Origin of the sequence: Solitalea canadensis DSM 3403, assembly GCF_000242635.2 — a bacterium.
Classification (GTDB): Bacteria; Bacteroidota; Bacteroidia; order Sphingobacteriales; family Sphingobacteriaceae; genus Solitalea; species Solitalea canadensis.
Map to the genome: position 1 here is coordinate 749,731 of NC_017770.1, position 57,671 is coordinate 807,401.

At 37.4% G+C, this 57,671-nt stretch carries 49 protein-coding genes (2 of these 49 only partly in view); 37 read left to right on the plus strand and 12 right to left on the minus strand.

The window, feature by feature from the left end; all coding sequences use genetic code 11:
- The 20 genes from SOLCA_RS03025 to SOLCA_RS03115 all read left to right on the plus strand — a co-directional run.
- Window positions 1–726 carry the 3' portion of a DUF5074 domain-containing protein gene (locus tag SOLCA_RS03025; protein ID WP_014678971.1) on the plus strand. The gene continues 366 nt to the left of window position 1, outside the view, so only the last 726 of its 1,092 coding nucleotides appear in the window; its start codon lies off the left edge, out of view; it ends in the stop codon at window positions 724–726.
- A 97-nt stretch (window positions 727–823) separates the two neighbouring features.
- A complete protein-coding gene (locus SOLCA_RS03030; protein ID WP_014678972.1) occupies window positions 824–2,230 on the plus strand; it encodes a pyridoxal phosphate-dependent decarboxylase family protein in 1,407 nt (468 codons plus the stop codon).
- A gap of 165 nt (window positions 2,231–2,395) precedes the next feature.
- A complete protein-coding gene (gene aqpZ / locus SOLCA_RS03035) occupies window positions 2,396–3,088 on the plus strand; it encodes an aquaporin Z (RefSeq protein WP_281048048.1) in 693 nt (230 codons plus the stop codon).
- Window positions 3,089–3,402: 314 nt separating this feature from the next.
- Complete coding sequence (locus SOLCA_RS03040) at window positions 3,403–4,452, plus strand: complex I subunit 1/NuoH family protein (protein ID WP_014678974.1); 1,050 nt, start codon at window positions 3,403–3,405, stop codon at window positions 4,450–4,452.
- An 80-nt stretch (window positions 4,453–4,532) separates the two neighbouring features.
- The gene (locus SOLCA_RS03045) at window positions 4,533–5,117 is read left to right on the plus strand and encodes a 4Fe-4S binding protein (RefSeq protein WP_014678975.1); all 585 of its coding nucleotides are present in this window, start codon (window positions 4,533–4,535) and stop codon (window positions 5,115–5,117) included.
- Window positions 5,118–5,123: 6 nt separating this feature from the next.
- On the plus strand, window positions 5,124–5,672 hold the full coding sequence (locus SOLCA_RS03050; protein ID WP_014678976.1) for an NADH-quinone oxidoreductase subunit J family protein: 549 nt from the start codon (window positions 5,124–5,126) through the stop codon (window positions 5,670–5,672).
- Between the two features lie 65 nt (window positions 5,673–5,737).
- On the plus strand, window positions 5,738–6,052 hold the full coding sequence (gene nuoK, locus SOLCA_RS03055; RefSeq protein WP_014678977.1) for an NADH-quinone oxidoreductase subunit NuoK: 315 nt from the start codon (window positions 5,738–5,740) through the stop codon (window positions 6,050–6,052).
- A gap of 68 nt (window positions 6,053–6,120) precedes the next feature.
- Entirely contained in the window at window positions 6,121–8,217 is a 2,097-nt protein-coding gene (gene nuoL / locus SOLCA_RS03060) for an NADH-quinone oxidoreductase subunit L (protein WP_014678978.1), read from the plus strand.
- Window positions 8,218–8,220: 3 nt separating this feature from the next.
- Window positions 8,221–9,855: a complex I subunit 4 family protein gene (locus tag SOLCA_RS03065; RefSeq protein WP_014678979.1), complete on the plus strand. Its 1,635-nt coding sequence runs from the start codon at window positions 8,221–8,223 to the stop codon at window positions 9,853–9,855.
- A gap of 2 nt (window positions 9,856–9,857) precedes the next feature.
- Window positions 9,858–11,375, plus strand: coding sequence for an NADH-quinone oxidoreductase subunit N (locus tag SOLCA_RS03070; RefSeq protein WP_014678980.1), 1,518 nt, complete (start codon window positions 9,858–9,860; stop codon window positions 11,373–11,375).
- 45 nt (window positions 11,376–11,420) lie between these two features.
- Entirely contained in the window at window positions 11,421–11,549 is a 129-nt protein-coding gene (locus SOLCA_RS23710) for a hypothetical protein (protein WP_014678981.1), read from the plus strand.
- Between the two features lie 195 nt (window positions 11,550–11,744).
- Complete coding sequence (locus tag SOLCA_RS03075; protein ID WP_014678982.1) at window positions 11,745–11,978, plus strand: hypothetical protein; 234 nt, start codon at window positions 11,745–11,747, stop codon at window positions 11,976–11,978.
- A 100-nt stretch (window positions 11,979–12,078) separates the two neighbouring features.
- A complete protein-coding gene (locus SOLCA_RS03080) occupies window positions 12,079–13,152 on the plus strand; it encodes a hypothetical protein (protein WP_014678983.1) in 1,074 nt (357 codons plus the stop codon).
- 121 nt (window positions 13,153–13,273) lie between these two features.
- The gene (locus SOLCA_RS03085; protein ID WP_014678984.1) at window positions 13,274–14,416 is read left to right on the plus strand and encodes an NAD(P)/FAD-dependent oxidoreductase; all 1,143 of its coding nucleotides are present in this window, start codon (window positions 13,274–13,276) and stop codon (window positions 14,414–14,416) included.
- A gap of 184 nt (window positions 14,417–14,600) precedes the next feature.
- A complete protein-coding gene (locus SOLCA_RS03090; RefSeq protein WP_014678985.1) occupies window positions 14,601–16,205 on the plus strand; it encodes a histidine kinase in 1,605 nt (534 codons plus the stop codon).
- Window positions 16,206–16,378: 173 nt separating this feature from the next.
- On the plus strand, window positions 16,379–19,000 hold the full coding sequence (locus tag SOLCA_RS03095) for a zinc-dependent metalloprotease (protein ID WP_014678986.1): 2,622 nt from the start codon (window positions 16,379–16,381) through the stop codon (window positions 18,998–19,000).
- Window positions 19,001–19,165: 165 nt separating this feature from the next.
- Window positions 19,166–22,522 (plus strand): SusC/RagA family TonB-linked outer membrane protein, encoded by a 3,357-nt coding sequence (locus SOLCA_RS03100; RefSeq protein WP_014678987.1) that lies wholly within the window; start codon window positions 19,166–19,168, stop codon window positions 22,520–22,522.
- An 11-nt stretch (window positions 22,523–22,533) separates the two neighbouring features.
- Window positions 22,534–23,856, plus strand: coding sequence for a RagB/SusD family nutrient uptake outer membrane protein (locus SOLCA_RS03105; RefSeq protein ID WP_014678988.1), 1,323 nt, complete (start codon window positions 22,534–22,536; stop codon window positions 23,854–23,856).
- A gap of 94 nt (window positions 23,857–23,950) precedes the next feature.
- A complete protein-coding gene (locus SOLCA_RS03110; RefSeq protein ID WP_042479205.1) occupies window positions 23,951–24,709 on the plus strand; it encodes a LytR/AlgR family response regulator transcription factor in 759 nt (252 codons plus the stop codon).
- A 68-nt stretch (window positions 24,710–24,777) separates the two neighbouring features.
- Window positions 24,778–25,992, plus strand: a complete 1,215-nt coding sequence (locus tag SOLCA_RS03115) for a BamA/TamA family outer membrane protein (RefSeq protein ID WP_014678990.1) — start codon at window positions 24,778–24,780, stop codon at window positions 25,990–25,992.
- Window positions 25,993–26,365: 373 nt separating this feature from the next.
- Here SOLCA_RS03115 and SOLCA_RS03120 read toward each other — a convergent pair whose 3' ends face one another.
- The 4 genes from SOLCA_RS03120 to SOLCA_RS03135 form a co-directional block, all read right to left on the minus strand.
- On the minus strand, window positions 26,366–27,199 hold the full coding sequence (locus SOLCA_RS03120; protein WP_014678991.1) for a hypothetical protein: 834 nt from the start codon (window positions 27,197–27,199) through the stop codon (window positions 26,366–26,368).
- Between the two features lie 117 nt (window positions 27,200–27,316).
- Window positions 27,317–27,592 carry a hypothetical protein gene (locus SOLCA_RS03125; protein ID WP_014678992.1) on the minus strand — a complete coding sequence of 92 codons (276 nt, stop codon included), beginning with the start codon at window positions 27,590–27,592 and terminating at the stop codon, window positions 27,317–27,319.
- Window positions 27,593–27,695: 103 nt separating this feature from the next.
- Complete coding sequence (locus tag SOLCA_RS03130) at window positions 27,696–28,832, minus strand: nitrilase-related carbon-nitrogen hydrolase (protein WP_014678993.1); 1,137 nt, start codon at window positions 28,830–28,832, stop codon at window positions 27,696–27,698.
- A 104-nt stretch (window positions 28,833–28,936) separates the two neighbouring features.
- On the minus strand, window positions 28,937–29,893 hold the full coding sequence (locus tag SOLCA_RS03135) for a quinone oxidoreductase family protein (protein ID WP_014678994.1): 957 nt from the start codon (window positions 29,891–29,893) through the stop codon (window positions 28,937–28,939).
- 194 nt (window positions 29,894–30,087) lie between these two features.
- On the opposite strand from SOLCA_RS03135, the gene SOLCA_RS03140 reads away from it, so the two are divergent.
- The 10 genes from SOLCA_RS03140 (at window position 30,088) to SOLCA_RS03185 (ending at window position 43,081) form a co-directional block, all read left to right on the plus strand.
- On the plus strand, window positions 30,088–30,957 hold the full coding sequence (locus SOLCA_RS03140) for a carbon-nitrogen hydrolase (protein ID WP_014678995.1): 870 nt from the start codon (window positions 30,088–30,090) through the stop codon (window positions 30,955–30,957).
- 105 nt (window positions 30,958–31,062) lie between these two features.
- Window positions 31,063–31,416 carry a four helix bundle protein gene (locus SOLCA_RS03145; protein ID WP_014678996.1) on the plus strand — a complete coding sequence of 118 codons (354 nt, stop codon included), beginning with the start codon at window positions 31,063–31,065 and terminating at the stop codon, window positions 31,414–31,416.
- 36 nt (window positions 31,417–31,452) lie between these two features.
- On the plus strand, window positions 31,453–32,529 hold the full coding sequence (locus SOLCA_RS03150) for an agmatine deiminase family protein (protein WP_014678997.1): 1,077 nt from the start codon (window positions 31,453–31,455) through the stop codon (window positions 32,527–32,529).
- A gap of 75 nt (window positions 32,530–32,604) precedes the next feature.
- Entirely contained in the window at window positions 32,605–33,624 is a 1,020-nt protein-coding gene (locus tag SOLCA_RS03155; protein ID WP_014678998.1) for a bile acid:sodium symporter family protein, read from the plus strand.
- Window positions 33,625–33,800: 176 nt separating this feature from the next.
- The gene (locus tag SOLCA_RS03160) at window positions 33,801–35,702 is read left to right on the plus strand and encodes an amidophosphoribosyltransferase (RefSeq protein WP_014678999.1); all 1,902 of its coding nucleotides are present in this window, start codon (window positions 33,801–33,803) and stop codon (window positions 35,700–35,702) included.
- Between the two features lie 140 nt (window positions 35,703–35,842).
- Window positions 35,843–36,439, plus strand: a complete 597-nt coding sequence (locus SOLCA_RS03165) for an RNA polymerase sigma factor (protein ID WP_014679000.1) — start codon at window positions 35,843–35,845, stop codon at window positions 36,437–36,439.
- A 133-nt stretch (window positions 36,440–36,572) separates the two neighbouring features.
- Complete coding sequence (locus tag SOLCA_RS22100) at window positions 36,573–37,601, plus strand: FecR family protein (RefSeq protein WP_014679001.1); 1,029 nt, start codon at window positions 36,573–36,575, stop codon at window positions 37,599–37,601.
- Between the two features lie 7 nt (window positions 37,602–37,608).
- The gene (locus SOLCA_RS03175) at window positions 37,609–40,995 is read left to right on the plus strand and encodes a SusC/RagA family TonB-linked outer membrane protein (protein ID WP_014679002.1); all 3,387 of its coding nucleotides are present in this window, start codon (window positions 37,609–37,611) and stop codon (window positions 40,993–40,995) included.
- A gap of 20 nt (window positions 40,996–41,015) precedes the next feature.
- Window positions 41,016–42,485: a RagB/SusD family nutrient uptake outer membrane protein gene (locus SOLCA_RS03180; protein WP_014679003.1), complete on the plus strand. Its 1,470-nt coding sequence runs from the start codon at window positions 41,016–41,018 to the stop codon at window positions 42,483–42,485.
- Between the two features lie 26 nt (window positions 42,486–42,511).
- Window positions 42,512–43,081 (plus strand): tyrosine-protein phosphatase, encoded by a 570-nt coding sequence (locus SOLCA_RS03185; RefSeq protein WP_169313279.1) that lies wholly within the window; start codon window positions 42,512–42,514, stop codon window positions 43,079–43,081.
- A 76-nt stretch (window positions 43,082–43,157) separates the two neighbouring features.
- On the opposite strand, the gene SOLCA_RS03190 is transcribed toward SOLCA_RS03185, so the two are convergent.
- Window positions 43,158–43,529 carry a VOC family protein gene (locus tag SOLCA_RS03190; protein ID WP_014679005.1) on the minus strand — a complete coding sequence of 124 codons (372 nt, stop codon included), beginning with the start codon at window positions 43,527–43,529 and terminating at the stop codon, window positions 43,158–43,160.
- A 15-nt stretch (window positions 43,530–43,544) separates the two neighbouring features.
- Between SOLCA_RS03190 and SOLCA_RS23025 the strand changes: the two genes are divergently transcribed.
- On the plus strand, window positions 43,545–43,688 hold the full coding sequence (locus SOLCA_RS23025) for a hypothetical protein (RefSeq protein ID WP_157604504.1): 144 nt from the start codon (window positions 43,545–43,547) through the stop codon (window positions 43,686–43,688).
- Window positions 43,689–43,721: 33 nt separating this feature from the next.
- Here SOLCA_RS23025 and SOLCA_RS03195 read toward each other — a convergent pair whose 3' ends face one another.
- A complete protein-coding gene (locus SOLCA_RS03195) occupies window positions 43,722–44,336 on the minus strand; it encodes a LysE family translocator (protein ID WP_014679006.1) in 615 nt (204 codons plus the stop codon).
- A 97-nt stretch (window positions 44,337–44,433) separates the two neighbouring features.
- Here SOLCA_RS03195 and SOLCA_RS03200 point away from each other — a divergent pair, with 97 nt between their 5' ends.
- The 6 genes from SOLCA_RS03200 to SOLCA_RS03225 all read left to right on the plus strand — a co-directional run bounded on the left by SOLCA_RS03200 (window position 44,434) and on the right by SOLCA_RS03225 (window position 54,034).
- The gene (locus tag SOLCA_RS03200; protein ID WP_014679007.1) at window positions 44,434–44,907 is read left to right on the plus strand and encodes a deoxycytidylate deaminase; all 474 of its coding nucleotides are present in this window, start codon (window positions 44,434–44,436) and stop codon (window positions 44,905–44,907) included.
- Between the two features lie 101 nt (window positions 44,908–45,008).
- A complete protein-coding gene (gene guaA / locus SOLCA_RS03205) occupies window positions 45,009–46,538 on the plus strand; it encodes a glutamine-hydrolyzing GMP synthase (protein WP_014679008.1) in 1,530 nt (509 codons plus the stop codon).
- Window positions 46,495–47,757, plus strand: coding sequence for an ABC transporter substrate-binding protein (locus SOLCA_RS03210; RefSeq protein ID WP_014679009.1), 1,263 nt, complete (start codon window positions 46,495–46,497; stop codon window positions 47,755–47,757). The genes guaA and SOLCA_RS03210 overlap by 44 nt, the downstream gene beginning before the upstream one ends.
- Complete coding sequence (locus tag SOLCA_RS03215) at window positions 47,757–48,926, plus strand: RsmB/NOP family class I SAM-dependent RNA methyltransferase (protein WP_014679010.1); 1,170 nt, start codon at window positions 47,757–47,759, stop codon at window positions 48,924–48,926. The genes SOLCA_RS03210 and SOLCA_RS03215 overlap by 1 nt, the downstream gene beginning before the upstream one ends.
- A gap of 501 nt (window positions 48,927–49,427) precedes the next feature.
- The gene (locus SOLCA_RS03220) at window positions 49,428–52,508 is read left to right on the plus strand and encodes a SusC/RagA family TonB-linked outer membrane protein (protein ID WP_014679011.1); all 3,081 of its coding nucleotides are present in this window, start codon (window positions 49,428–49,430) and stop codon (window positions 52,506–52,508) included.
- Between the two features lie 23 nt (window positions 52,509–52,531).
- Window positions 52,532–54,034, plus strand: a complete 1,503-nt coding sequence (locus tag SOLCA_RS03225; protein ID WP_014679012.1) for a RagB/SusD family nutrient uptake outer membrane protein — start codon at window positions 52,532–52,534, stop codon at window positions 54,032–54,034.
- Window positions 54,035–54,087: 53 nt separating this feature from the next.
- On the opposite strand, the gene SOLCA_RS03230 is transcribed toward SOLCA_RS03225, so the two are convergent.
- From SOLCA_RS03230 to SOLCA_RS03255, 6 genes are all read right to left on the minus strand, one after another.
- Window positions 54,088–54,837, minus strand: a complete 750-nt coding sequence (locus SOLCA_RS03230) for a tetratricopeptide repeat protein (RefSeq protein WP_042479212.1) — start codon at window positions 54,835–54,837, stop codon at window positions 54,088–54,090.
- 131 nt (window positions 54,838–54,968) lie between these two features.
- Window positions 54,969–55,388, minus strand: coding sequence for a VOC family protein (locus SOLCA_RS03235; RefSeq protein ID WP_014679014.1), 420 nt, complete (start codon window positions 55,386–55,388; stop codon window positions 54,969–54,971).
- Window positions 55,389–55,417: 29 nt separating this feature from the next.
- A complete protein-coding gene (locus SOLCA_RS03240; protein ID WP_014679015.1) occupies window positions 55,418–55,858 on the minus strand; it encodes a glyoxalase superfamily protein in 441 nt (146 codons plus the stop codon).
- A gap of 124 nt (window positions 55,859–55,982) precedes the next feature.
- A complete protein-coding gene (locus SOLCA_RS03245; RefSeq protein ID WP_014679016.1) occupies window positions 55,983–56,702 on the minus strand; it encodes a YebC/PmpR family DNA-binding transcriptional regulator in 720 nt (239 codons plus the stop codon).
- Window positions 56,703–56,802: 100 nt separating this feature from the next.
- Complete coding sequence (locus tag SOLCA_RS03250) at window positions 56,803–57,369, minus strand: MarC family protein (RefSeq protein WP_014679017.1); 567 nt, start codon at window positions 57,367–57,369, stop codon at window positions 56,803–56,805.
- A gap of 62 nt (window positions 57,370–57,431) precedes the next feature.
- On the minus strand, window positions 57,432–57,671 hold the final stretch of the coding sequence (locus SOLCA_RS03255; protein ID WP_014679018.1) for an amino acid permease. The gene runs 1,461 nt beyond the window's last position; only the last 240 of its 1,701 coding nucleotides appear in the window; its start codon lies off the right edge, out of view; the stop codon is at window positions 57,432–57,434.

A 57,671-nucleotide genomic window follows, 5' to 3' on the forward strand; every position in this document is an offset into this window, starting at 1 on the left:
TTTATGTCTGATGAAAAGGCCTACGTAACCGATTTGTATGCCAAAGCAATTACCATCATAAACCCTAAAACCTACACTGTAACAGGTAAAATTGATGTAAATAATAACTATTCACAATTTTATCAGCATCCTACTGAACAAATGGTGATCTATAATAATTGGTTATTCGTGAGTTGTTGGTCATATGATGACAAAGTATTAGTAATAGATACCAATACAGATAAGGTGGTAAAAGAGATAACAGTAGGGAAACAACCAAACAGCATTGTGATAGATAAGAACAATAAGGTTTGGGTGATTTGTGACGGAGGATATAAGGGAAGTCCATACGGATACGAAAACCCTTCATTAATTAAAATCGATGCTAAAACATTTTCTATCGAAAAAGTGTTTGACATGGAGAAAGGTGAAAACCAACCTTCAAAACTTACGATTAACGGCCATCGGGACACTATTTATTATTTAAATAATGGTGTATGGCAAATGCCAGTTAACGCTCAACAGCTTTCGGCAAATCCATTGATTCCTGAAAAGAATCCAGGAAAAAAAGATAAATTATTTTATGGTTTAGGGATTAATCCGAAAACCTCAGAAGTATACATAACAGACGCCATTGATTATTTGCAAAATGGGATTCTATATAGGTATTTGCCTTCAGGTAAACCTGTTGATTCTTGCAAAGTAGGAATTATTCCAGGCAGTTTTTGCTTTAAAGATAACGACTAGCTAGATTCGTTCTCGTATTGACTAGGTCTGTGTTTTTTGATGAACATAGACCTTTTTTGTACCATTAGATTTTATTAAATAAAATAACTACCCAACTATGAATGCAATTCTTCAGCATGACCTTCAATCCATTGATCAAATTCTTGATCAAATCAAGCAGTATGGCCTTGATTTCCTTGCTAATATTGATAAAATTCCTACAGGACAACAAACGACTATCGTAAATGAAAATCAATTGCCAGCGAATGGAGGAGGAACTTTAGCTGCTTTAAATCTTTTTAAATTAGAATTCCAAAAACTAATGGTTGCATCAGCAGGACCTCGATATTGGGGTTTTGTTACAGGGGGCACTACACCTGCAGCTATTGCTGGTGACTGGCTAACTGCTGTCTTTGATCAAAATACGCAAAACATAACTGGTGCAGGCGATCTGTCAGCGGTTGTTGAATTAGAAACCATTCGACTAATGCTTCAACTATTTGAACTTCCTCAAGATTTTCATGGAGGTTTTGTTTCTGGAGCGACTATGTCGAATTTCACTTGTTTGGGAGTGGCCCGACAATGGGCGGGAAAAAAAGCAGGAAAAGATATTGCGCGTGAAGGAATGATTAATGATATAGTCGTGTTATCAGCAGTACCGCACTCATCAGTATTAAAGTCGCTTTCAATGTTGGGTTTCGGTAGTAGTAATATTGTAAAAGTTAAAACAATTGAAGGAAGAGAAGCGGTGGATATAGATGATTTGAAGGAAAAACTGGAGAAATATAAGAATCGTTCAATCATTGTTAGCTGCAGTGGTGGCACAGTTAATTCAGTAGATTTTGATGACTTTGTTCAAATTGCTGAACTGAAAAAGCAATATGAATTCTGGATGCATATTGACGCTGCATTTGGAGGTTTTGCGGCTTGTGCACCAAGTCATCAACACTTATTGAAAGGGTGGGATAAGGCTGATAGCATAACTGTCGATTGCCATAAATGGATGAACGTTCCATATGATAGTGCCGTTTTCTTTGTTAAAAAGGAACATAACAGGCTTCAAGTTGAAACTTTTCAAAATTCGAATGCTCCCTATTTGGGTAATCCGGAAGACAATTTTTCTTATTTGAATTTCTTGCCGGAAAATTCACGTCGTTTTAGGGCATTACCGGCTTGGTTCAGTTTGATTGCTTACGGGCGCGAAGGTTTTAAGTCTATTGTGGCAAACAACATTAACAATGCCATGGAGTTTGGAAAATGGATGGAAACTGCTGCAACATTCGAACTACTCGCACCTGTTTACCTTAATACAGTATGTTTCAAGTTGAAGGAAAATAATGTGTTGTTGCCTGAATTCTTGAATGAACTGAATAGCCGCGGAAAAGTTTTTATGACACCTTCTATTCTTAAAGGAGAAAACTGTATTCGGGCAGCATTTGTAAACTGGAGGACCTCATCACTTGATTTGCAAATAGCACAACAAGAATTAATAACTGTTTTTCAACAATTGTCAACAAAAGTTTAGCAGATATAACTCATTTTCAAAAATAAAATATGTAAATTATATTAATAAATTTGCTGATAGAGAGATAGTTCTAAATTTATGCTCATCTTCTTAGAACCACCTCTTTGTAATTAAGAGTTCTGTAGAAATCTACAGTTAATTTAAAATCTATTTTATCTTATGAAAATGTCTAACAGATTAGCTGCTGAATTTATTGGCACATTTTGGTTGGTATTAGGAGGTTGCGGAAGCGCTGTAATCTCCGCGGCATTTCCCAATGTAGGTATTGGGTTATTAGGGGTTGCTTTTGCGTTTGGTTTAACAGTGTTAACAATTGCCTATTCGCTCGGCCATATTTCCGGTGCACATTTAAATCCTGCGGTATCCTTCGGATTATGGGCAGGAGGCCGGTTAGAGACCTCCGCATTAATTCCTTATGTAATTGCACAGGTTTTAGGTGGAATTGTTGCTTCAGGAGTACTGTTCCTAATTGCAAGCGGAACAGCTGGATTTAGTTTAAGCGATGGATTTGCATCAAATGGTTATGGAGATTACTCTCCTGGCCACTATGGCGTAAATGCTGCTTTTATTTGTGAATTGGTCATGACCTTCATGTTTTTAATCGTAATTATGGGTGCAACGGATGAAAGAGCGCCAAAGGGTTTTGCCGGAATTGCTATTGGGTTAGCATTAACGCTTATTCACCTTATCAGTATTCCTGTAACCAATACATCTGTTAATCCTGCTCGTAGTACCGGACCCGCCATATTTGTGGGTGGTTATGCTCTTGCTCAACTATGGTTGTTTTGGGTAGCACCAATCGCGGGAGCGGTAATAGCTGGTTTCTTCTATAAAACGTTCTTTGGTAAGAAAGATTAATCTTGTATTCCAACTAAAAGATTTTGAATGCCCCGCATGGGGCATTTTCTTTTTAAGAATTGACATAAAAATTACATATTAGCCTATAACTTTTTGTTATTGATAATAATCTATTTTGATTATAATTTATGCGTATGAAAAATGATATTTAGTGTAATTTATTAATAGTTAGAATAATAGAAAATGGTGAAGAGTTGGATGAATTTTCTGAAAAGAAAACTTACACTACTTATTGTATAGACTTTTTCTAAATAATTATTCAACCCAAGAAATAATTTAGTTTCTTTGTAATTAAGGCCAAATGCAAACACTGAATGATCATTGCTATTAGTTTACTTCTTTTTATTGTTCTGTACACACTAGCTGCTGTTTGGGCTGAACGTAAAGTTTCAGCATTTATTCAGGATCGTTTGGGGCCGATGGAAACGGGTAAGTTTGGTTTGTTACAAACATTTGCTGATATCTTAAAGTTATTACAGAAAGAGTTTATTACTCCAACAGCTGCTGATAAGTGGCTTTTTATAGTTGCTCCTGTACTTATTTTTGTGTCTGTTTATATGGGTTTTGCGGCAATTCCGATTGCTCCTGAACTTATCGGTACAGATTCAAATCTTGGGATTTTTTACATACTTGCTATTATTTCCATTGAAGTAGTGGGTTTCTTAATGGTAGGATGGGGCTCTAATAATAAATATGCCTTATATGGAGCTACTCGTTCAGTTGCCCAGATAGTGTCTTACGAAATTCCAGCCGGAATTGCAGTCATATCTGCTGTGATGTTAACTCAAAGTTTAAGTTTACATACAATCACAGTTAACCAAGGAATATTATCTACTGAAACCATTAAGTTTTTAGGTTTCTGGAAGGTAAACGAAATAGGGGGGATTTTGGCATGGAACATATTTCAGGCACCTCATATGCTGATCGCATTTGTGATCTATTTTACTGCGGCTTTGGCAGAATCCAATAGAACACCGTTCGATATTCCGGAAGCAGAATCTGAGTTGGTTGCGGGTTTTCACATTGAATATTCAGGCATCCGTTTCGCTTTAGTTTTTCTTGCAGAATACGGAATGATGCTTCTGGTTTCAATGATTGCTGTTGTTTTATTCTTAGGAGGGTGGAATACAATATTACCAAATATCGGTCCTGTAAAATTAGCTACCTGGACAACCGGAACTATATGGGGCATTTTTTGGATGTTGGGTAAATCATTAATATTGGTTTTGATTCAAATGTGGATCAGATGGACTTTACCTCGTTTCCGTGTAGACCAGTTAATGTCATTTTGTTGGAAAGTATTAACTCCGGCAGCCTTTGCCTGCTTGTTTATTTCAGGTATCTGGAGATTAATGGTAATGTAACTCCAATAATTAAGGAGAACGGTTTAATCAGATAATAAATCGGTGTTAATCATCAATTTTGATCTGTGTAATCACAAACAATGAAAAAAAGTAAGTTAAATATAATAGAAGGTTTCACCACAGCGATAAAAGGGTTAACAATTACGCTAAGGCATATTATTGCTGCGCGAAAAAAACGTAAACCTACCGGTATTGCTAATGATAACTATTTCCAGCCTGAAGCAGGAGTGGTTACAATCCAGTATCCGCATCAACAGATTCCTGTGCCGGAAGTGGGGCGTTATCAGTTGCATGTTGAAATTGATGATTGTGTAGTATGTGATCTCTGCGCAAAGATTTGTCCGGTTGATTGTATTACCATCGAATCGATAAAGGCTGTAGAAGATATTGGTAAAACATCTGATGGAACTACCAAACGTTTACACGCTCCAAAATTCTTTATTGATCATGCAAAATGCATGTATTGTGGTTTATGTACAACCGTTTGTCCGACAGAATGCATCACTATGACCAGCGAGTACGATGTAAGTGTGTTGGATATCAAAGAAATGGATCGTAAATTTTCGGTAATGACAGAGAAAGAAGCCGAAGAAAAACGTGAAATGTTAGAGAAATTTAACCAGGAGCGAGCTGCCGCAAAAGCTGCCGCATCCAAAAAAGAATAAAATAAATTGTTAAAGGTAATTTTTTACATTCTTGCTTTCCTTACAGTTGCAGCAGCAATTTATACGGTAACCTGTCGTAATCTTGCCCGTGCTGTTTTTGTGTTTTTTGCCACTTTGTTTTGCCTTGCCGGAATATATGTTTTTGCATTTGCAGATTTTGTGGCCATTACACAAATAATGGTATATGTGGGTGGAATTGTGGTATTGATGCTTTTTGGAATAATGCTTTCCAACAGAAGCATGTTTTCCATACTTACCGAACAAAAAAATGAAACTCACCTGTTTCCGGTAAGTGTTTTAAGTGGAACATTATTAGCACTTGTTGTATTAGGCGGCTTACTTACGCTAATTTGGATGGGAAATATCGGACAACTTAGTTGGATGAAAAACAATGTTGACTCGGCTCATGCTTATTCGGGAACTGAAAACTCAGCAAATGTGTTAGGTGTAAGCTTTATGACTACCTATTTGCTGCCATTAGAAACTATCTCTGTTTATTTATTAGCGGTATTGGTTGGAGCGGCTTATTTGGCAAGGAGAAAAAGTAGAATGTAATAATTGATTTAGGATCGAGAGAAATAATATGACATCTCATATCTCAAATCTAAAATCTAATTGAAATGTTAAACGGAATTCCTTTAGAACATTTTTTGATCATAAGTGCAATATTGTTTAGTGCCGGTATTTTTGCTGTATTAACCCGCAGAAATGCCATTATGATATTAATCGGTATAGAATTGATGTTAAATGCAGCAATTCTTAATTTGATTGCGTTTGGAGCATTTGATAAAACGAAAAATGGTGGTCAGTCTTTTGCAATATTTGCTATTGTATTAGCAGCCGCCGGAGTAGCGGTGTCTCTAGCTATTATTTTAAACGTTTATCGCCATTTCAAGACAATAGATCCTTCCAAGATCGATGAAATGAAGTATTAAGCTGCAAAGGCGGTGAGACGCAAAGAGTAAATAGAATGGTCTAATAATAGATTTATTAACATAATAGAGTGACAATAATTGAACAAGTAAATTCAGTAACGGGTGCCGCTGTAATGGCGTTAATTTTGCCATTATTGTCGTTTTTAATTATTGGTTTTTGGGGAAAGAAACTTCCGCGAAAAGGCGATTGGGTGGCGGTTTCTTTTACTTTCATTAGTTTTTTACTTTCTGTTTATTGTTTCATCAATACCTGGAATAAGCAACCGCATCATTTTTCAACCGAATGGTTAAATACCGGAATTATTAACATAGGCGTAGGTATTTCTTTGGATAATCTGGCTGTGCTAATGTTGGTATTAGTTACTTTAATAACCACATTGGTAATGGTTTATTCCATCGAGTATATGAAGGGCGAAAAATATTATCATCGCTATTTTTCTCATTTAAGTCTTTTTCTGTTTTCCATGCTGGGCGTTGTGCTTGCCGACTCACTTTTCCTTGTTTATATTTTTTGGGAATTGGTTGGTTTTGCGTCGTATTTATTGATCGGTTTCTGGTTTGAAAAAGATACGGCCACAGCCGCAAATAAGAAAGCTTTTATAGTAAACCGGGTTGGAGATATTGCTTTTCTGATCGGGATATTAATCCTGTTAACTCAATTCGGGACACTTGATTTTAATGCCCTATTTGGAATTGATGGTAAAACGGGTTTGGTTCAACAAGGTGTTGTTGAAAAAGGTTACTGGAAATTTATCAATAGTTTCGGGAAAGAAGTTGTATTGAATCAAACAATGCTTACCGTAGCGGGCTTGTGTATTTTTGGCGGAGCAGTTGCTAAGTCGGCACAATTTCCTTTACATGTTTGGTTACCAGATGCAATGGAAGGCCCTACATCGGTTTCCTCATTAATTCACGCGGCAACAATGGTTGCGGCGGGAGTTTATTTAACAGCACGTGTATTTCCTCTTTTCAGTCCAGATGCGTTAACAGTAATAACGTATGTGGGTTCATTCACTGCGTTCATGGCAGCCACAATTGCCATCACACAAAATGATCTTAAACGAGTATTAGCCTATTCAACCATCTCGCAATTAGGCTTTATGATTGCGGCTTTGGGGGTAGGAGCATGGTCAGTGGCTTTATTCCATTTAGTTACGCATGCATTTTTTAAATGTTTGTTATTCCTGGGAGCAGGTTCAGTGATCCACCAGTTACATCATGTGCAACATGAACAACATTTAGACTTCGATACTCAAGATATGCGCTTAATGGGAGGCTTAAGAAAGCAGATGCCAATAACCCATGCTGTATTACTGATCGCATCATTGTCCTTAGCCGGATTACCATTTTTCTCCGGTTATCTTTCAAAAGACTTAATCCTGGTAAATGCATGGTCGTGGGCTGATAGTTACGGAGGCTTGTCAATAATAGTTCCTGTACTCTTATCGATTGCCGCTATGTGTACGGCTTTCTATATATTCAGATTAATATTTAAAGTTTTCTGGGGCCAAAACAGGTTAGAGAAATTATACCCACAGAACAATGTAAAGGTACATGAGTCTAATAAACTGATGACAGTTCCGATGCTCATTTTGGCGGCATTTACATTGTTTTTCTTTTTCTCTATAAACCCGGTACATGGCTTGGATGCCTGGATTCTTTCAGGGCTAAAAACTCCCGTGAATTCATTTTCAATACCATTGCAACTTTCACATTTGGCAGAGCAAATAGTACCAGTTTCAACAGTTGTTATAGCATTGATAATGATCTTGTTGGCACGAATAGCCTATATTCAGGGTAAATTAACCTTTTTGCAAGAATCAAATTTCTTATTCAAATTTTCATTTAATGCATGGTATTTCGATCAGCTGTATTCGGCCGTGATTGTAAAACCAATACTTGCATTCGGTACCTTCATCAAGTGGTTTGATCGAGTTGTGGTTGATGGTATTGTAAATGGAGCAGCTAGTTTAGTACAAGGCTTTTCGGCAGTTGTCGATTGGATTGACCGTTATATTGTTGATGGTTCTGTAAATGGAATAGCATTTTTAAGTGGCCGTATTGGAGAATTCTTCAGGGGCTTTCAAACAGGGCGTATACAGCAATATATGGCTCTGAGTGTTTTTGGTTTAATTTTGATTATTGTTCTAAGTTATTTTTTCTGATAGATGACGCTTAGTATACTCATATTTCTTCCTCTTGTTTTTCTGATTCTGATAGCTGTTTTGCCAGAATCAATGAAGCATACGTTTAAATACATCACACTTGGTGTATCAATTGTTCAAATGATTATCGCAGGGTTCCTGTATATGCATTTTGATCATCGGTCAGCCGGTGTTTTCGATGAAAAAACTTTTCAGTTTGTAGAGAAGCATTCATGGATTAACCTTGATCTTGGGACGCTAGGTAAATTGCAAATTCAATATTTTTTAGGCATTGATGGAATCAGTATCGGGTTATTGATTCTCTCCGCCTTTGTAATGGCTATTGCAGCTTTGGCTTCATGGGAAATTAAAACCAATTTGAAAGGCTATTTCTGTTTGTTCTTATTGCTGAATACGGCCATTATGGGTGTTTTTTGTGCGTTGGATTTCTTTCTATTTTATATTTTTTATGAATTGATGTTGTTGCCGTTGTATTTCCTTATTGGAATTTGGGGTGGGGCAAGAAGAGAATATGCATCAATTAAATTCTTCCTTTACACGTTATTCGGTTCGGTATTTATGCTGATTGTAATAATTGGGTTGTATTTTTCTGTAAAAGATCCGGTAACGGGTGCTCATACATTTGATATGCTTTCCATGATGAATCCAGCTAATTATGTTCCGGGTTCAATATTCGATCTTCATACAACAATTAAAGTATTTGGCATTTCACCGCGTTTGATTGCTTTCGCGGTATTATTTATTGCGTTTGCCATCAAAGTTCCGATTGTACCGTTGCATACGTGGTTACCAGATGCGCACGTTGAAGCTCCAACTCCAATATCAATCATACTTGCAGGCGTGTTGTTGAAAATTGGCGGTTATGGTATTATGCGTGTTTGTATTGGTATTTTCCCTGACGGAGCTGTTTATTTTAGCTGGATAATGGGTTTAATCGGTGTCATTTCCATTATTTATGGAGCGATGGCAGCACTGGCCGCTTCCGATTTAAAACGTCTGATTGCTTATTCTTCTGTTTCCCACATGGGCTTCGTGATGTTGGGAATTGCCTCACTAACTGTAGAAGGTTTAAGTGGAGCAATGTTCCAAATGATTAGTCACGGAGTATTATCAAGTATGTTATTCTTCCTTGTTGGGGTGATTTATAATCGTGTTCATGATCGTGAAATTGCCAACTTTAGGGGATTATATAGTCAAATGCCTGTTTATTCAGTATTTGTGTTCATTGCTTTTTTTGCTTCCTTAGGTTTGCCAGGTTTTTCAGCATTTATAGCTGAGGCATTTTCCTTGATCGGTGCGTTTAATTCTGCATCAGTTAATCAATTGCTGCCACGCTGGATGGCTATTGTGGGAGCGTTGGGCATTTTATTGGGAGCTGCTTATCTATTATGGACACTACAACGTATGTTTTTGGGCAAAACCCGTTTTAAAGGTGGAGATGAATGGGCAAAAGAATTAACGGATGTTAATTATCGTGAAGTAATTGCTTTAACGCCAATGGCTGTAATTGCTTTGGTGTTAGGAATTATGCCTTTCCTGTTTTTCGATATGAGTAATTCTGCAATGCTTGAGTTGGTAAATTCAACGCTTAAAAATGGCAGCGCACATTTGCAAACCTTAAGTAAATTGTTGAATTAGGAATGGAGCAATTTATTGAACATATACAAACCTCTATAGCTGATGTACTAGGAAGCTGGATGTATTTGCTTCCGGAAATATCATTAACGATTTTCTTTCTGACCGCCATCTTTGGCGATCTGTTCTTTTCAAAAAAGATCAAAAATATTGTTCCGATCATTACACTTTCTGGTCTTGCAGTAGCACTGATTGAGGTAATTGATCAATTTCTTTTGGTACATTCTGAGCCGGTAATGTTGTTTTCACAAATGCTGCGCCTTGATCATACAGCCATTTGGTATAAGCTGCTTATCCTTTTTTCAGGTATTATAGTTGTGCTTTTTTCGCTTCGTGATTTTAAATTACGTAATACAGAAAAGGGCAGTAGCGAATATTTTAGTTTGGTTTTAGTTGTTACCATTGGGCTAAACTTTATGATCATGGCTCAAAATCTATTGATGATCTATTTGTCGGTAGAATTTGTTTCAGTTTGTTCATACGTACTCGCAGCATCTTTAACAGGGCATAAACGATCTGAAGAATCAGGAATGAAATATGCATTGTTCGGTGCTGTAGGCTCTGCTGTGATGTTGTACGGAATGTCATTATTATATGGGTTTACAGGAACATTAAGCTTATTGGATCCTGCCTTTTATGTCGGTTTATCAAGCATGAATTTTATGGTTGCTGCTATAGCGTTGCTCTTAACAATAGCGGGCTTATTTTTTAAAATTTCTGCATTTCCTATGCATGTATGGGTTCCTGATGTATATGAAGGTGCCCCAACTCCAATCACTACATTTTTGTCTGTTGGACCCAAAGCCGCAGGTATCGCCTTATTGATCAATTTCGTACTGGCCTTAAATAATACTGGTAATAACACAGGATCTGTTTTCTTGTATTCAACAGAAGTATTTATGGCAATAGTGGCTATTGTTACAATGTGTATTGGTAATTTCTCTGCTTTATGGCAAAATAATGTAAAACGCCTGATGGCATATTCAGCAATTGGTCAGTCGGGTTTCATATTAATGGGCATAGCTGCTTATTCATTAACAGGACAAAAAGCAATTTTATATTTTCTATTTGTATATGCTTTTGCCAATATAGGCGCCTTTTTGGTAATTGGTTATTTCTCGAATGTTTTTCATTCAGAAGAATTAGATGATTATAAAGGGATGGGCATGAAATACCCTGTTGTTGCAGCCTGTATGGTGGTCTTTATGGTTAGCTTAACAGGATTACCACCAACTGCAGGTTTTGTAGGAAAATTCCTCATTCTATCTTCCGCTGTTGAAGCTTATACAATTGGAGGAAATGTGTTATTGTTAATTATGGTGATTTTTGGCGTAATAAATACGGTGGTCTCGCTTTTTTATTACTTGAAAATTCCATTAAACCTGTACCTCCGAAAACCTAAAACCGAAATCGCGTTAGATAAAGGAAATATACTTTATTCGGTAATAATTGTATTTCTAGCCATTATAACCATAATACTTGGCATCTTCCCACATAAATTAATGGAACTGATGAATCTGTAGGGAACAATAGCTGCAATAAAATGTTATAATCTTCAAAAATCTATTATGACAGAGAATCCCAATCGCTATGGTAAATTAGGCTTATGGCTTAAACGTATTGGCATCTGGGGATTCTTGTTTTTCCTGTTGAAAGGTTTGGCGTGGCTGGTGGCACTTTGGTGGGTTACGAAATAGCTATTAGCTATTAGTTTTTAGCTATTAGCTGTTAGCCTCTATCAAAGTCTACTACTAAACTAACTGCTAAAAGCTAATCGCTAACAGCTAATATCTTATCTATAATTTCTAATATTGCCGACTCAAAAACACATCAAATGCTTAAAAAAACCATTGCGACCTTAATGGTCTGTCTGCTATTCGTCCTAAACATCTATGGACAAAAAAAACGTTCAAAAGATCTACATTAATCTGGGGAAATATGCTAAAGGAATAGCTATTCCTATCCAAAATGAGGCAGGTAAAACAACTCTTCTCATTTCTGATGAAGATAAGATTCATTGTTGTTTATTGAATGATAGTTTACAGGTTGAATCTGTTCATTTGATTATGGATGATCCACGTTTATTATTTAAGAAAAAGCATTTAGGAAATTGCAAAAGGAAATAGGTACACCTTGTTCTTGTATGATAAAAGTATCAATAATGTAATTCGTTAAGTAATTGACTATGATTCAGCTGAAATTTCGAAAAAATATACCGTTAATGTAATGGGAAAGGATGAATCTTATTTAGATGCTGCTAACATGAATAATAAGGTGCAATTTATTACAGCCGATAAAAAAACGGGAACGGTCTATGTAAATGAAATCGATGAAGCAGGTAATAATTTAAAAACGCCTTTCAAATTCTTCGATATTAACAAACAAGACTTTGAAATAGTAAGTGACATTCTGTTTAGTTATAAAACCGATTTTACTAAAATAAGTTATGTCGGAGATATTAGCTTAAACACTACACAGGCAAATGAAAAAATGTATGCTTTTGATAATAAGATCATTTTTACTTACGATAAGTCAAATATTAACACTACTTATATTCTGACATTAGATTTAAACTCCAAACAATCCTCTTTGAGTAAAATAAGTCACTCAGATGTCCAATTTAATGGGTTGGGAGACATAAAATATAACTCGTTTATTTTTAATAAGAAATTATTCCAGGTGTCGTCATCATACACTGCATTAAAACTATCTATAAAAGACCTTGCTACAGGCAACACAATTAAGCAGTATGAATTTGAAGAGAATAAAGACATTGCTTTTAAAAATGGTCCAATAATTCAAGATGGAAGTGCTTATGACTCTGAACCGAGGGTGTTGAGCAAAAGCAATCAGTTACTGAGAAAAATCGCTAATTCAAAAGTAGCGGTAACGGCAAATAATAACAATGATTCAACCGTTTCGGTTACTATTGGTTCCTACCAAGAAATAAAATATGAAGGAGTGAGATTTAATAGTGGCGGTTTGCCAGGGATGGGATATAATGGAATTCCTATTGCTTCAATAGGAAATTCAATTACACTTAATGTCTTTGCTGCTCCTGGTTTATATAATTTTATGAATAATAAGACAACTAAGTCAGCTTATTTTAAAACCATACTTCATAATGCAGATTTCTCCCACATTACAGGAGATACAAAGAAAAGTACATTCGATAGAATTAATGATTATGAAGATTCTCTAGAGAACGCTAAATCTAATACAATGTTTGCTCAAAATGACGGATACGTTTATGGTTATTATAGCAGCGAAACAAAAATGTACAACCTGGTGAAATTTTAGTTTTAGCTATTAGTTGTTAGCATTTAGCTTTTAGTTAGTCACTACTAAAGTCTAATAACTAACAGCTAAAAGCTAATAGCTTCTTCGCAACTTAGCAGTTAAATTACCTAAATTAGCCTTCATGCTAAGTTACTGGGAACAAACCTCTTTTATCCATTACGATTTTATTATAGTTGGCAGCGGTATCGCCGGCTTGTCGACAGCTTGTTGTATTAAGGAACGATCGCCTAAAAGCTCTGTTCTTGTGCTGGAGCGTGGAATATTTCCAACAGGGGCCAGTACAAAAAACGCTGGCTTTGCCTGCTTTGGCAATGTGGGTGAAATCACTGCTGATCTTGAACTGATTGATTCCGATCGATTGTTGCAACTTTCAGTAAACAGGTGGGAGGGCTTGCAGCTTTTGCGGAAACGCTTAAGCGATAAAGCGATCGACTTTCAGCCGAATGGAGGTTATGAACTCATTCTTTATTCAGATACATATGATTATAAAAGTGGTATTGAAAAAGTAAACCAGCTTTTTAATTCGGCTTTTAAGAAAGAAGTATATGTTGAAGACCAAAAAAGCATTGATCGTTTCGGTTTTAATAAGAACCTGGTTAAAACCATGATATACAATTCATTGGAAGGGCAGATCGATACAGGTAAAATGATGTCATCATTGCTCTTGTATGCGCAACAACTAGGTATTAAAGTGATCTCCGGTGCAGAAGTATTAGAGATCAATGAAAATGAAAAACAAGTTGAGGTAATTGTAAAGTCGGAAATTTATGGTAAAAATGAATCCATAAAATTTGAAGCAGAAAAGGTCGCCATTTGTACCAATGCATTCAGCAAACGTTTTTTTCCGAACGCAGACCTTGAACCAGGCAGAGGACAGGTAATTTGTACTTCAGAAATCCCTGATCTTAAAATAAAAGGAACGTTCAATTTTACTGAAGGATATTATTATTTCCGTAACATTAATAACCGGATACTTTTTGGAGGTGCACGGAATGTAGATTACGATAATGAAACCACCGATCAATTTGCCCTGACTGAAAAGATACAGCAAAACCTTGAATACTATTTAAAAGAAATGATTTTGCCGGATGTAGATTATACAATTGATTATAGATGGAGCGGAATCATGGCATTTGGTAAAGAAATTACCCCGGAAGTGCTAAAAGCCAGCGATCGGATTGTTGCAGGCTTCAGATTCAACGGGATGGGAGTAGCCTTAGGTAGCAAAGTAGCCGAACAACTGACAGATTTATTGCTGCTTTAGAAATTACCTCACCCTAAATCCCTCTCCTTGAGGAGAGGGATTTAGGGTGAGGTGCTAACATATCTTATTTCACAAGTATGTAAAATTACAGCCATGAATTTCTCCTATTAAACATTCTGAGCGCTCCCTTCTCCTTGAGGAGAAGGGCCGTGGATGAGGTAGTATTTTACTATCTTTGTCCCCGATGAAGCGCGTTTTCGGAAATCAGCGGTATTTACTCTTTATAGGATTGATCATAGTATTGGCTTTTACATTGATCGCATTTTTTATTAGTGGAAAGCTAAATGAGCGTGTTGATGAGATCAGTGGGTCGCTGGCGAAGAATGTATACAAGCAAAAAGCCGTTGTTATGCGAGCTGAATTCGATAATCTCCTGCGAGCAATAACCACAGAAGAAAATCTACTGAAGGAAATAAAAAACAACAAAGATATTGATGAGTTGTCGCCTGCTATAAGAACTATTTTATTGGCAGACCCCAAAGTTAATCACGCATGGTATGCTGTTGTTGTTAACCAAGATACTGTTTATACAGGCGTCAACAGAATTTCAGGTGGATACACCCATACCAAAGTTTCCTCATTCATAAAATCATGGATTAAAACCGGCTTTAGTCAGCAAGACACCTTGAGCCGCATTAATAACATTATATCTTATCGCGACTCATTACACTTGCTTAATGCATCAAGAGTGAGATTGCCCGATAAATCAGAAGTACTTTTTGGGTTTGATATTAACCTACGGGAACTTCGTCAGTATTTCTGGAATGTCGACAAGTTAGGACAAGCTTATTTCTTTTTGGTAGATGAAAATGGAATCTGCTTATCACATCCCGATGAAAAATTGATTGGAAAAAAGCTGTATCCAATGCAGGATTCTTCCCTGATTAAAAAGGTGGTGAATGATAGCATTGTGAGACATGAAATCGTTCATTCCACTTACCTGGAAATTCCGGTAATGCAATACTACAGTCCGTTTCAGTTTGGAACAGAACGTTGGATATTGGGGGTAAGTACTCCACTTACCGTGTTTTCTGAAGATGTTGCTGCCATTCGAAACTATACCTTGGTAATGGGAGTGTTGAGTGTTTTCATCATTTTAACATTAGTACTTTTTGCCCAGCTTAAGTGGCAAAAAGAGTTTACATTGCGACAAGAGGTGCAAAAGCAGTCGGATCAGCTCGCGTTAAAAACTCAGCAACTGCGGTTAAAGGCAGAACGACAAGAAAAAGAAAATGCATTACTTCAGCTTCAAAAACTTAAAGAAAAGGTAGATCCACATTTCTTGTTTAACTCCTTCGGTTCATTAAATGCGTTGATTGAGCAAAATCCGGCCTTGGCACGTGAGTTTGTTGTTAAGCTTTCACGGGTTTATCGGTATGTGCTTGATTCTAATACAGAAGGATTGTCGAGTGTTGAGGAAGAATTGCGATTCGCTAGTCAGTATTATTTCTTATTGCAGATCCGCTTTGGCGAAGCTTTGCCTCCGCTACATGTGAATATAAAAGATGAGCACAGGCAAAAGCAATTACCATTTATGAGCTTACAAACGGTAATTGAAAATGCAATTAAACATAACATAGTTTCCAAAACAGATCCTTTGCATATCAAAATTGAAAGTGAGGAAAATCAACTCGTAATTTCCAATAACTATCAATTAAGGAATGATGTAAACGATTCCGGTAAACAAGGTTTAACTTATCTCAAAAGTACTTATAGTCATTATGGTAATTCATCTTTCCGACATGGAAAAGAAGCCGATGAGTATAAATGCTATTTACCTTTATTATAGGTAGCAAGGAATAAAATACCCGCGCCCGGGTTTAAAATTCCTCAATCAGTAAATAATTTTTACTCCTTAAATATGCGGATTCACTCCGCTGAATAAAGGGCTCACTCCGTATTGCTTTGATAATTGTCGTTTATACGACATTTTCAGCTTCGATTTCAATTAATCTGTTGCGAATGATTCAACGAATACCAGCTAAAAGTTTTTATTTCTGTGCGTTGCTGATCCCGGTGATGATAGGAGAGGTGGGCTGCGCTAAAATAATGAAAGGCAGTAAGTATAAGACTATTGCTGCTGATACTGTTAAAAAAACCAATGGCGATACAAAGAGTTACGGCGACCTTCTGAAAAATGCAAAAACTGAAGACGGGTTATTTAAGGTTCACCAGGTTAAAAGTGATTATTATTTCGAAATCCCATTGAAATACATGGGCAAAGACATGCTTCTTGTCAACAAAATATCTTCAGTGCCATTGGCGATAAATGAAGCAGGTTTAAACAAAGGAATGAATTACGAGAATAAGGTTATTCAATTCTCATATAATAAAGATGCAGGAACAATTTGGGTGAAAACAAATGTTCCGCAAGTAGAATCTCCTGCAGGAGATGCAATCACTCGTTCGGTAAATGATAATTTCACCGGATCTGTAATTGAAACGTTTAAAGTAGAATCTTATAATTCGGATTCTTCTGCAGTGGTTATCAAAGTAAATAAAGTTTTTGACGGAACTGAAAAGAGCTTTAACGATGTGTTCTCAAATATTGGATTGGGTACCAGTCCAAAAACTTCTCTTTCATCAATTGAACACATCAAAAGTTTTCAGCGCAATCTGGTTGTTCGCTCATTATTATCAACCACAGTAACAGAGGGTCAAACTTCAATGCCTGTTAGTATTGCAGTTACAACCAATCTGTTATTGTTGCCTGAAAAACCAATGACCCCTCGTTTTGCCGATGATCGTGTAGGGTTCTTTACAACACCGAGATGGTATTTTTCTGACGACCAACATCAAATGGAGCGCAGAAACCTGATTACTCGCTGGAATTTAGAACCAAGGCCGGAAGACCGTGAGCGATATAAAAAAGGAGAGTTGGTAGAGCCTGCGAAACCAATAGTCTTTTATATCGATCCGGCCACGCCGCCAAAATGGAGAAGTTATATTATTGCCGGAGTGCATGATTGGCAAGCTGCGTTTGAAAGAGCTGGTTTTAAAAATGCCATTATAGCGAAGGAAGTAACCGATACTGCAAATTTTGACATTGATGATGTCAATTATTCGGTAGTTACTTACGCCGCATCTCCAAAATCAAATGCAATGGGTCCATCTGTTGTTGATCCTCGTTCAGGTGAGATTATTGAATCAGATGTAATCTGGTGGCATAATGTTATGACATCGGTGCAAACCTGGATGCGCGTACAAACAGGTATTATTGATACAGGCGCTCGTGCTAATCGTTTGTCGGATGAACGTATGGGAAATGCTATACGTTTCGTTTCATCACACGAAATTGGTCATACGCTTGGTTTAAAACATAATATGGGAGCATCAATGAGTTTTCCTGTTGATTCCCTCCGCTCTCCATATTTCACTAAAAGAATGGGAGGAACCGCTTCTTCTATCATGGATTATGCTCGTTTTAATTATGTAGCTCAGCCGGGTGATAGAGTTGAAAATATCACTCCGCTAATTGGTGAATACGATAAGTATGCAATTGCATGGGGATATCGTTGGTTAGGTGCCGACAATCCTCACGCTGAGTTACCCCAGTTAAAATCGTGGATCAAGGAGAAGGAAAATAATCCACTTTATCGTTACGGTGAACAGCAAGATCCTAAGAATGTAATCGATCCTCGTTCTCAGTCGGAAGATATAGGTGATAATGCAGTATTGGCAAGTCAGTATGGTTTGAAAAACCTGAAACGTCTGGTGCCTCAAATTACTAATTGGGCAGCAAAAGATGGAGATAGTTATTACGATGCAGGTAAGCTGTACATGGCCGTTATTAATCAGTGGAGTACTTATGCTGATCATGTAATTTCCAATATAGGTGGTTGTTATCTTGAAAATCCAGTGGCTGGAGATAAAAAGAATGCCTACACACCGGTTCCTTTAAATCTTCAATTACAGGCACTGAATTATGTTCAGTCAGAAATTATGACAATGCCTGAATGGTTGTTTAATCCAACTTTATTAAAGAAAACATTCCCGATTCAGGATAGTCCAATGGGACCTTTCGAATACGGTCCTTATAATGTTCGTCGAGCTTACCAGTATAGTTTGATCTACTCGCTATTGAGTGATGAGCGTTTATTGAGAATGCTCGAAATGGAATTATTGTTTGGTAAGGAGAACGTGTTAACTGTAGCTCAGCTATTAAAAATAACCAGGGGAACAGTATTTAAACCAACCGTTGCGGGTCGAAATTTAACTATAACAGAAAGAATGCTGCAACAAAATTATGTAGACGCATTACTGGTTAGTACCGATAAATTATTAGCAAAGGTGGCTAAAAAGAGTTTACAGGAAGTGGAATCAATTAAAGCAATACAATCGCCTTTCGCATGCGATTACGGAATTGAAAAATTGACTAGCTCAAAAAATGTAAACGAGGATTCATTGAGAAATATTTTTGTGACCTCAATGTCAAGGACTTCTGATGTAGCGGTTGAGAAGCGTGGTGAATTGTTGCGCATAAAGGAGTTGCTGGAAAAATATAAAAACGTTGGTGATGAAAGCACCAAAGGGCATTATCTGGATTTGATTATGCGAATTAACCAAAGTTTGAAATTAATGTAGTTCACAGTTATTCCGTCTTGCTTAACCGGGGCGGAATGATGGGTGATAAGTATAAACGCTTTCCGAGTAAATACGATTGCTGTTGGAGATCTGTCTGTAGTTACAATTATGCAGACAGTGCTTCCAACGGGCTGACAAAAAGAACCAAAAACTAATCAAACATACATGAATAGATTTCTACTAATTCTCCTTTTTCTGAGCGTAAGTCTTTCAGGCTTTGCCCAGGAGCTGTTCATTATTAAGGGACAGGTTATGGCACAGGATGATAAATTACCCATCCCTGGTGCTTCAGTATATGTAGATAAATCAACCGTCGGACAACGTACTGGTGTTCCGGGAGTTGTTGAGAATTCTGCGATTGGTACAATTACTGATTCAGAGGGTCGATTTACATTAAGTGTTCCTAAAGGAACTGAATTCTTAACGGTAAGTTTCCTTGGTTTTAATTCACGACGCGTACCGGTTTTAAATAAACCATATGTAGTTGTTTATATGGAAAGTGTAAGAAGCGAATTGACCGAGGTAATTGTTACCGGTTATGCGGATATCCAAAAACGTAAAAACACTACTTCAAGTGCTAAAATCGAATACCAGGATGTTCGTCAGGGTGGGGTTGCAGGTATTGATCAAATGCTACAAGGTCAGATTGCGGGTGTGTCTGTTTCACCTTTAAACGGTGGGCCGAACGCAGCCAGTAAGATCAAAATTCGTGGTACTGTTTCATTGCAAGGTACTCAGGATCCTTTATGGGTAATTGATGGTTTACCTATTGAAGGTACCAGTTTACCATTAAACTTATTGGATAAAAACAATATTGACGAGTTACGCAACCTTCCGATTGCAGGTATCAACTCAGATGATATTGCCGACATTACCATCCTTAAAGATGCTGCGGCAACGGCAATCTATGGTGCCAGAGCTGCAAACGGTGTAATCGTTATTACCACTAAGAAAGGTAAAAACGGTCCGATGTTGGTAAACTTCAATGCAAACACATTTATTTCTGAGCGTCCTGATTTTGGTAAACTTAACCTGATGGATGCATCACAGAAAGTAAACTGGGAGTTGGATTTAGCAAAAAGAAGTGACCTAACATTCCGTGATGATAAAGGAGCTGTTGCTCGTATCTTAAGCAAATCAGGAGAGTTGGCTACTTACAGACAAAATGGTTTTTCTGCGTTGAGTCAACAAACACAAAGAGCAATTAATAACCTTAAAAACGTTCAGACTAACTGGGGTAATGAGTTGTATCAAACAACAATTAACCAGCAGTATGGCGTAAATATTTCAGGTGGTAATGATCGTGCTGATTATTATTTCTCGGCAGGATATTACAATGAGAAAGGTACTACTATTGGTACAGGTTTCGAACGTTATAATGCAACCTTGAAAACCAATTTCTACTTAACTAAAAAGTTCACTACAGGAATTTCATTATTCGGTACAACTTCTGAGCGTAATGCTTACTTAACAGAAACTGACGTATTTACTAATCCGTCATATTATGTAAGAAACGTGAATCCATACCTTGCTGCAAGAAATGCTGATGGCAGCTACTTGTATGATGCTGATGCTAACGGTTTTGAGGATCGTTATGTTCCTTTCAATATTTTAGAAGAACGTGCAAACACCCACAATACATTAAGCAACCAAAGCTTAAAAGGTATTGTTGACATGGAATACAAAATTATTCCGGAGTTGAGTTTGAAAACGCAGTTAGGTTTACAGTTTGAGAATATCGATGCTGAAAAGTTTGGTGATCAAAATTCTTATTTCACTCGTAAATGGAGAGAAAAAACCCGTCGCTATAACTCTTCAACAAAAAAATATGAATATTATTTACCGGTAGGAGGTATTATTCAGAATAGTGAAGGATCAACTTTCCAGTATAACTGGAAATCAATGGTTGAGTTCACCAAAACATTTAACCACAAGCATGAAATAGAAGCAATGGTTGGTTCAGAATTACGTAAAACTAATGATGAATTGATCAACACCAAAGGTTTTGGATTTAATCCTCAGACCCTAACAACGCAGCCAATTATGTTCCCGAATGCAGATGCTGCCAATAACGCTGATTTCCGTGCGTATCAAAAAACTAAGCTTCAAAACGCTTTTGCGTCATTCTTCTCAACAGTGTCTTATACCTATGCTCGCAGATATACCGTGTTCGGAAGTTTACGTTATGATGGTTCAGATTTGTTTGGTGTAGACCCAAAATACCGTTATTTGCCAATTTGGTCAGTTGCCGGTGCATGGAATGCTAAAGAAGAAGATTTCCTTAAATCAGCTAAATGGTTATCAAGTTTACGAGTACGTGGATCATATGGTATACAAGGTAACTTAGATAAAAGTACATCACCATTTGTTGTAGGTTCTTATAACAACGTAAGTGTACTGCCAGGATCCAATGAGCAGATTATTAATGTATTGAGTCCACCTAATAGTAAATTACGCTGGGAAAAAACAGCGACTATAAACGGCGGTGTTGATTTAGGTCTAGTAGATAACCGAGTACAAATTACATTCGATTATTATAACCGTAACAGTTCTGACCTTATTGGTTTACAATCGTTGCCTCTTGAAAACGGATTTGAATTTACGAATGCAAACTGGGCTAGGGTAAACAACCGTGGTATCGAGTTGTCAATCTCAACTCGTAATATCAGATCAAACAACTTTGAATGGTCAACAGATTTTAATATAGCACAAAACAAGAGTAAAGTTGAGCGTGTTCAAATTCGTGAAACCGACTGGACTCCATCAAAAGAAGGTTATCCTGTAGATGCTGTTTTCGTGATTAAAACTGCAGGTTTGGATAAAAACGGATTACCGTTATTCCAGAAAAAAGATGGTAGCGTTGTTACAATGGAAGAATTCTACAAACTGTACGATCAGTATGCAGAGATTTTCCCTGGAGAGATCAGTGCATCGGCTTTGAATAATGCTGAGTACCGCGACTTGTTTACTTATGCAGGTAACCGTGATCCTAAATTTGTCGGTGGTTTAACCAACAGATTCCGTTTAGGAAATTTTGATCTTGCAATTGCAGCCAGCTTTACGCTTAAGCAATTAATGACTCGTTCAATTCCTTACAACCCTGCTGAGATAGATCGTGGTCATAACTACACGACAGACGTTTTAAATGCCTGGACTTCAAAAAATACTAATACTTCATTGCCAGCGATTTTTGGAAGAGATTCATACAATGGTGATCGCTGGATGGCTCAGCAGTTCTTATCTGCTACCGGTACAGATCCTGGAAGATCATTCCCGTTATTGGATATCTGGACTAAAGAAATGAGTTATGTACGCTTAAGTAGCTTGAGGTTAGGTTATACATTGCCAACTTCATTGGCTAGTAAAATCAAAGCAAATAGCTTGCGCCTAAGTGTTGAGGGAAGAAACCTGTTTGTGTTCAGCAGTGATTATGACGGATTCTTTGATCCTGAAACTTACGGTAATATTTATGCTCAACCATTATCTAGAAGTATCTCTTTTGGAGTTAACGTAACTTTTTAACCTGACCACGCATGAAAAGAATAATAACAATTGGCGCTTTATCACTTAGCTTATTAGCTACAAGTGCCTGCAACAATTATTTAGATATACAACCTGTTGGAAAAGTAATCCCTCAAACTGCTGAAGATTTCAGAGCGTTACTTACCAATGCTTATTCAACTTTCCCTACTCACAAATCATACCTGGCACTTCGCACCGATGAATTGCTGTTGGATGAAAATAGCGAGGACATACCAAATTTGAGAGATATTTATCTGTGGAATGATGGGAATCCTGACGAGAAAACAATACCAATGCCTTGGACTCAGGTTTACAAAACCATTTTTTTTGCGAATAGCGTAATTGCTGATGCGGAAAGTAAGGCGGGAAAGAATGAGACTGTAAATCAGATCAGAGGCGAGGCTCATTTGATGAGAGCATACTGCCACTTTGAATTGTTGAACTTATATGCTAAGCCATACAATAAAGCAACAGCTGCAACTGACAAAGGCATTCCAATTTCAACCTCTATCGATATTGAACAGAAATATGTTTCATCTCCGGTTGAAAAGGTTTATAGTCAGATATTTGCTGATGTTGCAGCAGCTAAAAAGCTTTTAAACAAAGCTTCTTTTGATGCAGGTTATAACTATCGTTTTACCACTCGTTCATTAGCAGCTTTCGAGGCACGTATTTATTTATACCGTGGTGAGTGGGATAAAGCATTAACAGCAGCAGAAACAGGTCTTCAGTTAAATAGTACATTAGAAGATCTTAATGATGCGGCAAGTAAATCGCCAAGCCATTACCAGTCTAAAGAAAGTATTCAGGCGATGGAAAATACAATGAATAGTATCGTAACCCGTACCTCATTTATATCACCTCACCTGATCGGTATTTATTCAGCAGGAAACGATTTACGTTTAGCGAAATATTTTGCAAATAACGGCAGTAATTATTCATCAGCAAAAGGAAATGGTCCGGAGTTTAAAGTATCTTTCAGAAACGGAGAGCTTTACCTGATCAAAGCAGAAGCAGCTGCACGTACCGGTAAAGATGCTATTGCCAGAGAAGCCTTGCTTGCATTGGAAGTTAAACGTTTAATCCCAACTTACTTTACTACTCAGAAACAGTTAATTGATGGTTTGAGTGGAGAAAATTTGGTTAATGAAATTCTTAAAGAAAGAGAACGTGAGTTAGCACTGGAAGGACATCGTTGGTACGATCTTCGTCGTACAGACCAAATTGAGATTAAGCACACTGCTCTTGAAAAAAATGCTACGCTGATAAAAAATGACCCAAGATATACGATCCGTGTTCCTAAAGAAGCATTAGTGAACAACCCGGATTTGTAAGAGATAGAGAAAACCAAACAATTAAATTTTAAGATAAACTCCGGCCTTTCTAAAATGGTCGGAGTTTTTTACCTTACAGCCTCCAATGAATAATATGACCGTACTAATAATAGAAGATGAAGAATTAGCAGCCAATGAACTTCAGAATACATTACGGCAGCTTGAGCCAACTATTGAAATAGTGGCTGTTCTTGGTACGGTAAAATCAGCTGTTCAATGGTTGAAAGATCATCAGGTTGACTTGATTTTTATGGACATCCATTTAGGTGATGGTGATAGTTTCCAAATCTTTCAGCAAGTAACAATTAAATGCCCTGTTATTTTTACTACAGCTTACGACGAATATACCATGAAGGCTTTTAAGCATCAAGGTATCGACTATTTGCTTAAGCCGTTTGATAAAGAGGATGTTCAGCTGGCTTTGCAAAAATTAAAAAACATTAATGATTCGGTAATTAAGGAAACTGAAGCCCCAGTTGTTCCAGTTTTACCATTGAGTTATGCGCAGGGAAAAGAACGGTTTATGGTAAACATGGGTACCCGTCTTAAAACCATTTTAGTAGGTGAGGTCGCTTATTTTATGGCCGATGATAAATATTTGTTTTTGATTACACGTGATGGACAGAGTTACATCATCGAAGAAACCATCACCAGTTTAGAACCCCAGCTTTCTACCAAAGATTTTTTTCGGATTAACCGGAAGTTTATTGTAAGCCTGCCTTCTATTAAAGAAATGTATAAGTTATCGAGGAACCGGGTTCGCATCATTCTTGATCCAATTCCCGAAACAGATATGATGATCACGGTGAGCGAAGACCGGGCTGAAGCATTTAAAACCTGGTTAAACTTATAACAAGGACGATACAAAGCTTACTTCAAATTCTATTTGGCTATCTTTGCAGCCACTATACTGAAACCTTAATGAAATTTCGTTGGTCATTAACAGTCTCTCTTTCCATTTTATCCTATTCTTCGGTTTACAGCCAGGAAAAAACAGATACTGTTAAAGTACCTAAACAAGATTTATGGGATATCGTTTTTCCAAAGAAATTAGCTCCCGGTGAGAAAGAGGTTACCTCTAAAATTCAAAAAAGTATATTACCATACATTTCGGCTAATCCTGCAACCGGAATTGAATTTGGTGTATTCGGTAACTTAGCAGCTTATTTTGGAGAACGTCCCACAACCCGCCTATCAAATCTTACAGTAGGAGCCACCTACACAACCAAGGATCAGTTTTTTACTTCTTTGAGGAGTAATATCTTTACTAACCACGACAAATGGATATTGTCCAGTGACAATCGATTCTATAAATATTCGCAATCTACTTATGGTTTAGGCTCATCAAGTTCAAAGAATGATGAGGTCCCATTGCAGTTTAACATGATCCGTTTTTATGAAACTGCATTGCGGGAAATCTATAAAAGTGTTTATGCCGGGGTAGGAATAAATTATCAACGCCATTATGCCGTAACAGGGTTTAAGCCATTTAACAATAACCAAAAGGAGGGTGATGTTTATTCTGTTTACAGTGCAAATTATGGCTTTGATCCGACTGTTTATACTTCTGCCGGCTTTAACATTGCAGCAGGTATCGATAGCCGGGATAATATCATAAACGCCTATAAAGGAGTTTATGCTCGGGTAAATTATGCGTTGTTCGGTAAGTTTTTTGGAGGAGCCAGTAAGTGGCAAAATCTATTCACCGAATTCAGAACGTACCTGCCCATGAAAAAGAACAACAGTCAGGTGTTAGCTTTTTGGTATTATGGCAGTTTTATCACATCAGGAAATGCCCCTTATATGGATCTTCCGGCAATTGGATGGGATACCTATGGCAATTCTGGTCGGGGTTATGTTCAGGGTCGTTTCAGAGGCAATTCATTAATGTATGGTGAAGCCGAATATCGCTTAAGATTAACTAAAAGTGGTCTATTAGGAGCAGTTGCATTTTTGAACTGTTCAACTACTAGTAATAAACAGGATGCTGAAAAGCTTTTTGATGCCGTTAACCCCGCAGGAGGAATTGGCTTACGAATTAAGCTCAATAAAATATCCCGAACCAATATTACCATTGATTACGGAATCGGTAAAAACTCCAATGGTTTTTATTTGAATGTTGGTGAGACGTTTTAAAGTGAATTTACATACCAGTGAAACAGACCCCTAGCCCCTAAAGGGGAATCTGTATCGTTTGAAAAAATCACTCTCTGCATTAATTAGTATTAATAATTTGCAGTTAACTCTGTCAAATGCTCAATCCCGCCTTGTACAGTTCGGAAGAGTAAACTTAAGTTCTTGCGGAAACTGCGGGAGAACTGTACGCAGCGGCGGCGTTTTTTGCTTACTTTTTTTCGCTGCTGGAAAAAAGTAAGTCTCGCGGAAAGCGACTAAGTGAAATAAAGCACGATTGAATATTAAAATGAGACACTTTTGACACTACTGTCAATAACTAAACCTTTCCCCTCTTGAGAGGGGTTAGGGGTGTGTTCATCCAAAGTATGGATCACTAATCATTCACCGCTAAAAGCTTATACTTAAGCTGATTTGCCATTTTAGCCGCAGAGATGTTATAAATATATAAAGTATCGTAGTTCCCTGATATTTTCCAGGCATATGGTTCCGTTTTTCGTTTCGAGGTGAAATAAATAACATTTTGGAGTTTACCTTTAAGAAGCTGTGTGCAAGGAGACGAGTAACATACGGCAAATTTTTCAAAATCAGCCAGACCGATAATGCTCCCGTCAAACCTGAAATTGACGGTTTGATCTGTTACAGTATTATTTTTATCTATTAGCTTGTAATTGTTTGCTATTGTACTTTCGTTAACGGCTTGGCTAAAAGCAGTTTTTATTCCTGCTTCCACATATAAATATTTAACATTTGCTTTTTCATAAACGCATTCCGGTTTAATCCGGTTTGCACTTGTTTCTCTTTTTTGTACTAAATGATCAAGGTATTTATCATAAGTAAAAAAAAGTGTCTTTCCGTTTCTTAATTGGATGGATAAAGAATCAGAACCATAATATTTAACAGGAAGATGCTGTCGACTGCCATCTGCATATGCTATTACACTATCGATTTTACTATCCTCAAAAATTAACTCCCAAACATCAGGTTTTTGGGTAGCTACATCAATATTGTCCGAATTACGTTTTAAGCTTAATGCAGCCAGGTAATCTTTGCATAACCAGTTACCTTTGAATTTAGTTCTAGGTCCAGTTATAACTGAATCAATTGTTTTGGGGGAAGATTCCTTTTCAGCGTCTGTAATTGAAGGTTTACTTTTACAACCATTAAAGAGAATAAAGAATGAGAGCGTTACTAATAAAGATGATTTCATAAATTTAATATGCCTAATAAATTTACGAATCAGTTTTGAAGAAAGTATACAATCTTCAAAATATAATTTTGGAAGTTTAAATAAAATATGAAAACAGCTATTAACTGCTAAAGCAAATTAGTCGATGTTTCCATACACGTTTCCGATCTTAAGATCTTCATCGACAACAGCTTTCCATTTAGTTACAAATTCATTAGCAAAAAAAGGAGTTTCAGCCTTCAGGCAGGAAACCTCGATCAGGTAATCTTTTTTTCGTTCTGTAAGTACAAAGCGAGCTATCTTGGTTCCATCATATTGAAAAACCAAAATATTCTCACGCTCAGAGATACATTCAGCATCAGGCTTACGACACATTTTAAATACAATCTCTATATTTTCAATTAATTCTATCATTTATTGATGATTATCCAGTTCAATATTAAACGGTGCAAAAATGAGATTATTTAGTGAGAAAATCAGGATGGTACGTATTTTTTGTGTGCTGAATAATTCATTTTTAAAGCCATATGTTAATCAACGCAGCTCCATCTATTATTTTGGAATGGTTCACAGTTTTGTTTTTAAGATAAATAACGCTACCGTCATCACCCAAGTCCCAAAGCTTGCCCCGTAAGAAAACATTAATCCCGTTTGATACAGTAGATTTTAGGGCACGACCACCCATACTGTATTTAAGCCACGCATCTTTTTCCGTAAGCTTTCCAATATCTGTTTTGTTTACATCAGCAGGTATTGCAGCTCCATTATACCCTTTCCACTTTGTCGACCAAAGATTGTCGGGTGCAGAAAAGGATGGAACAGCCAGTAAACTGGCTTTTTTGTTCTTTAAAGTTTCATATACAGCAGGATACCATGAATCTGCACAGATGACAACGCCTAAATTTCCGGCAGAAGTTTGATACACCGGAATGTTTTGCGCTTTGCCGGCACAAGTGAATATTTTCTCGTCATTGATTGGAAATGCTTTTATTGATAACGGATCTTTAAGTTTTCCATCTGGTCCGAATACGCCACAAACATTATATAAATTTCCTTTTTTGATTTTTAAACGACCAGCAGCAGAAACGGAAGGTTCCGGTAATACGATTGAACCTCCCACAACAGTAACTCCAAATTCCTTAGCCAGTTTAGAAAAAACACGTTCATAAATAGTAGCCATTTCCTCTGCTTTCATTAGAAAAACCGCATATTTTGCTTTGTCATCTGCCGGTGCACCGAAATAATTCTTAATAAAGGAAAGCGGATGTGTTAGCACAACGGTTGTAATAGCACTATTTACCGTTGGTGCTGAATAGACAGATGCTTTTTCATTTACCGCAACTAGCCAGGTTCCGGTATATTCCGGAAAAACAACAATGGTTTTGTCAGTTATAAATCCATTGTTCTTGGCTTCAGTTAAATATCCTGAAAGTTTGTTGTAAAAGATGGTTTCATTCGCATAATCAGCCGGGAGAAGATAGGGTTGAATGCCTAATAAATTTCCTTTGGCTGAATCCTGACCAACTACCTCAATGTTTTCCAGCTTTAATGAAGTGGGTTCAGTGGAAGTAATTCTGTCACTTTGCGCCCAAAGCTGGAACAAACCAATTAATACGACAACGAGGATGGCAATCTTGGTAAATTTGAATTTCATATAGGCAACTAACAGATACACTAATATAATAGTCTGTAGTTTAGAGTCAAGGGAGATGAGCTGAAATTTTTAATTCAAACCCTTCTCAATTGCCAGAAGAATTATTACGGAATCAATAAGATCTTTCCAGTACTTTTTCTGCTTTCAAGATAACGATGAGCATCCGCTCCTTCCGAAAGCCTAAATTTTGTGGGTTCATCCAGCTTGATTTGTCCGGCAATTATCCATTCAAATAACTGATTGGATCGTTTTATACGTTCTTCACCGGATGTAAGATAACTCCACAAATCACCACCGGTTAATGTTTTAGAAGTGTCCATTAGCATTCGAGGATCAACCGGAGCCGGATCGCCGCCCGACATGCCATAAAAAACAACATGACCGGTGTCTCTGGTTGCCGTAAAACTGTTGGTCAATGTTGAACCAACAGAATCGTAGGTTATGTGAACACCTTTGGTATAATTAATAACTTTTTCAACCCAGTTTTCACTATAAAGAAATATTTCATCTACACCTGCATGATGGGCGATAGCGGCCTTTTCTGGCGAGGATGTTAAGCCTATTACGGTTGCTCCTTTTAGCTTACAAATTTGAGTAAGTAACTGGCCAACACCACCTGCAACGGCATGAATCAATACAAATTCTCCTTGACTAACTGCATGACTGTCTGTCGCGAGGTATTGAGCGGTAAGACCCTGTAGTAAGGAAGCTGCCGCAGTTTCGAAAGTGATTTTTTCCGGGAGTGGAATCAAGTGGGTTTCTGGAACTGCCACTAAAGCAGCATTTGCAAAGGGGACATCAGCAAAGCCAACCCGATCACCAATTTTAAATTTTGATGAACCGTTGTTGTTGATTACAACACCTGCACCTTCATAACCTGCAATATAAGGTGGATTTCCTTTTAAGTGATAGTTGCCTTTCCGACGATAAACATCAGCGAAATTTAAGCCTATTGCTTTCAATTCTACCATTACCTCGCCTTGCTTAAGGTTTGGATCGGCTACTTCTCCATAATATAATACATCGGCATCGCCAAAACGATCAAAACACAATGCTTTCATAAATAGTAGTTAACAAAATTGTAAGTAAAGTATAAACAAATTTAGCTGAATAAGTTTTTATTAGGATTGGTGTTTTGTATGAATAGCTGTAATTACGTCATGTTATCTTCATATTATCTTCTTCATTGGTTCAATAATGAAATGCCAATTTAAAATTTCGTATTTTTGCGAAAATTTTAAAAACGAGATAAAAAGTGGTAAAAGTAGGATTAGTTCAAATGTCGTGCGTTAAAGAGCCGGCGATCAATCTTGAAAAAGCAATTGCAAAAATTCGTGAAGCTGCGGCTAAAGGTGCACAGATCGTTTGTTTGCAAGAACTTTTCACATCGTTATATTTTTGCGATGTAGAAGACTACGAAAACTTTAAACTGGCCGAACCGATTCCTGGTCCATCGACAGATGCTATACAGACAGTAGCTGCCGAATTAGGAGTAGTGGTTATCGCTTCGTTATTTGAAAAACGTGCGCAAGGCTTGTATCATAATACTACAGCCGTTATCGATGCTGATGGAACGTATTTGGGTAAATACCGCAAAATGCACATTCCAGACGATCCGGCATATTACGAGAAATTCTATTTCACACCGGGTGATCTTGGGTACAAAACATTTAAAACTAAGTTTGCCAATATTGGTATATTAATTTGCTGGGACCAGTGGTACCCGGAAGCTGCCCGTATTACTGCATTAAAAGGTGCAGAGATTTTATTCTATCCAACAGCTATCGGATGGGCTACTGCTCAGGATGAAGCCACCAATACTGAACAATATAATGCTTGGCAAACTATTCAACGCTCGCACGCTGTAGCAAACGGAGTTCCGGTTGTAAGTGTAAATCGTGTAGGTTTTGAACAAGACGGTGCTATGAAATTCTGGGGCGGATCATTCGTAAGCAATCCTTTTGGAAGTTTATTATACAAAGCTTCCCACGAGGAGGAAGAAGTAGCTGTAGTTGACATCGACTTAAAGAAAAGTGACAGCTACCGTACTCACTGGCCGTTCCTGAGAGATCGTCGTATCGATAGCTATCAGCCTATTACGAAAAGGTTTATTGACGAGGAGTAGTTTTTAGTCCATAGTCCATGGTCCATAGTCGATAGTGTATAAATTGAGGCTATAGAATGAATTGTTTAAAGTTGGTATATTTCGCCACTTAACATCTATTCTTTTATGGCTTTCAAATTTGAAAATTTACTAGTGTGGCGATGGTCAATGGATTTGAACGAACTGATCAATAATTTAGCTAAAACATTTCCCAAAGATGAGTTGTATATGTTGACTTCACAAATGAAAAGAGCTTCTGATTCAGTAGTTCTTAACATTGCAGAAGGATCAACTGGTCAAACTAATGCAGTTTTTAAACAATTTTTGGGTTATTCATTGAGATCTTTGATAGAAGTTGTGTCTTGTCTATTTATTGCAAAAAGACGAAATTATGTAGCAGAGCTTGATTTTGCTTGTTTATACGATAAGCATGAAACACTCAGTAAAATGATTACAAAGCTCAGAGATTCATTAAATTAACGGTTTACATACTATTTACATAAAATATAGGCATCTATGGACTATGGTCTATGGACTATTGACAAAACTATGCAAGCGATAAATACTCTTCCTGCCGGCTACCATTTCCCTGCCGAGTGGGCCAAACATACTGCAACCTGGTTAAGCTGGCCTCATAAAGAAGCTTCATGGCCGGGTAAAATTGATTCGATTTATCCTATTTATGCACAGTTTATTAAGGCTGTGGCTGAAGGGGAACAAGTTTATATCAATGTAAATGATGAACAAATGAAAGTATTCGCCACTTCTCAGTTAGAGAAGCAAGGTGTAGATCTTTCAAAAGTTTCTTTTTTTATACACCCAACTAACGATGCATGGTGTCGCGACCATGGTCCGGCATTTTTGATTAATCCTACGGAGAAAAAGAAATTGATTGTAGACTGGGGGTATAATGCATGGGGTGGTAAATATCCGCCGTTTGATCTGGATGATGTTATTCCTACCCGTATTGCAAAACATTATGATATTCCAGTTTATTATCCTGGAATTGTGATGGAAGGCGGTTCAGTTGATTTTAATGGGGCAGGAACAGTTTTAACAACAACAGCGTGTTTGTTGAATGAAAATAGAAATCCTCATTTAAACCAGGGACAGATCGAAGATTATTTACGCAGTTTTTATGGTGTAGAACAAGTGCTTTGGTTAGGTGATGGTATTGTTGGAGATGATACTGATGGTCATATTGATGATATTACCCGTTTTGTGAACGAAGATACAGTGGTAACGGTAGTGGAGCATAATAAAAGCGATGAGAATTATGAACTGTTGCAAGAAAACCTTCATGCATTAAATAAAATGCGTTTGTTGAATGGAAAACAGTTAAATGTTATCGAATTACCTATGCCAGATGCCGTTATCTATGATGATATGCGCTTGCCGGCTTCGTATGCTAACTTTTATATTTCAAATGCGGCAGTAGTAGTGCCAACCTATCGTTCAAAGAATGATCAGCTGGCATTGGATATATTAACTAAGTGTTTCCCTGACCGAAAAGTAATTGGATTAGATTCAACAGATATTATCTGGGGATTGGGAAGTTTCCATTGCTTAAGTCAGCAAGAACCTGCTGTATAAACGTTGATTTTAGCACCCAACCCTTGTTGAGAGAGTTAGGGTGTTAATTTGATCATAAAGAAATTAGATTTAGAGATGCCAAAAGAATCTTCGATAAAGCAAATAATATCAAAGTTAGGACTTGATGGATTTGTATTGGGGATACTTTCGGTAATCGTAATCGCCTACTTTATTCCCGGGCCAGGTATTATGCAGGGCCCTTTTTCATTAAAATCTATAGCCAATTACGGTGCTTCGCTGATTTTCTTTTTTTATGGTTTAAAGTTGAACCGAGCAAAACTAAAAAGCGGATTAAGTAATTGGAGACTTCACTTGATGGTGCAGGCATCCACCTATCTCATATTTCCAATTGTTGTTTTTACCGTTTACAAGTTGTTTGGAAACCAAAATGCACATTGGTTATGGGTAGGAGTACTATTCTTATCAGCAATACCATCCACGGTTTCTTCATCAGTGGTAATGGTATCAATTGGAGGTGGAAATATCCCAGGTGCCATTTTTAATGCGAGTATATCAAGTCTCATCGGAGTGTTTTTAACGCCATTTTGGATGGAAATCTTCTTTTCGTCAGGCTCAGGAACTTTTGATGTGTCTGATGTGGTGTTAAAGCTCATTTTGCAAGTGCTGGTTCCGGTAATTCTGGGATTAATACTGAATCCGAAGTTCGGAGCTTTTGCTGAGAAACATAAAACCAATTTAAAGTACTTTGATCAAACGGTTATTTTAATGATCGTTTATACTTCTTTTAGTGAATCTAACGCAGGACATGTATTTGAGGGTTATTCCATTACAGAATTGTTAACGTTAGGAGCGCTGATGGTTGTTTTATTCTTTGTAGTGTATTACATTATTTCCCTTTGTGCGTATCTATTGAAGTTTAAGCATGAAGACCGAGTTACGGCTGTTTTCTGCGGATCAAAGAAATCATTAGTGCATGGAACGGTTATGTCAAAAATAATCTTCGCCAATAATCCCTCATTAGGAGTTATCTTATTGCCTTTGATGATGTATCATGCTTTGCAATTGGTTATTTGCAGTTTTATAGCTCAAAAGATGGCTAAAAGAAGTAAGGAATTGGAAATTGCCGGCAACTAACAAGGTTGTAATCATAATTAATGGATAATTTTAAATTATTGTTTCTCAGTAGATTGTCATCTTTTAGGTAGATAAATCGCCAACACAAAACTTATCCTCAATAAAAGTGTTTCTTCAATAAATAATTAGTAATTTTGCGACCTTAATTTTGGAGCTTTCCAGAGGACAGAAAATTCATGAGTGACGCGATTAAACACGAGTGCGGTATTGCACTAATCCGATTACGTAAACCCCTGAGTTATTATCAGGAAAAATACGGAACGGCACTGTACGGTTTAAATAAGCTGTATTTAATGATGGAGAAACAGGTTAACCGTGGACAAGACGGCGCCGGAATCGCAACCATCAAACTGGATATCGAACCAGGAAATCGATACATTAGCCGCCAACGCTCTACTTCTTCAAGGGCGGTTACCGAAATCTTCGAATACGTTTTAGGCAAATACGCCGACTTACACCGCAAAAATCCCGAATTACTTCATGATGCTGAATGGTTAAAAGAAAACATGCCTTTTATGGGCGAAGTTCTTTTGGGTCACTTGCGTTATGGTACTCACGGACAAAACAGCATTGAAAACTGTCACCCGTTTTTGCGTCAGAACAACTGGCAAACACGGAATCTTGTAGTTGCAGGTAACTTCAACATGACCAATGTTGATGAATTATTAGCGCAATTATATGAGTTGGGACAGCACCCGAAGCAAAAAGCGGATACGGTAACCGTATTGGAAAAGATCGGTCACTTTTTGGATGATGAAAATCAAAAATTATTTGATGCCTATAAAAAAGAAGGGTATTCAAATGTTGAAATATCAAAACTGATTGCAGATAACCTGGATGTAAGCAATATCTTAACCCGCTCAGCAAAAACCTGGGATGGTGGTTATGCTATTTGTGGATTGATGGGACACGGAGATGCATTTGTGATGCGTGATCCTTCAGGTATTCGTCCTGCGTTCAAATACATTGATGATGAAGTGATAATTGTAGCTTCTGAGCGACCAGCTATTCAGACTGCGTTTAACGTACCTGTTGAAGCAATTACTGAAGTTCAGCCGGGCCATGCTTTAATCATTAAAAAAGATGGAACCATCTCAGAAGAAATGTTCCGTGAACCTTTAGAACGTAAATCATGTTCGTTTGAACGTATTTATTTTTCGAGAGGAAGTGATACTAGTATCTACAGAGAGCGCAAGCAATTGGGTAAATTATTAGTACCTGCAATCCTGGATTCTGTAGATGGCGATCTGAAAAACACGGTATTCTCATTTATTCCAAATACTGCAGAAGTTGCATTCTACGGAATGGTAGAGGGAGTTCATGATTATGTTCGTTGTCGTCAAAAAGATTTGTTCAAAAGTAAGCAACAGCATACGGATGAGCAGATTGAAGAAATATTGAATTTAAAACCTCGTGTTGAGAAACTGGCAATTAAAGATGCCAAGCTTCGTACATTCATTACACAAGATTCTGATCGTAATGACTTAGTAAATCATGTATATGATGTTACTTACGGGGTAATTAATAAAGGTGTGGATAATTTAGTCGCGATCGACGACTCAATTGTTCGTGGAACAACCCTAAAACAAAGTATTATCCGCATATTAGACCGTTTAGGTCCTAAGAAGATCGTGATCGTTTCTTCGGCTCCTCAAATTCGTTATCCCGACTGTTATGGTATTGATATGAGCCGCATGGGTGAATTCGTGGCGTTCCAAGCTGCTATTTCTTTATTGAAAAAAGCGGGAAAAGATCACATCATTCAGGATGTTTATCAAAAATGTAAAGCGCAGTTCGACCTTCCGAAAGAAGAAGTGAAAAACTATGTAAAAGAGATCTATGCTCCGTTTACTGATGAGGACATATCTGCTGAGATTTCACGTATTGTAACTCCAGAAGGCATTAATGCTGAAGTTCAGGTAATTTATCAGACACTTGATAGTTTACATACTGCTTGTCCAAACGACTTAGGCGACTGGTATTTCTCAGGCGATTATCCAACTCCGGGAGGAAATAAAGTGGTAAATAGAGCATTTATCAACTTTATGGAAGGTAGAAATCAACGAGCATACGCTTAACCGTATTCGTTAAAATAATTAGAGCGTGCAAGGATTTTCTTTGCACGCTTTTTTATTCCTTATGGATCAACATTTAAGGGTCAGTTTTTTATTTATAATGTTTTTTACATCTTCGTTGAATTTTTATCCTCATCTGACCCTTGGAGAAGATTTACTCAAATACAGATTTTGAATTATGGTTGGCTTTTAAGCAAGGCAATATGGCGGCTTATGAGCGTATTTACACCCTTCACATCAATAGTTTGTATGAGTATGGATCAAGGTTTGGAAAAGATGAAGAAATAGTAAAAGATTGTATTCAGGATCTTTTTGTTAAAATCTGGACTAACCGAAATTCTTTAACAGACGTAATTTCCATCCGTAATTACCTCTTTACTTCGCTGAGGGGCCAATTATTCAATAGGCTTGAAAGAGAAAAGAAAATTATCTATGATGATAATATAGAGGATAATTATGATTTTGAAATGGTTTTTCCTACAGAAAACCGTTTGATAGCCATTGAAAAAGATAAAAGGCTGACAGGTAAAATGGCAGCAGCATTGGATAAGCTTTCTCCGCGCCAGAAAGAATCTATCTACCTTCGATTTTATGAGGGCCTGAGTTACCCTGAATTGGCTCAAGTGATGAACATTTCTGTTAAATCTTCTTATAAACTGATCGCAAAAGCGCTGGATTCGTTAAAAGAACATGTCGATCCTTCTGATATTTATTTGTTTTTACTTTCGGTTTATAAATAATTTCTCACTTTAATTTACTCATAATTAGCTATTTAAATCTTTTTTTAAATTTTTATGAAAAAAGAGGGATAAAAAGTGACTGCTGCCTGTCTTTAGAAAGAACTCCTTAAGTAGTTCATTCTAAGATTACAGTATGCAAGAAGATTATAAAGGTTTTTTAGCCGATGATTTTTTGAAGGACGATTTATTCCTTCAGTGGTTAAAGGGGACAGATAAAGAAATAAAAAACACTTGGGAAAAATGGTATCAGTTGAATCCTGATCGTCAATCTCATGTGGATGAAGCCAGATTAAAATACAATCAACTGATTTCTTTTCAAAAAAAGGAGCTTTCTTCAATAGATCAAAAAGCTATTTGGAACACAATTGAAGAACAACACCTACGATCAGCTTCTCAAAAAATTAGTTCATTACAGTTATTACGCCGTATTGCGGCCATATTTATAGTTTTTGCAGTTTTTGGTGCAGGGGTAATTTATTACTACAAGAACTTCTACTCAGTGATTAAAGTACTAACCGGAAACGGGGAATTAATAACCTACCAATTGCCCGACAGCTCGGTAGTTACCTTAAATGCCAATTCCAAATTAACTTATTCACGCAACTTTTTATCTAATGTGGTTCGTGAGGTTTGGGTAGAAGGAGAAGCGTTTTTTAATGTAACACATAAAAAAACAAATCAACGATTTATTGTACACACACACGATCTTAATGTTGAGGTACTAGGAACCACCTTTAATGTTAAACGTCGCAGAGGAATATCAAATGTAGTGCTAGCTACCGGAAAGATAAGACTCGTGTTTACCGATGAAAAACATCAACCCATGTTTATGAGACCAGGAGATATGGTTGAATATACACCTTCAGAGAATAAAATAGCTAAAAGACATACAGCAAGTGTGGAAGTTGTGGCAAAATGGAGAGAGAAAATTTTCGTTTTCAACAGCACTCCTTTTGCCAAAGTAGCTGAAGAATTAGAAGAAGTGTATGGCTATGAAATTATAATAGAAGATAGTGAGATAGCTCGCAAACATGTGTCGGGTACCTTAAACGCCCAAAGCGACGCAGAGCTGTTAAGCACGTTATCAACATTACTGAATGCTGAGATCATCAAAAATGATAAACAGTTGATCGTTAAATCAAAGATCCATCCTAACCAATAGTATATTTATGAGAAAAGTTCTACAAAAAGGCATAGTAGGAGCGTGCGTAATCAGCATGACTGTTGCTCCAAGCTATGCAAAACTGACGCAGTTAACCATAGCGGGAATTGCCAGTCAGAAGAAGGCATCCGTTAGTGAAACTAAAAAGGTAACGGAAATGCAAACATTAAATGAGGTACTTACAGGTCTTTCCAAATCGTTAAATGTCCATTTTATTTTTGTGGATGATGATTTGGCCAATAAGCTTGTCATTGCCCCTGCATTTTCCGGTAAAAAATCGGATAAAGCATCCCTTGAAAAAACGTTGGACGATTTATTAGCCAGCTACTCATTAACTTCTAAGAAGATCTCTGAAAAACAGTATGTGATTTCTCGTTTGACAGAGCCTGTGAACACGACAGAAAAAGAAGAAAGCATTGTTGTTGTTCCGACAATAACAGCTGTTACGCCTGATGTTACTGTAAAAAATGATGTAATTGATGAAAAAGTAGTTTCTGGTACGGTTACAGATGCTGTAGATGGATCTCCATTACCAGGTGCATCGGTTAGTGTTAAGGGCAGCAGCATAGGAACTTCTACAGATGTAAACGGAAAGTATTCACTTAAAGTTCCATCCGAAACTGCTGTATTAGTGATCAGTTACCTTGGTTATAATGCTAAAGAAGTTACTGTAGGTACTAACACAACTATTAATGTTCATTTAACGCCTAATTCAAAAGGATTGCAAGAAGTGATTGTTGTTGCTTATGGTACACAAAAGAAAGCTTCAGTAATTGGTTCTGTAGCGAATTTAAGTTCAAAAGCATTTGAAAATTCACCAAGGGTAAGTGCACAGGAATCGTTGCAAGGAAATGTAGCAGGTGTGCAGGCATCAAATGGTTCAGGACAACCGGGTTCGGTTCCCAGTATCCGTATTCGCGGTATCGGTTCAATCAATGCAAGTTCATCGCCATTATATGTAATTGATGGGGTGCCGGTAGTAGCCGACGATCTTACTAGTTACAATACGAATACTATCGCAGGTTTAAACAGTTCAGATATTGAATCAATAAGTGTGTTGAAAGATGCGACAGCCGCCTCGTTATATGGTTCGCGAGCTGCCAATGGTGTAATTTTAATTACTACTAAATCGGGTAAAGCTGGAAAAACACGCTTTAACGCTTCTTTTCAGCAAGGGGTGAATAGACTTACTAATTCTGATGCTACTAAACCGTTAAATACCACCGAAGCCTTAGAATTAATTCGTGAAGGCTGGCTTAATTCAGGTAAAACTGCTGCAGATTTTGATGCAGAGATCATTAAACAAAAAATTAATTCTTCAGTAAATACAGATTGGAGGAATGAGCTTACCCGTGCCGGAAATTATAACCAATTTGATCTTTCTGCTTCAGGTGGAAGTGAAAAAACTACTTATTTCTTGTCGGGAGGATATTATGATGCCAAAGCACCTTTAAAAGGCGTGGATTATAAAAGAACAACAGCAAGGGTTACATTAAATACACAAGCTACAGAGCGACTTTCATTTAATAGCAACCTTAGCTTTAGTTATCAAAAGTCTAATACGGTGTCAGATGCCGGAGCATTTGCCAACCCGGTTCGTGCAATGTATCGTTTGCAACCATGGTTAACGGTTTATAACAACGACGGATCGTATAATTTCAGTTATAACAGTGGTCATAACCCTGTTGCCACAATTAATGAAACTTATAGAAGAGGTACCAGTAGTGCTTTTTTAGGGAAAATTGGCGGTAAATATAAGTTTGCAGATTTCCTGATGTTTGAAAGTAATGCCAGTTTGGATTACAATAACGCAGGAATCGACCGTTTTCAGTCGCCACTATTTGGTGATGGAAAGAATGTAAATGGACGTTCATTAACAGGAACTGACGTTTGGCAAAACTGGAACACAACGAACATCTTGCGTTTCAATAAAGTACTTGATGAAAAGCATAATTTAAGTGCATTCGTAGGCTATGAAGCACAACGAATTACCGGAAAAGGAAGTGCGACAGAGTATACTAATTTATTGCCCGGCAAAACGAGTCCGGCTACTGGTTCAACGCCGCAAAATGTAACACCGCTGAACACCGAAAGCACATTGACAGGTTTGTTTTTAAGTGCAAACTATGGATATAATGATCGCTATTTAATGAGCGCATCAGTTCGTCGTGATGGTTCATCCCGTTTTGGTGCCAATAAGCGATACGGAACATTTTGGTCTTTGGGAGCTGCATGGAATATTCATAATGAAAGTTTTATGAAAGATGTTAACCTGGTTAGTGAGTTAAAGCTTCGTTCGAGCTACGGCGTAAATGGTAACCAAGGTATTAGCAATTTTGCTGCGAGAGGATTATTTGGTAGTGGATATGACTATGACAGCCAACCAGGATACATACAAACACAGTTTGCAAATAACAATTTAACCTGGGAAGAAAACCGTCCGTTTAATGTCGGACTAGATTTTGGGATTTTCAAAGACCGTATCAGTGGTACTGTTGAATATTATGAGCGTAGTACAACCAAATTGTTGTTAGATGTTTCAGCATCAGCTATCAATGGTTTAACAAGCTACAGTGACAACTACGGTTCAATGAAAAATAGTGGAATTGAAATGTCCTTAACTACTCAGAATATCCGTCCTGATGAGGCTAGGGGCTTTAGTTGGAAAACAGACTTGAATTTTTCTACCCTGAAAAATAGAATTACCGGTTTGGTAAACCCAATGACAGGAACATTTAACCGCGAAGTAGGATTAGATTTTTATCAGTTTTACATGGTGGGGTATGCAGGTGTAGATCCGCAGTCAGGCGAATCATTATTCTATGTTGATGGAACTAAATCGGCCACCACGAAGGATTACACACAAGCACAACGCTTTAACCAGGGATCAGCATTGCCAAAGTTCTTTGGCGGTATTACCAACTCATTTAGCTATAAAGGTGTTGAACTGAGTTTTCAGTTTTATATGAACTGGGGTAATAAACTCAGAAATGGATGGGGTACCAGTCAGGAGTCTGATGGTGGTGATAAATTCAGCTCTACAGGAAGCGTAACACGTTATACTTACGAACACCGTTGGCAGAAACCGGGTGATGTGACCGATGTTCCAAGATTCTTGTACGGAGGCCCAACTGCTGAAAGCTCAACGCGTTTCTTGTTAGATGGTAGTTATGTCCGTTTAAGAGATGTATCATTAACCTACACATTACCTGCAACATTTACTAATAAGTTTAAAACAGATAAAGTTCGCTTGTATGTAAGAGGAAATAATCTTTGGACTTACATCAAAGACAAGCGCTTGATTTTTGATCCGGAAGTTCCAATTGAAGGGAACCTTGATCAGCGCGCTCCTGTTTACAAAACCGTATTAATGGGCTTAGATATCTCATTTTAATTCTAATCAAGAAGACTTTTATGAAAACCAATTATAAAATAGTAACGCTGTCTGTAGCACTATTAGCGGCTTTCAGCAGCTGTAATAAAGACTTTTTAGAAACTAATCCGCAGAACTCAACCTCTGTTGAAGAAGCAATTGTTGATGTAAACGGAATGAGAGCAGCTATTTATGGAAGCTATTCATTAATGCAGAGCGATTTTTACTACGGACGTTCATTTGTGTTTTATCCGGATGTAATGAGTGATAATGTGTACATCAGCTCAAAAAACAGTGGACGATACGAAAAAAACGATCAGTATGCTATACGTGCAAATGATGCATACGCCCGGGATACATGGAACCAGATTTATAGAGTGATTGCAAACAGCAATGTTATTTTAGATAAAAGTAAATCGGTTATTGCAATTTCCACAGACAGTATTGAACGCAGACAAATTATTGGTGAAGCTTATGCATTAAGAGCATTAGCTTATCATGATTTGGTTCGTTTATATGCACAACCTTATAATTTCACTGCAGATGCAAGTCATTGGGGGGTGCCTTTATTTACGAAGGCAGTTTATGAGAAGGGTAGTGTGGCAAATTTAGGCAGATCATCAGTAAAAGAAGTATATGTACAAATTGCTAAAGATTTAGATAGCGCGATCAATAATTTGCCAGAGCGATTAAGAGCTAAAGGTGCCAATTTAGATGCTAAGTATAAAGGCCGTCTAAATCTGTTTGGAGCAAAAGCACTAAAAGCGAGAGTCGCATTATACATGGGTGATTATGCTACTGCAGTTTCACTGGCCACAGAAGTAATCAACAAAAAATCACTGTACACTTTATTGCTAAATGATAAATATGTTAGTGATTTCAAGTTAAATAATAATACAGAAACCATTTTTGAGGTAGTAAATACCAACATTGATAATATGGGAACTAACAGTTTGGTTCATTTTTATAATCAAAGTGGGTATGGCGATGCATTGGCTTCAGATGATTTATATAACGCTTATGCTAAAACCGATGTTCGTCGTTCATTTATGCAAAAAGGGACCCGAAAAGATGGTGAAACCAATGCAAGTTTGGTAATTAAGTATACATCCACATCTACCCGTGATGAAAGCATGAAAGTAATGCGATTGGCAGAAATGTACCTGATTAGGGCTGAGGCTAATATCAAGTTAGGAAACGATGCTCTTGCCCTTGCAGATATAAGTGTTATCGCTAAACGTGGTGATAAAGATGCAGTTGATATTGTTGTTCCGTTAGAAGGATTAATGGGCACATTACTAGCCGAGCGAAGAAAGGAGTTTCCGTTTGAAGGGCATCGATTATTTGATTTAAATCGTAATGGCTTCAATTTTACCAAGTTTAGGACAGGCGGAGAAACCATTAATGTTACCTATCCTAATCAGCGTGTGATCCTGCCGATCCCTCAAAGTGAATTGGATGCGAATCCTTCAATAAGAAGTCAGCAGAATCCCGGATATGGCGGATTATAATTTAAATAGAGGATTTTAACATGAAAATGTATAAAAGAACATTTGTGTTAGCAGGGTTGTTATTGGTGCTTTGTGTAAGCAATGCAGGTGCTCAAACGTTAACACGTTCTGAAAAATGGGGTAAACCTGTTGAACGTAATTACCTGCATAACTTATACAGCATATGTGAAACTGTATTTAGGTCGGAGCAACCAGATAGCCTGGCATTTTCAGAATTATCAACAATGGGGGTAAAGAGTATATTAAATCTTCGTGATAAACATAGCGACAGTAAGTTGGTGGGTGGACTTCCGCTGAACCTTTACAATGTTAATATGAAGGCAAGCGATTTTTCTGATAAAGAAATAGTTGAATCATTACAGATTCTTCATAAATCGCCGAAACCGGTTTTGGTGCATTGTAAGCACGGTTCTGACCGAACTGGTGTTGTGATTGCAATGTATCGCATTGTTTTTCAAAACTGGACTAAAAAAGAAGCGATTGATGAAATGATCAACGGAAACTATGGATTCCATCAAAAATACACTAACATACCACTTTACATAGAACAAGTGAATGTTGAAAAAATCAGGCAATTGGTGTTTTCAACTAATTAATCAGTCAGAGCGACCCAAAAAATAAAGGATGCAAATTTTTGCATCCTTTATTTTTTATATAAAGAGATATCATCTTTTAATGATGAGAATGTAAGCCTATTTTGTTGCCTTCTGTGTCAAGGATAAAAGCGTAATAACCGTGTTCGGGTGAAATAATGGTTTTAGGCTTGTTTATTAACCCACCAGCTCCTTCCACTTTATTGAGAACCACACTTAAATCGTCACCACAATTAAGGTAAATAACCACGCCCTGATCATTCGGATGGTACGTTTTGCCTGAAACGATTGCCCCACTTACACTCCCCGCCTCACTTGGAAAAAAACCAAGCCGGTCATTATCCATAAGCATATCAACCATTTCAAAATCCAAGATGTGAGAGTAGAATTTTCGCGCCCGCTCAAAATCATTTACGGGAATCTCGAACCAGTTTATTGTGTGTTTTGACATAGCGTAGGAATTTAGATGAAGTTAAATTTACGGAAATTCGGACTAACCGCAAAGACAAGCGATTATGGGTTACGGATTACGAGTTACTGGTTATTATTAAATATCTATTTAGGTGTCTATGAGCCAATGAATCGTGAATTAATAATGACTTTTTCTTAACCCGAAACACGCAACCAATAACTCGTAATTATCCTAAACGTGCTTAAGTACAACAGGAATTAAAAGTCTGAAAATGGCATATCCGGCAATTACGGTTCCGGCAATGCGATTTAACCAGGAGATGTGGCGTTCATTAATCTTACTGCGGTATTTGCTCACAAAGTATGATTTTCCAATATCAGAGCTTAAAATGGTGAGGGAGGTAGCGGCTAAAAAGCCTATGAGTTCGGAGTGGGTGTAGGATTCGGTAAATTTGGTGGAGATTGTAATCCAATAAAACAACATCATTGGGTTAAGCATGCACATTAAAAAACCTTTGAAAAAATAGGCGGTGTTCTTTAATGCCTTCGTTGGTTCGTTGGAAATCTTAACCTTTTTGATGATATAATAAATTCCGATACCCAGCAAAAAAGTGCCACCGACGATGTAAATTATTTGTCGGTACCGCTCTTCCAAACCTATTAACAGGCTGAATACTACGGCTAATACGATATAGATTACATCACTTAAGAATACACCAAAGGCAAAATAAATCCCAGACCTAAAACCCTTACTAATACTGATTTTAAGGAGTGAAAAAAAAGTGGGCCCGGTAAGTAGAGAAAGCACAAATCCAACAAGTATTCCAGTAATAATGGCCAATAGCATCAGTGAGTTTCCAAAAGGTTTCGGTAAAAATCTTATTTATCGCTTAAAAACCCAAATAAATTGTGCTTATTTTGGAGATTATTTCTTAACAATTTTAATGAAGCGACCAGCATTCGACGATATTTTCATGCACTTAGCCTCCGACTTAGCGGGGCGTTCACATTGTGTAAAAGCCCGGGTTGGAGCGGTTCTTACAAAAGATACCCGCATTATTTCAATAGGTTATAACGGCCCACCGGCAGGCACTCACAATTGTGATGAGGAATGGCCGGAGCACGGATGTGCGAGGGATTCAAAAGGGAGTTGCTCGTTAGCTCTTCATGCAGAAGAAAACGCCATTTTATATGCAGCTAAGAATGGAGCTTCATTGGAGGGGTCAAGCCTCTATGTGACATTGTCGCCTTGCCTGCCTTGTGCACGATTAATTTATGCTTCAGGTATAAAAAAGGTTCAGTTTTTAAACTCTTATGCTGAATATAAAGGTTTGTCAAGTGATGAAGGTGTTGACTTTTTAAGAAAGTTCGGCGTTGAAGTCACAAAGTATGTTGCTGAAGAGGTGATTAATGAATAATGAGGCAATGAAACATAAAGAATGAGACTGTTAATAGATTCAATCTTCAAACTATTCACTATTTCTGTTAACTTTTAAAGCTGAAAATCCTATCTTTGCCCATGCTTGAAAAAATTATCATTCTCGACTTTGGCTCTCAGTATACCCAATTAATTGCCAGGAGAGTCAGAGAACTCAATGTTTATTGCGAAATCCACCCTTATAATCACCTTCCCGAATTTGATGATACTGTTAAAGGTGTAATTCTATCAGGTTCACCGCATTCTGTACGCGACGAAAACGCACCTGAAGTTGACCTTTCATTATTTCATCAAAAATACCCTTTATTAGGTGTTTGTTATGGAGCGCAATATTTGGCGCAAAAAATGGAAGGCAATGTATTGCCGTCAAAGATCAGAGAATATGGCCGTGCTAATTTGAGCACCATCAACAATGATCATGAATTGTTGAAAGGCCTTTCAGACAATACCCAAGTGTGGATGTCACATGGTGACACCATTGCCGAAGTTGCGGATAATTTTGAAGTAATTGCCAGTACCGACAGCGTTCATGTTGCGGCATTCCATATTAAAGACACTAAAACTTACGGAATTCAGTTTCACCCGGAGGTAACTCACTCTTTGGAAGGAAAATTGTTGTTAGATAATTTCCTTGTTCAGGTTTGTGGCTTATCACAAGACTGGACACCGAATTCATTCATTGAATCTACCATTGCTGACCTTCAGGAAAAAATCGGAAACGATAAAGTAGTGTTAGGTCTTTCAGGAGGAGTAGACTCAACTGTTGCTGCTGTTCTTTTGAACAAAGCGATTGGCAAAAATCTATATTGTATTTTTGTTGATAACGGACTGTTGCGTAAGGATGAGTTCGAAGGCGTATTGAAACAATACGAAGGAATGGGCTTAAATGTAAAAGGTGTTGATTCAAAACAACGCTTTTATGATGCATTAGCCGGCATTTCTGATCCTGAAAAAAAACGTAAAGCAATTGGTCGTGTATTCATTGAAGTGTTTGATGATGAAGCACACAAAATAGAAGACGTAAAATGGTTAGGACAAGGTACAATTTACCCTGACGTAATTGAGTCAGTTTCGGTAAAAGGACCTTCAGCAACCATTAAATCACACCATAACGTGGGTGGTTTACCCGACTTCATGAAATTGAAGGTAGTTGAACCATTACGTTTATTATTTAAAGACGAGGTTCGTCGAGTAGGTAAAACCCTTGGGATTTCAGATGAGTTGTTAGGACGTCATCCTTTCCCTGGTCCGGGTTTGGCAATTCGTATTTTAGGAGACATCACTCCTGAGAAAGTTGCTATTTTACAGCAAGCGGATAAAATTTACATCGACAATTTACGTTCATCAGGTTGGTATGATAAAGTTTGGCAAGCAGGAGCAATTTATCTTCCTGTACAGTCAGTAGGAGTAATGGGCGATGAGCGTACATATGAAAATGTAATTTGCCTTCGTGCAGTTGAATCAGTAGACGGTATGACTGCCGATTGGAGCCATTTACCTTACGAGCTATTAGCCAAAATATCAAACGAAATCATCAATAACGTAAAAGGAATTAACCGCGTTGTATATGACATCAGTTCTAAGCCGCCAGCTACCATTGAGTGGGAATAAAATATTAAGTGCAGCTATTTTAATGGCTGCACTTACCATAAGTTCTTGTTCGAAAAAAGTAGCACCTCCATCAGCTCCAACTCAGCCTGAAACTTCTGCAAAAGAGGTTCAGAAGGAAACTGCTAAAGAGCCTGCTGTATTTTCAAGAAATTCAAACAAACAGCCGGTAATTTCTTTAGTATTACCATTTAATGTTGATAAGGTTGATCTTACCAGCGCAAGTACTAAAAAAGATCTGGAACCATCTGCTACTGCTTTGGATTTTTACCAGGGTTTTCGCTTGGGGCTTGATTCAGCTACACAGAACGGAGATAAGGTTAAACTAATGGTTTATGATAGTAAAGACGACTCGGCTGCTGTTCGTAACCTTGCGCGTTCTCAGTCTATCATTAATAGCAACTTGGTTATCGGGCCACTGTTTCCTTCAGAAATTCGTGCATTTAATCCTGTAGCCGAAGAAAATCAACAATACTTTGTCTCTCCTCTTTCTCCACGTGTAGTGGTTAAAGGCAATCCATATTTTATCGTACCTGTTTGTCCGATGGAAATTCATGCACGTAAAGCTGCAGAGTTTATCATTAAAAAGTTTGAGACAAGCCGCTTAATGATCTTGAAAGGAAGCGATTCTGATGAAGATAACTTTGTTAAGCCCTTTAAATCAGCTTTTGAAGAGCAAAGTATAGGAACAACCATCAGCGAGTATAGAACTACTTCAAATATTTTTGACCCTATTACTACTAAGCTGGTAAAAGATCAGAATAACATTCTATTGATTTCTTCAGCTAATAAAGCTTTTTGGCAAGCGCTATTGAAATTCCTGGATAAAAATGCAAATGATTACAAATTCACTGTATTTGCCTATCCTGGTTCTGAGAAGTTGGCTACCTCATTGGGATTAAAGAATTTGCAGAAGTATAATGTCTATTTTACTTCTTCGTACCACATTGAAAAAACAGACCCTGCAACTGCGGCATTTTTTGGCAGATACAAGCAAGTATATGCATCTGAGCCTAATGAATATGCAATTAAAGGATTTGATATAGGCTTTTTCTTTGCTAAGTTGTTATCATCGCATATGCGTGATTATGACAAGCATATGGGGAAATTTTATAATGGTATCCATAATAATTTTCAGTTTGTGAAAACAGAAAATGGTTATTTGAACGAAAGTTTAAAAGTATTAAAGGTTGAAAACTCAAAGTTTGTAGAACAGAAATAATGAGGTTTGACAACCAGTTACGTATTGCGGCATCCATCATCGAAGAGTATACCTTTGAAATGCCGCTTTCCCGTTTTTTAGCGAATTACTTCCGCAAGAATAAACAAATGGGGTCAAAAGACCGTAAAACGGCCGCTGACCTTGTATATTCATTTTTCCGACTGGGTGTTTCTTTGCCAGATAGATCTGTAGAAGAGCGTTTATTGATCGCACAATTTCTTTGCAGGTCGTCATTTAGCCCTTTATTGGATCAATTACAACCTGTATTTAATCAACAAATCGAATTGCCACTAATTGAGAAAGTGGCCTATCTTAAAAAGTTGTATGCAGAGTTTGATATAAATGCCTTATTCCCATTTATAGATGAGGTTTCAGAAGGTATTGATAGCGAATTGTTCCGCCTTTCACATCTTAATCAGCCTAAGCTTTTTATTCGCATAAGAGAAGGAAAGACAGCTATTGTGCGGGCAAAATTGCGCGAGTTAGAGATTTCTTTTGATGAGATTTCTTCCACTTGTTTTTCATTTAAAAATACCACCAAACTGGATCACCTGTTTGAAGGAGAGATCCCTCGTCCGTTTGAAATTCAGGATTTGAGTTCGCAGCAGACAGCAACCTATTTCCAACCAACAAAATGGGAAAGCTGGTGGGATTGTTGTGCAGCTTCTGGTGGTAAATCACTAATGCTGTATGAACAAGAGCCGTCCATAAAATTACTGGTTTCAGATATCAGGGAGAGCATTCTTAATAATCTCGACGAGCGTTTTGCTGCCGCAGGAATTACTTCTTATCACAAAAAGGAGATAGATCTTACCAAAGCCTTGGAACCTTTTCTGGTGGATAGGGAATTTGATGGAATCATTTTGGATGCGCCATGTAGTGGTTCAGGTACCTGGGGACGAACTCCAGAGATGATTACAGCTTTTGAGCCGCAAAAAATAGAATGGTTTAGCTCTTTGCAGAAGAAGATAGCTGCTAATGTTTCCAAATGGCTTAAACCCGGAAAGCCGCTGATCTATATAACCTGTTCAGCTTTTAAACAAGAAAATGAAGTTGTAATGGATTTCATTTGCAATGAACTTGGATTTGAGTGTGAACGTTTTGAATTATTAAAGGGATATAAAAACGCTGCGGATACCATGTTTGTGGCCCGTTTGATAAAGAAGTAGGGGAGGCTCGCCAAGCCGCAGAGTCGCAAAGATTATGACCATGTCTACAAATTGCCCGAAAAATCAAAATTAAATTTCGTTAAGTTGTCTTTGGTGATAATTGATGTTTTGTTAAGAAGACATTATTTATAACTAAGTATCGAATTTTATAAATCTTGTTAATCTACTTGTTTAGTAGATTAATTCTTTCCTATATTTGCAAAGTCTACTAAAGAAGTAGATTATTGATTGAAGTTCGATATAAAGAAAAAGAAAAGTATGAAATTACCATTACAAAATCTGTTTAGAGCAGGGGTTGGTGAAACCTCTTTACATTTATCTGCTACCAAACTTACCTTCTGCACATCCATGTGTATGCACGTCATGTGCTAGTCTGTATTCTTTTTTGCCTGCTCATTTTTCAGTAGGACACTATTAACAATCCTTTCTTTTAAAAATTGCAGTGTATTCGCTGTAGCAATTGCTATGCGTTTATCGGTCTGCTATTGATTTTAATTTAATATGTTAAAAAGAATTTTATTGCTTTTGCTGCTGAGTTATTCATTTGCGGCATTTGCGCAAACCAAACAACTAAAAGGGGTAATTCTATCTGCAGAAGATAAACAACCTTTAACAGGTGCTTCCGTTTCAGTAAAAGGGAGCAACAAAGGAACTATTACTGACCAGAACGGAGCTTTTCAATTACAGGTAGCAGAAAGTGATAAAACACTTATTGTATCTTTTGTTGGCTTCGTAACCAAAGAAGTCGCTATCGCCGGATCATCATTAACTGTTATTCTTAATTCTGATAGTAGAACAATAGATGAAGTGGTGGTGGTTGCTTATGGAACAGCAAATAAATCTAGTTATACAGGATCTGTAGCTCAGATCAAAAAAGATCAGATTGAAAAATTGCAAGTCTCAAGTGTTTCTAAGGCATTGCAAGGATTAGCGCCTGGTGTTCAATCTGTTTCGGCGAGTGGACAGCCAGGTACGGATGCTACCATTCGTATCAGAGGTATTGGTTCTATCTACGCATCAAGTGATCCTTTATATGTAGTTGATGGAATTCCGTATTCAGGAAACATCAACTCTATCAATCCAACCGACATAGAATCAATCAGCGTGTTAAAAGATGCGGCATCAAGTGCATTATATGGTTCGCGTGGTGCTAATGGTGTGGTAATTATTACCACAAAACAAGGTAGCCGTAATAAGGATGCAAATATCCAGGTGAATGTACAGCAAGGCTTTTCTGATCGCGCAGTTCGTGATTATAAGCATGTTTCTACTGATCAGTATTTTGAACTATACTGGGAAGCCTTGCGTAATAAAGAATTAAACCAGGGGGCTACAAAAGACGCCGCATCTGCAACAGCTAGTCAACGTGTAGTTGAAGATTTAGGAATTAATCCTTATGGGACTTCCTATCCTCAACCGGTTGGTTTAGACGGAAAAATTGTTTCGGGTGCAAAAGCATTATGGAACGATGATTGGCAAAAAGGCCTGGAGCAAACTGCCCGCCGTACGCAAGCTGATTTAAGTGTTTCAGGTGGTGGAGAAAATAGCCAATACTTTGTTTCCGGAGGATATTTAAGTGATAAAGGTATTGCGTTAGCTTCCGGATTTGAGCGTGTAAATGCGCGTAGTAATTTTACCATTAACGCTAAAAAATGGTTAAAGATTGGCTTAAACTTAGCTGGATCAACTTCTAAACAAGATTATCCTCAGTCAGAAGACAGTCAGGTTTCAAACGTAATTAACTTTGGACGTAATATTCCGAGCTTCTATCCAATCTATGAACGCAATGATGATGGTTCTTACAAACTAGACATAAGCGGAAATAAAGTGGTTGATTACGGTGCGTATCGTCCAAGTGCGGTGAATCCAAGAACTAATCTTATTGGAACTGCTTACCTGGATAAATCGCAAATCCAGAAGGATGATATTTCATTGCGAAGCTTTTTTGAAGCCAGTATTTTAAGTAACCTGAAGTTAAAAACAAGCTATAGCGTAGATTATTCAGGAAGAAATGATGTCTACTACAGCAACCCATCCTTTGGCGAAGCTGCAGAAATAAAAGGCTCTGTGCAGCGTGATAACTACCGTACTTTTTCGTGGACGTTGAACAACGTTTTAACCTATGACAAAGTAATAGGTAGTGAACATCACATTAATCTATTAGCAGGGCAGGAGTTATATAATTACAATTGGAGATACACTAGTGGTAGTCGTCAGGGTTTTGTATTGCCTGGCTTGGAAGAACCGGATGCAGCTTCGCAGTTAAACGATTTTTCAGGCTATTCTAATAATTACAAACTATTAAGCTTCTTCGGAAAAGCAGAATATGATTTCCAACAGAAATATTATTTATCAGGTTCATTACGTGCTGATGGAACTTCCCGTTTTTCTCCTCAAAGCAGATGGGGTACATTTTGGTCGGTTGGAGCATCTTGGAAAGCTAAACAAGAATCATTTTTGGAACCAATTAAGTGGTTAGATGTACTTACTTTAAAGGCTAGCTACGGTGCGCAAGGTAATGACAACCTTGGTTATTATTATGCTTATGAAGGTTTGTATACCGTAGCTAATAACTTAGGTGAAGGTGGTGCCTATACCTTACGCCTGGCTACTCCCAACTTAAAATGGGAATCAAATCTGAATCTTAATGTTGGTGCTGATTTTAGCGTATTAAATAACAGGTTAGGTGGTACGTTTGAATATTTCCAGCGTAAATCGAAAGACCTGTTATATCCTCGCCCTTTACCAATTTCTTCCGGCTTTTCTTCTATTGATGAAAATGTGGGCCAGTTAAAGAATAATGGATTTGAATTTTCAATCAATGCGACGCCTGTTATTGTTAACAATTTCAAATGGAACGTCAACTTTAATTTAACACATTATAAAAACGAGATTACTGAGCTTCCTCAGAAAGAGATCATTTCTGGAACCAAGAAATTAATGGTTGGAAAATCGATCTATGATTTTTATATCAGAGAATGGGCAGGTGTAGATGAAGCAACAGGAAAGCCTCAATGGTTTAAAGATGATGCGAACGGAAACAAAGTAAAGACCTTTAACTATTCTGAAGGAACGCAATATTATGTAGGTTCATCGTTACCTGATTTTTATGGTGGATTAACCAACTCATTTGGTTATAAAGGTTTTGAGTTATCAGCATTACTTGTTTATAGTGCAGGTGGTAAGGTATTGGATAATGACATTGTTTCATTGTTGCATAACGGAAATAATCCGGGTAGAGCTTGGCAAGAAGATATCTTAAATCGCTGGACTCCGGAAAATACAATTACTGACGTTCCTGCTTTAACAACCGACAATACTAACTGGACACAAACCTCCACTCGTTTCTTATATGATGCAAGCTATCTGCGTCTGAAAAATGTAACGCTTAATTACAATTTCCCGGCTCAGACCGCCAAGAAGATTGGATTAAACAATTTAAGAGTGTACGTGCAAGCGGATAACTTGATAACCTGGAGTAAACATAAAGGAATGGATCCGGAACAAACAGTAGGAGGAACCACTTATTATCGTTATCCAGCAATGAGAGTGTTCTCGGCAGGGGTAAATGTTAATTTCTAATTACTAACAGAGGAGATCAGATAATGAAAAAATATATATACAGTGCTGTAGTAACAATTGCATTGGCAACATTAAGTACTTCTTGCGAAAAAGAGCTAGATGTACAGCCTACAAATGCAGTTGCCGAATCCTATTTATACGATAATGTAGATAATGTTGAAACCGTTATCAATGGCACCTGGCGCTACATGATGGATACATACTTTACCTATGCAAATCCTGGTTACGGTGCAATTTTACGTACGAGTGATGCAATGGGTAATGATGTGGCATTAACTACTAAATATGGTTTCAGAGATGCCTATGCATTTAATGAGTTGCATGATTTTACTAAAACACGTGTAACCGGCTTTTGGACCCTTCTTTACAAGGTGATTAACAATGCAAATAATGTTATTGCAAAAGTTGATGCAGCTAAAGGAAGTGAAGCAAAGAAAAAGCAATTAAAAGGGCAGGCTTTGGCATTACGCGCCAATAGTTATTTAACATTGGCAACTTATTATCAGTTTACGTATTTAAAGGATCCTAATGCTAAGGCGGTGCCAATTTATACTACACCAACTGATGAAAACACTAAAGGAAATCCAAAGGCAACTGTTGCACAGGTTTATGAGCAAATTGTGAAGGACCTGATAGAAGCTGAAACATTGTTAAATGGTTATTCTCGCTCAGCAAAATATAAAATCGATGCTAGCGTAGTGAAGGGTTTGTTGGCTCGTACTTACCTTGCTTTAGGGAGATGGGATGACGCTGCCCAAAAAGCCGTAGAAGCTCGTGCCGGCTATACTTTAATGAGTGCTGAAGATTATTATAAAGGATTTAATGACCTTAATAATGACGAGTGGATTTGGGGGCATGGACAACGTCCTGATCAAAGTGTGGCAAGCTATAATTTCCATTTCCTGGATGTTTCTTCGGCTTCATCTTATTATTACAGTTTCATGGCGGATCCCTATTTCAAGAATTTGTTTGATACAAACGATATTCGTTCTAAGTTATTTTTCTGGGACAATCTGCCGGGGCGGGAAGGCTTTTTACGTTACGAGAAATTTAAGTTCAGAGCTGATCAAACCGGCGATATTGTATTAATGAGGGCCTCAGAAATGTATTTAATTGAAGCTGAAGCATACGCAGAAAGTGGTAAGTTAGATAAAGCTGTGGAGACATTGAATGCTTTACGCACAGTAAGAAAAGCGCAGCTGTTTGATTTAACAGGAAAAACCAAAGAAGACGTGGTGAATGCAATTTTGATTGAGAGACGTAAGGAGCTTTGGGGTGAAGGTTTTGCTTTGGCAGATATTTTACGTAAACAACGTTCTGTAGAACGTAAACTGTATAAAGATGAAACAGGTAAAGACGTTCAGGTTACAATTACACTTCCTGATGGATCACAAAAAACGGTAACTGCTAAAGGTCACCGCGTGGTTAAATTTGCAGACGGAACTAATTTTATACCTAACAGTAAATATTATATCTTTGCGATCCCTCAAAACGAGGTGCGTGATAATCCGAATCTTAATAATTAAATAGATAGTTTGTGTGTGTGCCCTATAGTAGTCAACTATAGGGCTTTTTTTATTTACTTCTCCTCCGCATAAAACATTATCGGAACAGAATAATATCTCGCACAGACAGCCTTGTTATCATACATGGCGGGAGTAACTTTTCCCAATTGAGGAGAAACGGTCAACAGATCTACTATTAATTTACGGTCTGCGAAATCTTCACCAACCGGAACAGCTGTAATTGATCCATCCTTGCCAAAGAGTAAACCAACTTTCATTTTTACTTCTTTTAAGGTTGATGCTTCTACATTCTTATTTGCGGCGTCTACTTCAAAAACTCTTGCTTTAATTGTGGCCGACTTTACAATTTTATCAGCTATGGTACTAAGTAACTTGGTATTGATTGTTTTGTTGAAGAACAAGTCTTCTTGCTTATTATCAATGATCAATGAAGGCAATTTATCTACATCGGCAACGTCCATCGTATCGGTGTAGGCTAAACGTACATTTAACTTGTTTTTTAATATTTCTTTTGATTCTGAGTCACCTAATGCTGCAGAACGCTGAAACAAATCAATTGCTTTTTGTTTGTTGCCTTGGTCATATTGCAATACTGCCAGATTAAACAAAGCGTCGGTATGTCGGGGATTAATCTCTAATACTTTTTCAAACGCTGTTATAGCATTGGCAAAATCTTTATTGTCATATAATTTGAGTGCCTGCTGATAAAGGCTGTCAGCTTGGTTGGATTGCGCGTAAACAGAGCTAATAAAAATACTAATGACTAATAGAAACAATAACTTTTTCATGGAATGATCTTTCATTTGTAAGATAAAAATGTGATTATTTCAGCAATTAACAGTCCATTTAGTGATGTTTTTTTGCCAAATCAGTGTGTTAGAGCACAAAGCGTTTTATCTTTTAACGTTTAAAGAATGATAATGAGTATTAAATTTCAGGATTTGATTTCCTTTTGGCCTAGTGAAAACCAGTTGCCTGAATCATCCACAAAGATGGCTTCATATCCGTAAAATTCTTTTTTAGGAGTTTTGGTAAATTGTACCCGTTTAGCTTTTAATTCGTTATAGGTGGCCTCTAAATCTTTGCATTGAAAAATGCATGAGCCAAAAGTTCCCTTTTTTACCAAGACCCTCATTTGTTCAGTGGTTTCTTTATCCCACATCATCCCTTCTTGAATAGGAGAGAGGATAATTTCAAGGTCAGGTTGTTCGGGTGGGGTAACCGTTAACCATCTCATGCCTGGTCCCATTGGAACATCGGTATGAACCTTGAAACCCAGTTTGTTCACATAAAAATCGAATGCACTGTCCTGATCAAGAACATATATGCAAACATGGTTTAGCTTTGCAATCATTGTTGATGTGTTAAGTATAATGGTTTAATTTAGTCTTTTTTGGTCCAGACTTTTTCATCATTCATTACCCATAAGTTGTTTTGAGCATCTAGCCATGGGCCATAAGGTTCGTTTTCTTTATTTTCAGCGCCAAAACGAAGAACATTCCCATCTAAATCGTCCACTTGCATTTCATAAGCCCACCAATAATTGGTTGGTTTTACCCTGATCATACCTCCATTCTTTAAAATCTCATCGTATAAAGCATCCGTATCCTGAACGCCAATCCAAACCCAAGCACCAGGAGCACTTTGATCATTTTCCACAATCATAAGATTACTTTCATCACGAGAAACAGAGGCAATAATTCCGGGATCCTGCCAATCAAGTTTAAAACCCAGAGATGTTACATAATAATCAATACTGGCCTGCAGATCTTTTACCCTTAGTATAGGAGTGGCAGGGTGAAAACGATTATAGTTATTGGGCATCTTAATCAAAGATTTTGATTAAAGTTATTGGTTAATAAGGAATTAAAAAAGAGGAAATTATGAAGTGGGTAGAAACAAAAAAAACCCCTTTAAGCGGGTTTTTAATTAAAAACTTGTGAAAATATTATTCTTCGCGAGGTGCCATATTATGATATACAGCATTTACGTCATCATCTTCTTCTAATTTGTCGATCAATTTCTGAACTTCTGCTTCCTGTTCGGCGGTAACTTCCTTGTAGGTAGTACAAAAACGTTCGAATTCTGAGCTAATAATGTTAAATCCTTTGTCTTCAAGCGCTTTTTGCATTTTACCGAAATCTTCGAATTCAGTAGTAATGGTGATTTCATTTTCATCTTGGAACACTTCTTCAGCGCCAAAATCGATCAAATCCAATTCTAATTCTTCAACGTCAACGCCATCAGCAGCAATACGGAAAACCGCTTTACGTTCAAAGATGAAGTTTAACAAACCCGAAGTTCCCAATGTACCACCAGAACGCGTAATATAACTTCTTACGTTACCTACAGTACGGTTAATATTGTCAGTCGAAGTTTCTACAAGAATTGCCACTTTATAAGGGCCGTAACCTTCATAAACGATCTCTTCATAGTTAGAAGTATCTTTATCTGTAGCACGTTTGATAGCAGCTTCAATTCTGTCTTTAGGCATGTTTGCACCTTTGGCGTTTTGCATGATCACACGTAAACGCGCATTAGACTCAGGATTAGGGCCGCCAGCTTTAACAGCAATAACTATATCTTTTCCGATGCGAGTAAATAGCTTTGCCATTTTACCCCAACGTTTCATTTTACTTTGCTTTCTTGCTTCAAATGCTCTTCCCATATGTTAAAAGAATTCAGGATTGTTACGAAAAGCAGCCTTTTCAACTCAATCCGTTGATTTGTAAATTATATTATATTAAAATGAGTTTTTATTAATTCAATTATAAGCCCGTATTATTTCTGAACAATTTAATTGCGATGGCTAACAGAATAACACCGAAAGCTTTCCGGAGGATTTCTACTCCTGATTTTCCCAATAAACGCTCCAGGCGGTTCACATTTTTCAATACAAAATAAACAAAAATTAGATTGATAATTATACCTAAAACAATGTTTATTGTTTGATATTCTGCTTTTAACGAAAGTAAAGTAGTCATGGTTCCGGCTCCGGCAATCAACGGGAACGCAAGAGGTACTATCGATGCCGTTTCTGGCATTTGATCTTTAAAAACATGTATACCAAGAATCATTTCCATAGCGATAAAGAAGATTACCAGCGATCCTGCGATGGCAAAAGACTTTACATCAATTCCAATGATTGTTAGTAGTTTTTCTCCGACAAAAAGAAACACAATCATTAAGATCATGGCAACTATAGTCGCTTTTTCAGATTGAATATGACCGGCTCTGTTTCTTAGTTCAATAATTACCGGTATCGAGCCTAAAATATCAATGATCGCAAAAAGGATCATTGTTACGGATATGATTTCGTTGATAGATAAATTCATACAGGCCGCAAAGATATTAAAAAGGCTCCGAAATTTTCGGAGCCTTTATGAGATTCAATTTTTTACATTTCCTGTTCAATAGCTTTTGGGGCCGGTCTAAAGCTGAAGGCCCTATATAAGTAGAACACAATATTTACTGCTGCAAATATTAATGAGAAATAATAAATAGCTGTGTCAGGTGTTTCTGCAGTAATGTGGTGAATAATAGCCACAACAATTAACAATACAGAAAGAGCAACACCAATCAATGAAATGGTTTTGTTGCTGGTAAATAATGTTTCTGATTTATTATCAGATAATGC

Coding starts and splice junctions, on each gene's coding strand:
- guaA (WP_014679008.1), top strand. CDS start 45,009: ATGCTTGAAAAAATTATCATTCTCGACTTTGGCTCTCAGTATACCCAA.
- SOLCA_RS03070 (WP_014678980.1), top strand. CDS start 9,858: ATGGAGCAATTTATTGAACATATACAAACCTCTATAGCTGATGTACTA.
- SOLCA_RS03160 (WP_014678999.1), top strand. CDS start 33,801: ATGAGTGACGCGATTAAACACGAGTGCGGTATTGCACTAATCCGATTA.
- SOLCA_RS03125 (WP_014678992.1), bottom strand. CDS start 27,592: ATGATAGAATTAATTGAAAATATAGAGATTGTATTTAAAATGTGTCGT.
- SOLCA_RS03225 (WP_014679012.1), top strand. CDS start 52,532: ATGAAAAAATATATATACAGTGCTGTAGTAACAATTGCATTGGCAACA.
- SOLCA_RS03100 (WP_014678987.1), top strand. CDS start 19,166: ATGAATAGATTTCTACTAATTCTCCTTTTTCTGAGCGTAAGTCTTTCA.
- SOLCA_RS03080 (WP_014678983.1), top strand. CDS start 12,079: ATGGGAAAGGATGAATCTTATTTAGATGCTGCTAACATGAATAATAAG.
- SOLCA_RS03115 (WP_014678990.1), top strand. CDS start 24,778: ATGAAATTTCGTTGGTCATTAACAGTCTCTCTTTCCATTTTATCCTAT.
- SOLCA_RS03135 (WP_014678994.1), bottom strand. CDS start 29,893: ATGAAAGCATTGTGTTTTGATCGTTTTGGCGATGCCGATGTATTATAT.
- SOLCA_RS03150 (WP_014678997.1), top strand. CDS start 31,453: ATGGACTATGGTCTATGGACTATTGACAAAACTATGCAAGCGATAAAT.
- SOLCA_RS03145 (WP_014678996.1), top strand. CDS start 31,063: ATGGCTTTCAAATTTGAAAATTTACTAGTGTGGCGATGGTCAATGGAT.
- SOLCA_RS03215 (WP_014679010.1), top strand. CDS start 47,757: ATGAGGTTTGACAACCAGTTACGTATTGCGGCATCCATCATCGAAGAG.
- SOLCA_RS03190 (WP_014679005.1), bottom strand. CDS start 43,529: ATGTCAAAACACACAATAAACTGGTTCGAGATTCCCGTAAATGATTTT.
- SOLCA_RS03210 (WP_014679009.1), top strand. CDS start 46,495: ATGACATCAGTTCTAAGCCGCCAGCTACCATTGAGTGGGAATAAAATA.
- SOLCA_RS03105 (WP_014678988.1), top strand. CDS start 22,534: ATGAAAAGAATAATAACAATTGGCGCTTTATCACTTAGCTTATTAGCT.
- SOLCA_RS03195 (WP_014679006.1), bottom strand. CDS start 44,336: ATGCTATTGGCCATTATTACTGGAATACTTGTTGGATTTGTGCTTTCT.
- SOLCA_RS03120 (WP_014678991.1), bottom strand. CDS start 27,199: ATGAAATCATCTTTATTAGTAACGCTCTCATTCTTTATTCTCTTTAAT.
- SOLCA_RS03095 (WP_014678986.1), top strand. CDS start 16,379: ATGATTCAACGAATACCAGCTAAAAGTTTTTATTTCTGTGCGTTGCTG.
- SOLCA_RS03110 (WP_042479205.1), top strand. CDS start 23,951: ATGACCGTACTAATAATAGAAGATGAAGAATTAGCAGCCAATGAACTT.
- aqpZ (WP_281048048.1), top strand. CDS start 2,396: ATGTCTAACAGATTAGCTGCTGAATTTATTGGCACATTTTGGTTGGTA.
- SOLCA_RS03040 (WP_014678974.1), top strand. CDS start 3,403: ATGATCATTGCTATTAGTTTACTTCTTTTTATTGTTCTGTACACACTA.
- SOLCA_RS03075 (WP_014678982.1), top strand. CDS start 11,745: ATGGACAAAAAAAACGTTCAAAAGATCTACATTAATCTGGGGAAATAT.
- nuoK (WP_014678977.1), top strand. CDS start 5,738: ATGTTAAACGGAATTCCTTTAGAACATTTTTTGATCATAAGTGCAATA.
- SOLCA_RS03065 (WP_014678979.1), top strand. CDS start 8,221: ATGACGCTTAGTATACTCATATTTCTTCCTCTTGTTTTTCTGATTCTG.
- SOLCA_RS03030 (WP_014678972.1), top strand. CDS start 824: ATGAATGCAATTCTTCAGCATGACCTTCAATCCATTGATCAAATTCTT.
- SOLCA_RS03155 (WP_014678998.1), top strand. CDS start 32,605: ATGCCAAAAGAATCTTCGATAAAGCAAATAATATCAAAGTTAGGACTT.
- SOLCA_RS03185 (WP_169313279.1), top strand. CDS start 42,512: ATGTATAAAAGAACATTTGTGTTAGCAGGGTTGTTATTGGTGCTTTGT.
- SOLCA_RS23025 (WP_157604504.1), top strand. CDS start 43,545: ATGAAGTTAAATTTACGGAAATTCGGACTAACCGCAAAGACAAGCGAT.
- SOLCA_RS03200 (WP_014679007.1), top strand. CDS start 44,434: ATGAAGCGACCAGCATTCGACGATATTTTCATGCACTTAGCCTCCGAC.
- SOLCA_RS23710 (WP_014678981.1), top strand. CDS start 11,421: ATGACAGAGAATCCCAATCGCTATGGTAAATTAGGCTTATGGCTTAAA.
- SOLCA_RS03180 (WP_014679003.1), top strand. CDS start 41,016: ATGAAAACCAATTATAAAATAGTAACGCTGTCTGTAGCACTATTAGCG.
- SOLCA_RS03085 (WP_014678984.1), top strand. CDS start 13,274: ATGCTAAGTTACTGGGAACAAACCTCTTTTATCCATTACGATTTTATT.
- SOLCA_RS03235 (WP_014679014.1), bottom strand. CDS start 55,388: ATGATTGCAAAGCTAAACCATGTTTGCATATATGTTCTTGATCAGGAC.
- SOLCA_RS22100 (WP_014679001.1), top strand. CDS start 36,573: ATGCAAGAAGATTATAAAGGTTTTTTAGCCGATGATTTTTTGAAGGAC.
- SOLCA_RS03245 (WP_014679016.1), bottom strand. CDS start 56,702: ATGGGAAGAGCATTTGAAGCAAGAAAGCAAAGTAAAATGAAACGTTGG.
- SOLCA_RS03090 (WP_014678985.1), top strand. CDS start 14,601: ATGAAGCGCGTTTTCGGAAATCAGCGGTATTTACTCTTTATAGGATTG.
- SOLCA_RS03220 (WP_014679011.1), top strand. CDS start 49,428: ATGTTAAAAAGAATTTTATTGCTTTTGCTGCTGAGTTATTCATTTGCG.
- SOLCA_RS03240 (WP_014679015.1), bottom strand. CDS start 55,858: ATGCCCAATAACTATAATCGTTTTCACCCTGCCACTCCTATACTAAGG.
- SOLCA_RS03130 (WP_014678993.1), bottom strand. CDS start 28,832: ATGAAATTCAAATTTACCAAGATTGCCATCCTCGTTGTCGTATTAATT.
- SOLCA_RS03230 (WP_042479212.1), bottom strand. CDS start 54,837: ATGAAAGATCATTCCATGAAAAAGTTATTGTTTCTATTAGTCATTAGT.
- SOLCA_RS03175 (WP_014679002.1), top strand. CDS start 37,609: ATGAGAAAAGTTCTACAAAAAGGCATAGTAGGAGCGTGCGTAATCAGC.
- SOLCA_RS03250 (WP_014679017.1), bottom strand. CDS start 57,369: ATGAATTTATCTATCAACGAAATCATATCCGTAACAATGATCCTTTTT.
- SOLCA_RS03045 (WP_014678975.1), top strand. CDS start 4,533: ATGAAAAAAAGTAAGTTAAATATAATAGAAGGTTTCACCACAGCGATA.